Origin of the sequence: Nocardiopsis alkaliphila YIM 80379 (assembly GCF_000341005.1) — a bacterium.
Classification (GTDB): domain Bacteria; phylum Actinomycetota; class Actinomycetes; order Streptosporangiales; family Streptosporangiaceae; genus Nocardiopsis; species Nocardiopsis alkaliphila.
The window spans coordinates 1-40,724 of sequence record NZ_ANBD01000168.1; the positions used below are offsets into that span (position 1 = coordinate 1).

Below are 40,724 nucleotides of genomic sequence, written 5' to 3' on the forward strand. Positions count from 1 at the left end.
GCCGAGCGGGCGTTGGGCAATCATCCGCAGGCGTACTCGCACCTGGGATTGATCCGCTGCGCCCAACTCCTGGACCAGCACCCATAGTCCACGTCATCGATCGCACGCCGCCCCACGGGTAGCGTGCGATCCGGTCCTTCGGGGCGTCCCACGAATCGGGGCGCCCCGATTCCGTACTTCCTTCATCGCCCCGGAAACCTCGTTCGTCCGACCCGTGGGTCGCCATGCCCCCGACACGCGTTCAGCGGTGGCGCGGGCCCTCCTCCAGGCGTGCGCGCACGATCGGCCACTCGGAACGCAGTACCGAGTAGTACACCGCGTCCCGGCGCCTGCCACCCGGCATCACGTCGTAGCCGCGCAGCACACCCTCCTCCGTCGCCCCGATGGCGCGCAGACCCCGGCGAGCGCGCTCGTTCAGCACGTCGGTCTTGAACTCCACCCGCTCGGCGTCCATGCCCTCGAAGGCGTGCCGCATCAGCAGGTACTTCGCCCAGTGGTTGACGCCCCGGCCACGGAAGTCACGGCCCAGCCAGGAGCTTCCGATCTCCAGGCGCAGGTCCGGCTCCGAAAGGTTGCCGTAACTCATGCTGCCCGCGATCCGGCCACTGATCAGATCCGTGATGGTGAACGTGGTTCGTTTCCCCGCTTCGGTGGCGCCCAGGTAGGCGTCGAAGAAGTGCTCGAAACCCGCCTCGTCGTCCACTCTGGTGACGAAGTGCGTCCAGATCTCGGGGTCCAGCGCCTGCTCCCGCCAACCCTCCCGGTCCTGTTCCGTCATGGGGGTGAGCCGTACGTACTCGTTCTCCAACCGAACCCGCGCCCGTTCCGCCCACGTACCGGTCCTCGCCATGTCGTCCCCTTGGTCGCCGATCGTCGCTTTCGCGGCGAAGTCTAAGGGCGTGTTCCCCGACATCTTCTTCGAGCCCACCCGTCCTCTCCCGAACACCTCCCCTCCGGTTCGCCCTGGACCGATGGGCGCGGCACGGAAAGCGAGGAGAAGACGGTGGGCAGGACCCGATTCCTTGCTCTCCTCTTCCCAGGTCAGCTGGGAAGAGGAGCTCCGATCTCCACTCCCCTCGGGCTTTCGAGCGCCCGATTCATGCACATGCATCCGACTCATGATGAATCCGTGTAGGTATGACAGGATTCTGGGGTGACTGAAGAGTTCCGCGCCGCGTTCCAACGGGTGCTCGACACCGCCGCAGCCCAGGCCCACGACTTCCCCGAAGCCGTCCAGGAAGCCTTCCGGCTGTCCTCCAAGGTGCCTCAGGAGGAACTGGAGGCCGCCATGGAGGCCTTGGCCCCGGTGCTGAGTGACTGCGAACCCTACCCGGGCGTCGCGGCCGACCTCTCGGTGCTGGCCGGCGCCCTGGCCGAGTCGGGCGCGCCCGCCGGTCAAGCCGGTCTGGAAGTCCTACGGCAGGGCGGTGGCTACGGTCAGGCCGCGGCGGCGTTCATGCACGCCTGGGACAAGACCGGCGGCGGTCCCCTCCCGGAACCCGCCCACGTGGGCGAGGCCGAGGAGAAGCGCGTCGAAGAGGTCCTCGGTGACAACGCTCCGGCCGCCACCAACGGTTGGTGGACCGTCCAGCGCTATGGTCTGGCCGCCAAGGCCATGCTCAGCGACTCCGGGGTGCGTTCGGCCGTGCGCGCCGACAGCAGCGCCCTGGAAGGTCTCGGCCAGATCATTCAGGCCCTCTCCACCCGACTGAGCGAGTTCGGTGAGGTGTACGAACTGCTGCGGATGGCCGAGGTGAGCCGGGTCCTGGTACTCGACCGTGCCTCCTGGCGGGGTTTTCGAGTGCGCTTCGACGGGGTAGGTGACAACTTTCAGCTGCACACCCTGCTCGCCGACGCCCTGATCGGCAAGGAGGGGCTACGTCTGCCCGGTACCCGTCCCGACCCCCGGTGGGTGGCGGCCGCCCAGGACGCACCGGTGGACCCGCTGGCCGACGTGGTGCGCGGCGAGTGGGACCTGGTCGGTGGCGACGGTACCTGGGTGGGCAACGAGGTCTGCCCTGGAGACATCCCCGAGGTGGACGGCGAGCGGGTGTTGGTTCTGGAACCCCAGTCGCTGACGCACTCCTGGCGAGCCGGGCGGCGCCACCCGCACATCCCCGGCGTCCTGACCGTCCTGGCCGAACTACACCCCGACGAGGTGGCGTCGTGGTGGGCACGGCTCCACCCGGCGGGTACGGTCCGTCACCCGCAGGCGCCTGCGCTCGAACACGACGACACCGGCTCCTACCGTCGACCACCACGGCACTTCGGGGTGGCCGCGCATTTCGCCGAGGTGGACTCCGGTCCCCTGGCGGCACCCTTCTCCTCCTTGGACCCGAGGTCGGACACCCCGGACCCGGGTCCGCGCCCCGGCCCTGAGCCCTCAGCCGACTTGGGATCGACCGTCGACTTCTCGGCCGGCCCCGCACCCGGCACCGAGGGAACCGAAGAGGGACCCGACGACTTCGCGGTACCCGCCCCCTGGGCCGCGTGGTCTCCGCGGACCGACGAGGACGCCCACCCCATCGTGGACCCGGGTCCCTTCCGCGACCCCGATCCGTTCGGTGGACCGACGGCACTCGCCTCCGATTCGTACGGCCCTTCAGGGGCCGGGTTCTCCGATTCCTGCCATGGTCTCGACCCCCACGAGAGCTCTGGCTCCTACGACTCCTCCGACTTCTCCGAGCCCCTCGAACAGGCGGAGGAGGCAGAACGTCCGCCCGGCTCTCGGCTACTGCCTCCGATGCCGCCCGGGGTCTCGGACAGCACCACCTGGGCGCCGCACTGGAAGTGGCCCATGGGCCCACCTGAGCGCTGAGGCGGCCTCGCCTGAGTTCCTGGTGAGTGCCCCGACCCACGCTCGGGCACCAACCCCCATATGACATCTGTCATCCCGAACCACTGCACCCCTCCCACCGGTCCGGTGATTCCTGCGACTACTACGCGGACACGCCTTCGCGAGAACCTGGGGACATGATGACGCGACAGGACGTCGGATCGACCACCACACGGTCCACTCGCGAGCAGGCCGTCCAGCAGGCGCTCAAGAGGTTCGAAGAGCGGGAGAAGGAGCTCGCCCAGGAACAACTGCGCGGGATGCGGCTCTGGGAGGGCAAGGCCGAGCGTCAGGACAAGGTCCTACTCGCCCTGTTCATCGGGCTTCCCCTGATCATGATGTTGACGATTCCGCTGCGGCCCCTGTTCATCGCGGACCACCCGGTGGCCCTGGCGTTCGCCACCGGCAGCTACGCCGCCATCGGGGCGGGCGCGGCGTTCGCCGCCGTGGGGCAGGGCACCCTGTGGCTGGTGATCCTGGCGGGTGTCGTCGGCAAGATCAAGGTCAGCTGGTTGTTCTGGTGGCTCGGTCGTCGTTGGGGCGTGCGTTTCATCCGCTTCACCGTGCCGAACGAGCGGGCCCAGCGCTTCGCCGCTCGTCTCCAGTCGATGAATCCGTGGGTGCTCCGTGTCCTCATTCCCCTCGGTTACCTTCCGGGGGTCCCCACCATGATCGTCTGTGTCCTGGCGGGAACCAGCGGTATGAGGCTGCGCACCTACCTGTTCCTGGACGCTCTGGGCGCCCTCATGGTCACCTCGATCGTCGCCTTCATCGGTTTCACCTCCGGCCAGACCGGAGTGGACGTCGTCCTCCTGGTCGACAAGTACGCCCTGTGGATCATGCTCGCCCTCATCTTCGGAATGTCGACGTACCCCGTCTACACCTCCATACGTGATCAGAAGGCGCGTAAGGCCGAGACGATCCGTGCCGCCGAGGCCGAATACGACGCCCAGACCACCCGCCCGGCGGCCGAGGGCGCGACCGCCACCTCCACCGAGGCGAAGACCGACGATCCCACCACGCGCATCAACACCAGCGAAGACGGCGATAAGTGACCTCGATCGGACCTGTGTTCACACACAGGTGGGAGCAGCGCGACTAGGCTGGTATCCGGCAAACCGACACCCCGGGCAAGCCGGCTGCACTGGGTGCGTCACAAACACACTCAAGGAGATCCCGTCATGGGACAGCAACACTTCGATCTGGTGGTCCTCGGCGCCGGGCCGGGTGGTTACGTCGCGGCGATCCGCGCCGCCCAGCTCGGTCTCAAGGCCGCCGTCGTCGAGGAGAAGTACTGGGGTGGGGTCTGCCTCAACGTGGGCTGCATCCCCTCCAAGGCGCTCCTTCGCAACGCCGAACTCGCGCACCTGTTCCACAACGACGCCGACACCTTCGGTATCAAGGTGGACGGCAAGGTCGAGTTCGACTACGGCAAGGCGTTCAGCCGTAGTCGCGAGGTCGCCGACGGCCGTGTCAAGGGCGTCCACTTCCTGATGAAGAAGAACAAGATCACCGAGCTGAACGGGCGCGGCACCTTCGTCGACGACCACACCATCGAGGTGAAGGGGGCCGATGGGGAGACCACCACGGCCACCTTCGACAACGCCATCATCGCGGCCGGTTCCACCACCAAGCTCATCCCGGGCACCTCGCTCTCCGAGCGCGTCGTCACCTACGAAGAGCAGATCCTCACCGAGGAGCTGCCCGGGAGCATCGTCATCGCGGGCGCGGGCGCGGTCGGTGTCGAGTTCGCCTTCGTGATGGCCAACTACGGGGTCGACGTCACCATCGTGGAGTTCCTCGATCGCATGGTGCCCACCGAGGACGAGGAGGTCTCCAAGGAGATCGCCCGCGCCTACAAGAAGCTCGGTGTGAAGATCATGACCTCCACCAGGGTGGAGAGGGTCGAAGACACCGGTTCCGCGGTCAAGGTCACCGTCACCGATTCCGATGGCAAGGAACAGACCCTGGAGGCCGACAAGCTCCTCCAGGCGATCGGTTTCTCACCCAACGTCGAGGGCTACGGTCTGGAGAAGACCGGGGTGGAGTTGACCGACCGAGGTGCCATCGCCATCGACTCGCGGGGGCGCACCAACGTCCCGCACATCTACGCCATCGGCGACGTCACCGCCAAGCTCATGTTGGCGCACACCGCCGAGGCCATGGGCATCGTCGCGTCCGAGACCATCGCGGGCGCCGAGACCCAGGAGATCGACTACCGGTTCATCCCACGGGCGACCTACTGCCAGCCGCAGATCGCCAGCTTCGGCTACAGCGAGAGGGAGGCCAAGGAGGCGGGTTACGACGTCCAGGTCGCCAAGTTCCCGTTCATGGCCAACGGCAAGGCGCATGGGCTGGGAGACAGCCGCGGCTTCGTCAAGATCATCTCCGATGGCGCGTACGGCGAGTTCTTGGGCGCGCACATGGTGGGCCCGGACGTCACCGAGCTGCTGCCGGAGCTGACCCTGGCCCAGCAGTGGGACTTGACGGTGCACGAGGTGGCGCGCAACATCCACGCGCACCCCACGCTCAGTGAGGCGGTCAAGGAGGCCGTACACGGTCTTGCCGGGCACATGATCAACTTCTGATCCGCTCCAGGACTCCATGGGGCCGGTGGGCCGGGCGAGGGCTCGACCACCGGCCCCGTCGTTCGTCTACGGGCCCTCCTTGCGCGGCCGTCCCCCCACCGGCTCGGGACTTGCTAAGTTTCCCTGTGTCCCCCGCCGGCGTCCCTCCCACGAGGCCGGCACACCCCGACCCCGAAAGCCACCCATGCGCCTCATCCCGTCCTCTCCCCTGTCGTGCCTGGGCACGGCCGTCGCCGCCGTCGTCATCGGTGGTGTCGTCCTCGTCGGCTGCGATGTGGTCGACCTCGATCTGGACCTGAGCCTGTCCAGCGGTGACGGCGCGAACTCCCCCGAGGAGGAGGCGAGCGCGAGCCCCGAAGCCGAGGACGCCGAAGGGAGCGAGGAGGACCCGGCTCAGGCCTCGGAATACGGCCTGCCCGAATCCTGCGAGACCGCCGGTGCCGCCGAGCTCGTCGGAGACCTGGCCCCCGGTCCGATCCTCAGTGAGGAGCGGGGCGAGATCGACGGCATCGAGGACTCCGAGCAGCTCTCCTGCACCTTCAGCGAGGGAAGCACCGAACCGGGCACCCCCTCCTTCACCATCGTGTTCACCTCCGGCGCCGACCCGAGCGCCAACCCCGACGTCGTCCAGGTTCCGGGCGCGGAGGCCGAGATGAACTGGGAGGTGGACGTGGACGTGGACGTGGACACCTACCACACGAACGAGTCCGACGACCTCGGTGGCGACCTGGAATACGTGGGCACCGTGGACGGCTCCAGTCGCCATCTGTACCTGGAACTGCCCGGCGACTTCTACGTCACCGCCATCGCCTATCACGAGGACGTCGAGCGCGGCGAACTCGAGCGCGTGGTCCTGCAGGCCGCCGGTCGGATCCGTAACTAGCGCCGTGGTCGCGGAGGGGAGGGGTGAACCCACTCGGGGAGTCGGCGGGCTGAGCCGGGAGGAACTGGAGGCCGGCCGCGACCTCGTGCTGCCCGACGTGCTCGTCCCAGGGCTGTCCGTGGTGTTCTGCGGGCTCAATCCGGGCCTGACCAGCGCGGTACGCGGACACCACTTCGCCACGCCCGGCAACCGTTTCTGGCCCGCGCTGGGACGCTCCGGCTTCACCCCCGGCCGCTACACCCCCGACCGTGACCGTGAACTGCCACGGTTCGGCCTGGGATTCACCAATCTCGTCGCGCGCACCACACGGGGCTCGGACGAACTAGCGCCGGAGGAGTTCGTCCAGGGTGCGCGGGAACTGCGCCGCAAGGCCCTCGACCTGACTCCGGAATGGTTGGCGTTCCTGGGCCTGACCGGCTACCGGGCGGCCTTCGGGGACCGGCGTGCGAAGGTCGGTCCGCAAAAGGCGACCATCGGCCGCACCCGGCTGTGGCTGCTGCCCAACCCGAGTGGACGCAATGCCCATTACACGCCCTCGGATCTGGCCGAGGAGTTCACCCGGCTTCGGGTCGCTGCGGGGATGCCCGACCGTTCGTGGTGTGCCGAACCCGGGTGAGGCCGCGTCCCGAAAAAGGAGAAGGGAGGGAGCGCCGACGATGTGTCGGGCCCCCTCCCGGCCTGTCCTCGGCCTCTATGGACAGTGCGTCTAGTATTCGACGGGGATTTCCTCGAATTCACCGAACGGACCTGCCCGCAGGGTCAACTCCTCGACGTCCACGGGGGGCGCGGGGAAGACCGCCACCAACCTGTGGCTGTTGCCAGGCTGAATGGTGTGCACCTCCTCGGCGAAGCTGCTGTAGCGACTCTCACCGAAGTCCATCTGGGCCACGTAGCGGACCAGTCCGCTCTCCGGTTCGAACAACTGGAACCCGCCGAGGGTGCCCTTGTTGAACTGCTCGGGGCCACCGGCCACCGTCTCGCTACCACCCAACTCGGGGGCGAGAGGCTCGTCGGTGGTGTTGGTCATCGCGACGGTCCCGATGACGTAGGCGCCATCGCGGCGCAGCGGGTAGACCTCCAGTCGGATCCCGTCCTCTTCGCCCTCGGCGACCACGGAGCCCGGATCGTCGCTGTAGGGAGCGGGCCAGGTGACGTTGCGCTGGGCCACGCCCAGGCCGTCGTCGTCGTATTCCTCTTCCTCCGTGGCCTCGACCGTCGGATTGAAGACGTAGGAGAACTCGACGCGGCGGTTACGGGCGCGGGCCTCCTCGTCGTCGGGCCCGCCCTCACGGGCGATGGGCTCGCGCTTGCCACGGCCCTCGACCTCCAGCCGGTGATCGGTGCCGAGTTCCTCGGCGAGCAGGTCCCGTACGCTCTCGGCGCGTTCCACCGACAGGTTGTCGTTGTAGGCGTCGTCCCCGATACCGTCGGTGTGTCCGACGACGGTGATGGTGGGGTCGTCGGGGTCGACGTTGCGGGCCAGGGTGGTGGCGGCGCGACGAACCACGTCGGCGGCTTCTTCGGTCAGGTCCGAGCGATCGAACTCGAACATCACGTCCGAGTGGAGCGAGATGATCTCACGGTCACCGTCACGGGTGGTGGAGGCGATCTCGGAGTCGACGAAACTCTGCACCCAGCCTTCGTCGGCCAGGGCGTCCTCGTCGGGACGGCGGTTGGCGAAGGTGAGGTTCTCACCCCGGGCGGGCGGATCGTCCAGGCTGAGGTGGTCGGGCCCGGTGGGGTTCTCCGGGTCCTGTCGTTCGGTTTCCACGTCCTGAATGGGAATGCCGGTCATGGCGCCCAGGCCACTGCCGACGAAGGTCACCTGAAAGACCTCGTCGGGGATACGGGGAAAGTAGCGGGTGTACTCGTTGGTGACCCCGTCGTGTACGGGGTAGAGGCCGTCTTCGTTGGGGCTCTCCGAGCCGTACTTGAGGCCCTCCTCGTCGAGGAACTGCCGGTAGACGCGTCCGGTGAGGGGGTCGACGAGGGTGTGCGCCATGCTCAGGTTGCGGTTGGGGCCGGAGAAGTCGTCCAGGTAGGTGACCTCGTAGTGCATGACCGTGTAGTCGTCGGTCCGTTCCAGACCGGTGATGGCGAAACGCATCTGCGCGTCCTGGCCGGTGTCCTGGAAGATGCGTCCCTCGCGTACGTAGGGGAACTCCTCCCTGACCTCGGGCGGTCCGGACGCGTCACCGAAGGTTTCGGACCACCAGTCGGACACGGGGGCGCAGCCACTGAGGAGGAGGCTGCCCGAGACCATGAGCGCGACCACGGTAAGAGGCTTCTTCCGCGCCATGTGGGGGAACTCCGATCGTTGAGAGGACGTACCGGCAACATCCTCCAGCACTCACGGGGTCGAACCGACCACGGTGCCCCATCAAGAGCGCCGCTGACCGTCCTGGCCAGGGGTGATCCATATGGGGGATTCTTCACCGGTCGCACCCGGAACCGACGTCGGCGACCCGGTTCGATCTCCAAAAGGGGCGAGTCGGATGTCTCCACGCAAGCATTCCAAGCTTATCGTTACTACTTCGTAGCGCAGAGTCGTCTCGTGGAGGGCGCAGATGCTCCGGACCACCTTCGTGGCCTGCGGCACCCTACTCCTTCTCGCCCTCAATGGCGGCCGGATCAGCACGACCCCGAGCAGACGGGCCGATACGCGGTCGACGGTCACGCACCCGTGGTGCGCGCCGACGTCCGTGCCGCCAACGCCACCGTGCACGTCGTGGACATACTCCTCGTCCCCTCTCGACCCTCCTGAATCGCCGTGCGGAAGACGTTCTCACGAGCGCCTGAGGAACCATCCCCGAAAAGTACACACAGTGCCTGTAGGGACCCAAAGGAGAGAAAGAGATGGACACCATGCTCCGCAAGAACACGCTCACCGTGACCGTCTCCGCGGCGGCGTTGGCCTTCGGTCTCACCGCCTGCGGCGACATGAATGGTGGCGCCGAACAGACCCCGGAGATGGGTGAGGTCGAGGAGACCACCGAGAACACCGAGGGTATGGAGGAAGAGGGCACAGACGGGGGGAATGGTGACACTGGGGCCATGAACGAGTACTTCGGCCCCGAATGTGAGGTGCCCGAGGGCGAGGGCGGTTACGAGGACATGCCGGAGGATCCGGTCGCCACCGCCATCGCCGGCAACCCGGCCCTGGCCACCCTCTCCGATGCCATCGAACAGGCCGGCCTGGCGGAGACGCTCGATTCGGCCGAGGACATCACCGTCTTCGCGCCCAACGACGACGCCTTCGACGCACTTCCGCAGGAGGAGCTGGACGCTCTGTTGGCCGACCAGGAACAGCTCTCCGAAGTGCTGAACTACCACGTCGTCGAGGGACGGCCGACCCCTGAGGAGCTGGAGGACGGCACCTTCACCTCGTTGCAGGGCGGCGAGGTGACCACCAGCGGTTCTGGTGAAGAGTTCACCGTCGACGAGGAGGCCCAGATCGTCTGCGGCAACGTGCCGACCGCCAACGCCACCGTCTACGTCATCGACGGGGTGCTGACGCCCTCCTGATGTGGGGTCGTGCGGGGACGCTTCGGGCGGCCCGTGCCTTCCGGCCGGGCCGCCCCTCGTGTGCCGTCGTTCGATCGACGCCGTCTCAGGACGTGGCGACGCCCTCCGGACGCGGTAGGGCGCGCATGGTGGGCCCTAGGGTGACCAGCGCCGCCGCCGCGGATATCACGGCCATCGTCAAGAACACCGGGGTCGGCCCGAACAGGTCGAAGATCAATCCGACCCCGACGATGCCGATCGGTTGGGACAGCAACGCCATGAACGTCACCGCACCCAGGACCCGCCCCTGGTGGTGATCCGGAACCGAGGAAGCGACGTACCCGAAGAAGAGCGCGTTGACGCAGGGAACGGCGGTGAACACGATCGCCACCACCGACCCGAGCGTGAGCACCCCGGGTACCACGACCAACAGCAGCGCGCAGGCCGGCGCGGACCAGGCGGTGAAGAGGAAGATCCGGGAGGGGCTCACCCGGCGCACGACGGGGCCGGCCACCAGCGCCCCGATCAGTCCTCCGGCTCCGGCCAGGGAGACGGTCAGGCCGACCACCAGGTGGGAGGCTCCACGGTCGTCGGCGGTCGCGATGAGGGCGAGGAACACACCCGACTGGGTGAAGGCGATGTTGAAACCGAGGATCCACGAGATCATGGGCCGCAAAAGCGGGTGGTGGAGCAATACGACGAACCCGCTCGTCGTTTCTCGTGGGCTCCACGGTCGTCCTTTGGAGCGTCGCGGGTTCTGCATGGGCCGACGGATACGCAGGATCAACGCGGTGGAGACCAGGTAGCAGAGGGCTTCGGCCACGAACGGGAAGGCCCGACCAAGGCTGGTGAGCGAACCGGCCAAGGGGGCGCCGAGCACGGTGGTGCCGAAGAAACGGATCTGGTTCTGCGCTGAGGCCGAGGCCAACTGCGAGGGCGGCACGAGCTGTTTGAGCGCGGCCATGGACACCGGAGTGGAGATCCCCATCAGGGCGGAGGAGGCCACGGCCACGCCAACGGTGAGGAGCACGCCGACCTCGTCATTGATCAGGAGGACGGCGAAGGTGAACAGCAACAGGAGTCGGCCGGTGTCACAGACGAGCAGGAGGGCACGCCGATCGACCCGGTCGGCGAGGAATCCTCCGACCACGGCCGCGACCATGGTGGTGGCGACCTGGGCCGCGCCGATGATTCCCGCCTGGGACGCGGATCCGACCAAGAGGAGGATGAGGAGGGGGTAGGCGACCTCTCCGCTCTCCTTGCCCAGCCCCGCGAAGAACCGGCTGATCCACAGCAACTGGAAGTCCTGATTGCGTATGAGCGGAACGGGCTCTCGTCTCCCGCGTTCGGACATTTCCGGAGGTGGGTATGGCAGTGGCCGTTCCGTGGGCATGGCGCGCGGCTTCCCGTGGTGTCCCTCGATCAACGAAGCACCCTGCTCTCACGCTGATGGGGGTCTGGCCCCGAAGCACGGTCCGTTGATCGGACCCGGAGCCTTCAGGGATGGAACTCGTGCAACACGAAGGAAAGTCGTGCGGGGGGTGGGATGCTCATATCGCCATTATGCGCTCTTTGCATGCCACGACGGACGTTCTAGGACGTATGTGGCGCTTAATAAATAAAGTGGCCACAATCGGCCTTTGATGCACGTGCAGAGGTCCATGCGGCCCGGGAACTTCGGCGCCATCGTTCCCGAACGCGGTTCGGGTCCGGCGTAGGGTGGGCGATGTGACCGCAGCCTCATCAACGTCCAACGGTGACGAGGGCGCCGAAGTCCGCCGGATCTGGCGCGATCTCGACCTCCCCGGTCTCGTGGACGTGCACACCCATTTCATGCCCGAGAACGTCCTGCGCAAGGTCTGGGCCTACTTCGACGCCCTCGGCGAAGGGGTCTGGCCCATCACCTACCGGACCGATCAGGAGCGGCGCGTGGCCATCCTGCGCGACTTCGGGGTACGGCGCTTCGCCGCGCTCTCCTATCCTCATCGTCCGGACATGGCCCGCTGGCTCAACACCTGGGCCGCAGACTTCGCCGACCACCATCCCGACTGCCTGCGCAGCGCCACCTTCTACCCCGAACCCGACGCCAAGGGCTACGTGACCGAGGCGATCGACTCCGGTGCCGGCGTCTTCAAGGCGCACTTGCAGGTGGGAGCCTACGATCCACGCGATCCACTGCTCACCGACGTGTGGGGCGCCCTCGCCGACTCCGGGACCCCGGTGGTCGTCCATTGCGGCTCTGGACCCGCACCCGGTGAGTTCACCGGTCCCGGCCCCATCTCCGAAGTGTTGCGTGACCACCCCCGCCTCACCGCGGTGATCGCCCACGCAGGCGCTCCCGAATATTCGTCCTTCCTGGACCTGCTCGAACGGTACGAGCGGGTGCACCTGGACACCACCATGACGTTCACCCCCTACCTCGAACGCATGGCGCCCTTCCCACCGACCGAACTTCCGCGTCTGCGGGAGCTGGGCCACCGTGTCCTTCTGGGTACGGACTTCCCGAACATTCCATACGCCTACCACGAGCAGATCCAGGCTCTGGTCGACCTCGACCTGGGTACCGATTGGCTACGCGGTGTCCTGCACGACAACGCCGCCGACCTGTTCGGGGTCTGAACCCGGCGCACCATGCCGGCCGGTCCCGTCCACGACACGAAGGCAGCACCACAAGTCACATAAGCACCACGAGCGCCACGACGTCGCCGAAGGAGAGGTCACCATGGAACTCGCCCTGACCCCCCTGGAATTCGCCCGCCGCTCCCGCAGGCTGTACCCACAACGTGAGGCGGTGGTCGATCGAGACCTCCGCCTGACCTACGAACAGTTCTTCGACCGCTGTGACCGCTGGTCGTCCGCCCTTCGACACATGGGGGTGGCCAAGGGCGACCGGGTCGCCTACATCGCGCCCAACACCCACGCCCAACTCGAGTCGTTCTACGCGGTCCCCCAACTGGGCGCGGTGCTCGTTCCGATCAACTACCGGCTGACCGCCGAGGACTTCGTCTACATCGTCGACCATTCCGGAGCCAAGGTGCTGTGCGTCCACTCCGACCAACTCGACGTGGTGGACACGGTGCGCGACCGAATGCCCGGGGTGGAGAGGTTCGTGGCGTTGGAGGGCGCCCGCCAAGGATGGGAGGACTACGAGACGCTGGTCGCCTCCGCCTCGCCGGAGTTCACGTACCCGGACATCTCCGAAACCGACCTGCTCACCATCAACTACACATCGGGGACCACGGCCGACCCCAAGGGTGTGATGATCACCCACCGCAACGCCTACATGAACTCGGTGGGCACCCTGCTGCACCTGCGCATCGAACTCGGGCAGAGGTATCTGTGGACGTTGCCGATGTTCCACGCCAACGGTTGGACCTATACCTGGACGGTGACCGCCGCTGGAGGCACCCACGTGTGCCTGCCCGCCATGGACCCGAAGCGTGTGTTCGAACTGATCCGTGCGGAGCGGGTGAGCTGGCTGTGTGCGGCCCCCACCGTGCTGATCATGCTCTCCAACGCCCCGGAGGAGGTCCGAGGCGAGGTCCCGCCCGGGGTGCACGTGGTCACGGCGGGGGCCTCACCCGCGGCGGAGACCATCGAACGGTTGGAGGACGACTTCGGCTGGACCGTCACCCACGTGTACGGGTTGACCGAGACGGCGCCTTTCATCACGGTGTGCGAACCGCGCCCCGAGCACCGAGGGCTGTCCGTGCGTGAGCGTGGCGTGCTCAAGGCCCGCCAAGGGGTGGAGCTCATCACCTCGGGCGAACTGCGCGTGGTCGACGAGAAGGGTCACGAGGTGCCCTGGGACGGCACGACCGTGGGCCAGATCGCCGTACGCGGCAACGTCGTGATGAAGGGCTACTACAACGATCCCGAGGCCACCGAGAACGCCATGGGTGACGGCTGGTTCCGTACCGGCGACGCCGCCGTCACCCACCCGGACGGCTACGTGGAGATCCAGGACCGGATCAAGGACGTGATCATTTCGGGAGGAGAGAACATCTCCTCCGTGGAAGTGGAGGGTGTGCTGCTGCGGCATCCGGCGGTTCTGGAGGCGGCGATCGTGGGGGTGCCACACGAACGCTGGGGTGAGACACCGCGCGCCTTCGTGGTCCTGCGCCAGGACACGTCGGTGACCGAGGCGCAGATCATCGCCTTCGCCCGAGAGCACCTCGCCCACTTCAAGGCACCCACCCAGGTGGAGTTCGTGGACCGACTGCCCAAGACCGCCACCGGCAAGATCCAGAAGTTCGTACTGCGCGGTGGCGCCTTGGCCGTCTCCCGTCAGTGACCAGCGCGGTGGGCCGGTGACGAACCGGCCCAGTCGGGCTCATTCGGGAGATGGGGTGAGCAGGATGAACCCGGCGGAGAACGGGTCGGCGCAGGCCGCCAGCCGCCCCACCCCGGGGGTGTCCTGAGGCCCCATGTACACCTGACCGCCGGCCGCACGGACCTCGGCGACCGCCGCGTCACAGTCGGCGACGTGGAACACCGGATGCCAGTCGGCGGCGCCGCCGCTCTGTTCCAGGTTCTCGGCGGGCACACCCATGACCCCACCGAAGTACCGATCCTCGCCCTGCTCGGCCGGGCGGATCGTCGAGTAGACCTGGTCGGCGCCGAGGGAGAGGTCGTTGAACTCCCAGCCGAACAGGGCGCCGTAGAAATCCTTGGCGCCCTCGGCCGAAGGCGTCCACAGCTCGACCCACATGAGCGAACCCGGCGCGTCGACCACCTCCGCCCCGGTGAAGCCTCGGGGCTGCCAGAGTGGCACCGTGCCACCCTGCGGGTCCGATAGGTAGGCCATGCGCCCCAGATCCATCACCTCCATCGGGTCGACGTGGACGGTGGCGCCCAGGTCCAGGGCCGCGCCCACGGTCGCGTCCACGTCGGGCGTCGTGAAGTAGAGGGACCAGGCGATCGGCTGTCCCTGGGCCATCATCGGGCTGAGCGCGCCCACCAGCGCGCCGTCCAACCGGAAGTTCCGATACCCGCCGGCCTCCGGAGAGGGAGTTTCGACCTCCCAACCGAACAATCGGGCGTAGAACTCGGCCGATGCGTCGACATCGGGACTGGGCACCTCCGCCCAACAGGGTGATCCGGGAACGTAGTCGGTGGTGATCATGTCGCCTCCTAATCCTGGCTCCACACGAGTGTGCTTCGGGCCAACGACGCTTCGTGGGTCGGCCGGTGTGGGATCCGGTCGTCCGGTCCGGATCAGGCTCGCCCCTTCGGTAGTTCCAGGACCACGAAACCGGCCGTGGACTGGTCCGAGCAGACCGCCAACCGACCCACCCCCGGGGCGTCCTCCGGGCCCATGTACACCCGCCCCCCGGCATCTCGGACCGCCGCCGCGGTGGCGTCGCAATCCGCCACCTGGAAGACCGGGCGCCACTGGGCCGTGCCCTCGGTCTGCGGTAGCCACTGCGGCGTCATCTCCATGAGGCCACCGAAGTACCGGTCCTCGCCCATGCCCGCCGGACGCAGGGTCGTGTAGGTCCCTTCTCCACCAGGGAGGGCGATGTCGTCACACTGCCAACCGAACAACCCCCGGTAGAAGTCTTTGGCCCCCGACGCCGAAGACGTCCAGAGCTCCGCCCCGCAGAGTGTGTCGGGTCGGTCGGTCGCCTCCATGCTCCCGTAGGTCCCGGGTTGCCAGAGCCCGAACCAGCCGCCCTGCGGATCGGTCGCGTGGGCCAGTGTTCCCAGCTCGAAGAGTTCCGTGGGCTCCACCTGCAACGTTCCGCCCAGTCCCTGAACGCGCCGGGAGGACTCCTCGATGTCCTCGACGTGGAAGTACATGGTCCAAGAGGGCGGTTCGTCATCGACGATACGGGGGCCGATACCACCCACGTCCGCCCCTTCCGAGCGGATGAGCAGGTAGTCGCCGAGTCTGGAACCGGCGTAGTCGGTCTCCCACCTGAACACCCGTTTGTAGAAGTCGGCCGAGGACCCGGGCGTGTCGGAACCCAGTTCGATCCATCGAGGCGAACCCTCGACGTAGTCGGTGGTCATCATGGTTCTTCCTCCCAGCACACCTCCTTTCGAGTCTGGGTCAGGCCACCGCCCGAAGAGGTGACCGCCCCGGCAAAAAATCGACAACCGCATACGAGAGGATCAAGGCGCGAACCGACGAAGGGAAGCCTGGTGCCCGTACGCCTCCTCCACGTGGGGCCGGTGATCATCGACCTCGTGATGGAGGTCGACGGTGTGCCGGCGCCCGGCGGTGGTTCCTTCGCGAGTTCCGCGCGGTCCCTGCCCGGAGGCGGGTTCAACGTGATCGTCGCCGCCGCGCGCGCCGGGTTGGCCGTGGAGTACGCGGGTGCGCACGGGACGGGGCCCCACGGTGATCTGGTGCGTTCGGCCCTACGCGAGGAGGGTGTGAAGGTGGTGCACCCGCCTCGCCCGGACGACACCGGCTTCTGTGTGGCCATGGTGGACCCGAGCGCCGAACGTACCTTCGTCACCCACCTGGGCGCCGAAATGGACCTGCCCCTGTCCGACCTGAAGGACCTACGCCCGGGGGCGGGTGACTTCGTCTACACGGTGGGCTATTCACTGTTGCCGGGTGAGCGCGCCAACGACCTGGTGACCTGGATCGGTGGGCTCACCCCCGACGTCCGCCTGGTCCTGGACCCCGCGCCGGTGGTGGGGAGGATCCCTCAGGTGACCCTGGAGCGGGTCCTGCCCCGGGTGGACGTGCTCAGCCTCAGCGCCGTCGAGGCGACCACGCTCACGGGCGTCTCGGATCGCACGGAGGCGGCCACGGCTCTGTCCGAACGCGTCGACGGCGTGGTGGTGCTACGCATCGGAGCCGAGGGGTGCCTGGTCACGGAACCCGGTAGCGCCCCCGTGCACGTGCCGGGGTTCGAGGTCGACGCCGTGGACACCAACGGCGCGGGCGACGCACACGTGGGGGTGTTCACCGCCGCCCTGGCCTCGGGGTCGTCTCCGGTGTCGGCGGCCCGACGCGCCAACGCGGCCGCCGCCATCGCCGTCACCCGCCCGGGCCCGGCCACCGCCCCCACCTCCCAGGAGCTGGCGGAGTTCCTCGCACATCGGTGACGGCGTCCGCCCCATCCGTGCTTCCACCGGTCCCGTGCCGCGCAGGCGGTGTGGGCGCCAGGACCCCTTGTCGCACCGTGCGCCCCGGCCTAGCATGCCCGTGACCTAGAGCCACCCAGAGGTGACCATGCGCATGCCCTGTCCGTCCCCCGGCCGTACGGCCTTGGTCCCGGTGATCCTCCTTCTCGGGCTGGTCGGCACCCCGCCGGCACAGGCCGAGGAGGTGAGCGGCCCCACCGCCACCGTGTCCGGGCCGATCCCCGTCACCGCCGACTCCTATCCCTTCATGTCCGCTGACGGACCAGAGGTCTCACCCATCGAGGAGGGGGACCCCATCGAGGTCGACTTGGCCGCGCACGGTTACGTCGAGCAGGAGTACCTCTTGGAGGGCACCGCCGCGCTCCACTCCCCCGAGGGCGGCGAGGTGGTCGGCGAAGCGCCCTACGTCACTCGCATGGTGGTCCGGCGCCCCGTCTCACCTCGTGACTTCAGCGGAACCACGTTCCTGGAATGGAACAACGTGAGCTTCGGCCAGGACATCGAGATCGACTGGTTCCTGTCCAACGACTACTTCATGGACGAAGGACACGTATGGGTGGGATTGTCCGCTCAACGGGTCGGGGTCGACGCACTACGCCCATGGGACACGGAACGGTACGCGGACCTGCACGTGGGCGGGCCCGAGCTCGCCGACGCGCCCGCGTTCGACATCTACTCCCAGACCGCGCGCACCTTGCGCTCACCCGTGGGCGTCGACCCGCTGCCCGGGTTCGACGTGTCGACGATCATCGCCACCGGACACTCCCAGTCGGCCAGGTACCTGTCCGACTACCACAACAGGATCCACCCGCACCACGAGATCATCGACGCCTTCATGATCCACGGAGCCCCCACCGCTCTGGTCGAGGGCCGCACACCGGTCATGCGCCTCATGGCCGAGACCGACGTCCGCTCGAGGGCCGAGAGCGAGGAAACGGACACGGCGTACTTCCGTCGCTGGGAGGTGGCCGGGACCGCGCACGTCGGCCGTACCGAGTACCTCACCTTCGCCCCGCTCATCGCCCGGGAGAACCCGGGGACCACACCGCAGACCTGTGACCGCCCACCACTCACCCGGGTCCCGTTCCATCACGTCCTGAACGCGGCCTACGACCACCTCATCACCTGGGTCGAGGAAGACGTCGCACCGCCCGTGGCGCCACGCCTGGAGTGGGAGGACGCCACGACCGCGAGCCGCGACGAGCACGGCAACCGACTCGGTGGCATCCGGCTGGTCGAGCACGAGGTCGCCACAGCGCTCAACCACGGGAACAACACCGGGGACCCGTTCTGCTTCCTCATGGGCACCTACGTTCCCTTCGAGGAGGAGACACTCCAGGACCTGTACCCGCGCCGAAGCGGCTACGTGGCTCAGGTGTTGCGGACCGTGAATCAGGCTCAAAGAGATGGCCACATCCGACCCGAGGACGCCTCCGAGTCCCGTAGGGCCGCGTTGGAGGCCGACTACCCCTGGTGGTGACCCTCTCCGCCACCGCGTCCACGTTCGGGCAGGGCGACGGGGGACTCATACCGTGACCAGATGGACGTCATCGGCACCGATCGCGTCCACGTACGCGGCGATGTCAGCAGGGTCACTGGTGAACACCACGGCGCTTCGGTGCTTCACGTCCGTCCAGGCGACAAGGGCCTCCACCGCGTCCGGACGCTTCTTCGCGGGAAGGGCCCGCCACTCCCAGGACCGCACCGATACGCCACCAATCGGTGATGTCCGGAGCGACCGCACATGCGATACGACCCGGTTGTCCCGCGCTCGTGAACCGCAAGGCGCCTGGAGACGACCGGGCCCGGAGGACCGTGCACTCCTTCAAAACCGCGCTCATGGCGTGCACGGTCGCAGGGTCCGGACGCCATGCCTGAGCCAGGACGGGGCCGGGATCACGGGACGGTGCGGGGACCGTGCGAGCCCACGGCGCACCTGTACCGCTTTGGACTTGCGAGCCACCAAAGCGATGAGCATCCCTGAGTCGTAAACGGGTACGCGAGCGTTCACGCCACCTCGCCCCGGCCTCGGGGCCGGGTTTCCCCGGCACCGTAGACCAGGTTCATCGCCTCATCGACCTCACGGCGCTCATCCGCGCTCAAAGGGTCATCACCAGCCTCGTCGACAGGCCCGTGGTGCTCGGCTCGCCCTTCGGCCTCGGCGATCAGCGCGTCGATACCCGCGAACTCCGCCTCGGCCGACCCAGCGTCGCCCATCTGGCGGATCGCGGCGTTGACGAAATAGGACGACACGTCCCTCCCCGCACGGTCCGCGTGTGACCTGACACGCTCGGCTTCGTCCGGCTCAAGGCTGATACTGATTCTCACCTTCGCCATGCCACGATCGCGATACGAGTACTACGCCATGTCCCCCGAGTGTCGAGCGCCAGGATTCTCCTCCCTCTCCGCATCAGTGACGAAAATGAACCCATAGCCTCCCAAGGCACTTGGGTCGATGCACTTGCCTGGCCGGCGGCCTCAACGCTCCAAGCGCAAACGTACAATTTCTTGTACAATGAATCCAAGTTCGGTTGCCATGAAGGGTTGAGGCATGAAGACCATTACCTACTCAGAGTCCCGCGCCAACTACGCCGCTACCCTCGCCTCCGTGGTCGAGGACCGCGAAGAGGTCGTCATCACCAGATCAGGAAGAGAGTCGGTGGTCATGGTCGCACTGTCCGAGTACGAGACCCTCCGAGAGACCGCTTACCTGTTGCGCAGCCCAGAGAACGCGCGACGCCTGGTGACCGCGATCGAAGAATTGGAGTCCGGCCACGGAATCGAGCGGGAGCCGAACGAGTGAAGCTGGTGTGGGCGGAGAGCGCCTGGGAGGACTATGTCTGGTGGCAGAACCAGGACCGGAAGATCCTCAAGCGCATCAACGCTCTGATCAAGGACATAGCCCGCAACGGCAACGAGGGCATGGGGAAGCCGGAACCATTGCGGTACGGCTTCCAAGGCTACTGGTCCCGCCGCATCACCGATGAACACCGACTCGTGTACAAGCCGGCAGAGGACGAGATCCGCATAGCCGCCTGCAGGTACCACTACGGAAAGTGACATAAGGTCACTGGTTAGTGACGAAAATGAACCCATAGCCTCCCGAAGTTCTTCGAATCCTTCTCCACCCGGTGGTACCGGGCCTTGACGTCCTTGCGGTCCAAGAAGCGCAGCACACGCTTCTTCAACTGCCCCGAACCCTTACCGGGAATGATCTCCACGGTCTTGGCCTTCTTGCTCTCGGCCTCGTCCATGATGTCGTTCAGGGCCTGATCGATGCTGCGCCCCTTGTTGAAGATGTCGTGGAGATCGAGCTTGAGCCGCACGCTTGTTCCTCCCGGTCGGTTGGCACGGATGATACGCGCACGGCCCACACCGCCCCTAGCACGGCGAGGACCACGAGCCCACCGGCGGCGGCGAGCGTGAGCGCGTCCGGAGCGACCACGGGTTGGCCGCGCAGGGCCTGCCAGACGGTCAGTCCTGTCAGACCCAGGTAGAGCGCCCCGGCCACGGCCACCAGACGACATCGAACATCGTCATCCGCGAACCTCGGAGAGCGGCTGGAGAGCGCGACCAGCAACAAGGCGAGCAGCACCATCACCTGAAGACCGTGCATCCCCACGAAGTGACCCACGCGTAGGTCACCGGCGACGGTGCTCCAACCGACAACGGGCAGACCCGGACCACCGTCGGGGAGTCCGACCGTGTGGGCACCGATGACGTCGGATCCTCCCCCGGCCAACGCGTTCGCCTGTTCCGGGGTGGGCTGAGTCATCAATGGTCCGACGCCCATCCCCAAAAGGGCGATCCCCACACCGATCCGAATCGCCCAGGTGGTGGAGCGCTCCCGAACACGCTGGCGCATCAGGAGGACCGCGATGCCCAAGGTCGCCACCCACAGCGTGGTGATCATGACCCCCATGACTCCGTACAACATGGAGTCCAACGGGGTCGCCGCGTTGAAGTGGCTCATCCGACCGCGCGCCGCCTGGATGATGATCGCCCCCATCTCGGCCACTCCGACCACGGCGATAAGGGTCCCCAGCCACCAAGCGGTGCGTCGCCAACGATGGGTCAGGTGCAATAACCAGGCCAAGCTCGTGTTGTAGACGGCGATGGAGAGCGCGAACTTGGCGGGCTTGAGCCAAATGGACTCCCCGTTGATCGTTCTCCCGTCGAGGAGGAGGCCGACCCCACTGACCAACAGGAGGGCCATGCATACGAAGGCCATCGCCATGAGGGGGCGATGCCAGGCATAGGTGACTCGAAGAGATACCATGAGAACCCTTCATTCGGATAGTTACTCTATCCACTATGGAAACCAACACTATCCATAAAAAGAGGTGTCGCCGCAAGGGGCGACCGCCTCCGAAGGGAGAACATGCGCATCTCGGAACTGAGCGAGCGCTCAGGGGTCTCCGTGGCGAGCATCAAGTACTACCTGCGTGAAGGACTCCTTCATCGAGGCGAACGCACCAGCCCCAACCAGGCTCGCTACGACGAGAGCCATCTGCACCGGCTCCGCCTGATCGGCGCGCTCACCGATGTCGGAGGCATGTCCGTGGCCGCCACCCGTGAACTACTCGCGATGATCGACGGTGAGCGCCGCCCCGAACTCCAAGACCTGATGGGCTCGACGTTGAAGCGCATCGACGCGCAGGGCGGTCATCGGCCGGACGTGGAAGAGGCCGATCTCGCCGAAGCCGACGCCCTGACCCGGCGACACGGCTGGTACGTTCACGCGGGCTCACCCCTGAGAGAGGAGCTGGCAAGGGTCATCACCGCGTTCCACCGCTCGGGCTTCGAACTGGACCGGGACTGGCTCGACGGTTACGCCGAGGCCGCCGAGCAGGCCGCCCGCAGGGACCACGACCTCGTTTCGGACACCGACGACCTGGACGAGATCCTCAAAATCGTCGTGGTGGGCACCGTCCTGGGCGAGCGCCTCCTGGCCACCCTGCGCCGCCTCGCCCAGGCCAGCGAGGCGCAACGCCGTCACGGGGATCGGCGGATCGAACCACGCTCTTAGCTCGCGCCCTCCCGGTGGCTCGGCATGGGGATACGCACGCGTCCTCCGCCCGCCCCAGGGCGGGCATCGAGAACCCCGCGCCCCGGCGGTCGAGGGTGCGGGATGAACGGTGAGACTAGGGACTGTTTTGGATGCTTTCGGTCGGCTCGGCGCTTGCGCCGACCGATGCGAGCGGCCGTCTACGCGATCTCTGGCCAGACGATGAGCGAAGGTCGGCCCGGGTTCGGCCGTTTGAGCGACATCGGCGCCGCCAGAGGCGGCGTGGTGGCCGCGAGCCCGGAATGATCCAAACAACACTAGGTGCGCCGCCACGGTTCCGGCAGCCGGCAGCACGGATCCGTTGCGAAGCAGACCTTCCAGCGTCCTCCAATGACGGCGGGCCTCACGGAGCGCGATGAACACCGGACGGGTCTCCCCGGTCTCACGAAGTGCTTCGGAGAGGGCGTCGTACACCCACGTGATCTCCTCCGTGTCGCCATCGTGGTCGCTCAGGACCCACCGGGACGGCAGCGGAGCACCTGCTCGCCACAGGGAGTCCAGCGTCGTGAAGACGTTGTCGGCACCGCCGAGGGCGCATGCCGCGTCAAAGACGAGACCCGAAGTGGTCAGCAGTCGGTGGAGCCGTGCGGCACAGGCGTTCACCACGAACGGTTTCGTGGGCTCGGTGTGCGCACCCTCATCCCCCCGGCTCCAGGACGCAGTGCGGTGATCCGCAGCCCATGGGTTCGATGTTGGTCATGCCGCCACCCCCGCGGCGACCGCCCGCACTCGCGTGTAGTGGGCGTAGTACCCACGAACCAGCCGCACCGGCGGAAGGGGGTGACGCGGGTCCGGCAGCGGGGGCGTGCCCGATGACACGGCGCGAGGAAGCACGTCGGCGGGCCGGCGCGGGGCTGGGATCACCGGCTCGGAGAACGCGGACGGGGGCGAGGCCGCGTATCTGCGGACTCGGCGAGCACGGTTGCGACGCAGCTCCGCGAGAACTCCCGCCAAGCGCCCATGGGGGTCGGCGTGGACGGCCCGTGAGGGCCCGATCAGCCTCATAAGGCAGGCGAACAGAGCGACAAGGTAAGACATGTTGCCGCTCCCATTAGCGGCGGCCATGGCCCTGGGACGTGTTCCAGCACGTCGCCGGGGTTCCTCTGTGTGAGGACCCCTTCAGCGTAGACGAACTTGGCCCACCTATCACGTGCCGGCACGTACCTGGCCGTTATGGCCCACATAAACACCAGCCGGGTGGGTTCGACACGTGGTGGATCTAGAGGGACCCGAACCGATGTACCGACAGATCGCGCGAGCGTTGAGCGACCGGGTGCAGGACGGTACGTACGCGGCCAACCGCGTGATGCCTTCCGAGTCCGACGTGTGCGAGGAATTCAACGTGTCGCGTCGCACAGCGCGCTCCGCGTACGCCCTGTTGGCCGAGCAAGGGATCGTCACCCGTGTTCCCGGCAAGGGAACCTACGCAGCGGACCTGAAACAGTCCTGAACGAGGCCGCCCTCCACGTACCTTCACCAACGTTCCGGGGACCGTTGCCGATTCACAACCGCAACTCGAAGCACATCCGAGCCGTTCCGGGACTGTCATAGTCCTCGTGTGGCCCGGTCACGGTGAATCCCATGGAACGGTGGAAGGCGATCGAACCTTCGTTGGCCGGTGAGGTGATCGCTCGCACCACTGTGCGTCCGTCGGCACGGGCCACGTCGATGAATAGACGGTACAGCTCGCGTGCCAACCCCGAGCGGCGATGCGCCGGAGACACTCCGGCGAAATGTACGTAGGCCTCATCGGACAGGGAGAGCGAGGGGAAGCCCACCAGGAAACCGGACAGTCCCCCGCCACTCTCCGCGATCAGGCTGCTGGTGTGGAAGTGATCCAGGAACAGCCGGGGCAGAATGTGCGTGACCGGTTTGCCCCACCAGTCATCACAGACCTCGACGATCCGCGAGTGGTCCCCGGGAACCGCGTTCCGAATCCGCGTGCCACCCGGCCCCTCCCAGGCCCCACTCCGAACATCCACCCGACGAATACCTCCTCCGAGCAGCAACGTCTCGTGATCGAATGCCCCGAACAGGGCCTTGCGAGGTTCCCCTTCCGGAGCCCTCTACGGTTTGACCGTGCTGAAGATGGCGGTCCCCGGAATGACGCGACCGCGAACCGGCCCCCATCCGCCCCACACCTGATCGTTGTCCTCGGGCCATTCGGGTTCGATCATGTCCTGGACCGCCAGGCCCGCCGCGACGAGTCCCCGCAACCAGTCACCCACCGTGTGATGGTGCTCGGCGTAGATCGCGCGACCCTGCCCGTCCTCCTCCACGTAGGCGCGGCGGTCGAAGTAGGACTGGCGCACGGTGAGCCCATGTTCGGTGGGGTCATCGGGGAAGCACCACCGGATCGGATGCGTCACCGAGAACACGAACCTCCCGCCAGGGCGCAGCACCCGAGCGGACTCGGCGAGTGCCATCTGAGCGGCGGGCACGAACGGGAACGCCCCGAAGGCGGAGAAGACCACGTCGAAGACACCGGTGGCGAACGGCAGACGCTGGGCGTCGGCCTGGACGGTGGGCACCCGCAGGTCGTTCTGCTCATCGATCCGCCGTGAGTGTTGCAGCTGACGCCACGACAGGTCGAAGGCGACCACCTCTTCCACCCCTTGGGAGCGCAGCCAACGAGAACACTGTCCCGCCCCACAGCCGACCTCTAGGACCCGGGCTCCGGTGAGGTCGCCGAGCAACCGCGCCTGCGCCTCGTCGATCCCCTCCGGCGACCAGATGAATCCGACGTCGCGCAGGAAGTCACCATGCTCGGCCTGGTAGGCGTCGGCGGCCCCATCCCACCAGTACCGTCCGGCCCTGGCACTCTCATCCGCCGACACGGCGCGCCGTTCCACCCCACCGGGCGCCGGGTAGTCCGGCCCTTCGTTCACACCGTCGTACACACCGCTCCTAGTCTTGAGGCCGCAGAACCTTCTCTCGGGGTTCGGTCGAACCCCGATCCGGCTCCTCCCCAGTCTCGCCGCTCCAGGCACCGGGACCGGCCTCGCCCTCCTCCTGATGGCTCTCCCGCAGTTCACGGCGGATGAGAACGATCCATCCGACCACCACCACGACGGTGAACACCCACCACTGCACCGCGTAGGAGGCGCTCATACCGCTGTCCTCCTCACGCAACGAGACACGCTCGGGCGCGACGTCGGGCACCGGGTCCTGGGAGATCAGTTCCACGTAACCGCCGTAGATCGGGTAGGGCAGTTCCCCGGCGATCCTGTCGACGTCGACGAACATGATCTGCCCTTCGGGCATGCCATCCCGTTCACGCAGGCCGGTGTTCTCCTCGGTCTCACCGAAGTGCAAACGTCCGGCCACCTCGATCTCCCCCGCCGGCACCGGTGGGATCTCGGGAGTGTCCAGGGCGGTTTCCCCTCGATCGATCCAGCCTCGGTTGACCAACAGGCCGGTACCGTCCTCGGTGATCAACGGGGTGAGGACGTGGAAGCCGACCCCTTGGGAGCCGTCGCGGTTGCGCAGTAGTACCTGGTTCTCGCTGTCCCAGGTTCCGGTGGCCTCGACGGTGCGCCAACGATCCTCCGGAGAGACCTCACCACCCACGGAGGTGAGCTCCTCCACCGGCACCGGCTCGGCGGCGACGTTGTCCCGCTGGAGGTTGACCGCCACGGCCCGTTGCTCGGCCCGGTCGAGCTGCCAAAAGCCCAACCAGATGAAGGCGGGCACGAGCAGCACGACCAGCGTGTGGAAGGCCAGCATGCGTCTGGAGAACAGGACTTTGAGCACGTCTTCGAGGTTATGAGACGCCTACGGCCGCAGCGCACCGCCCCCGTCTCGGGAGTGGTGCGCGTGCGGCCGGAACGCGGTCGTATCCGCGAGATCATGCCGAAGGTGTGGCCTACTCCTCGCCGATGGCGGCGGCCTTGCGCTTACGGGCGAAGTACAGGCCCGCGCCACCGGCTCCGACGGCGGCCAGCGCGGCGGCGACGAGACCGCTCAGGGCGCCACCGGTGACGGCGAGTTCGGAGCCACCGGCCTGCTCCACGGGAGCGGGCTTGTCATCGGAGGTACCGGAGGAGTCGTCCTCCTTCTCCTTACCGTCCTCGTGCTCGTCCTTGCCCTTGTCGCCGTCGTCCTTGTCCTCGTCCTTGTCTTCGTCCTTGTCCTTGCCCTTGTCGCCGTCGTCCTTGTCTTCGTCCTTGTCCTTGTCCTCTTCCTTGTCGTCGCCCTTGTCATCGGAGATCTTCTCGACGCAGGAAGACTCGGCGAGGCCGAGGACCGAGACGGCGTTGCCGCAGATCTCGACCGCGGCGTCCACGGGAACGACGACCTGGTTGCCGCTGGCCACACCACCCGAACCATCGGTGGTGGGAGAGGCCTCATTGGCGTCGGAGGCGTGGATGATGTTGATGATGGTGGTGCACTTGGCGCTGGCACCGCCGAGGATGGCGACGGAGTTGCCGCAGATGTCGATGGCGGCGTCGACCGGCAGGACGATCTGGTTGCCGCTGGCCACACCACCCGAACCATCGGTGGTGGTAGTGGTCTGCGGGGTGCCCTCCTCCTCGAGGACCTCGACGACGGAGGTGCACTCGGCCTCGGAGATTCCCGCGACGGCCACGGAGTCGCCGCACACGTCCAGGGCCGCGTCGACGGGAACGATGATCTGGTTGCCGCTGGCCACACCACCCGAACCATCGGTGGTGGCGCTCTGACCGCTGCTCTCGTAGAGAACCTCGGACACCTTGGTGCACTCGGCCTTGGAGATACCGAGGATGGCGAGCGAGTTACCGCACAGGTCGGCCTCGACATCGACGGGAACGACGACCTGATTGCCGCTGCCCACGCCGCCGGAACCGTCGGTGGTGGCGTCGGCGAAGGCCGCGCTGAACGGCGCCATCACCAGGCCCGCGGTGAGGACGGTGGCGAAGGAATAACGGGACGTGTTGCGCATGGTGCGGCTGAACCTTTCACAAGACTGTCAGGGGACGCGCCGAACAGGGCGCGGGTTCCGTGTGCCCTGGATCCGGCGCCGTTTACGAGGCCACCCGGAATGGACACACGGCGGTGGGCCCGTCCATCACGGATTCGACGGGACGGCGGGGCGGCCCACCAGTGGGTACAGGGATGCCGATCGCCCTCTTTCGGATTCCTCCCCGAGGACGATCACCACCGGACCGAAACGTTAGAGCAGACCCAGGGATCGCGCAGGAGATTTCCGAAACCACTCGCAGCCATGTCCATTACTCAGACCACACAGACGATAACTCACTGCAATTAAGGCTGATCAAAAGCTTAAGCCTAACTACTTTGAGTTATCATTTAACTACCCAAGGCGCTGGAGTGGGGAAGAAAAATCTTCGACCGCCCCCCAGAAGAAACAACTAAGCAACTTCGTAGATTAGTTTTTTCTGCCTCACCGAGCGCCTCATAACCTGCGCCCCTATTGCCAGGAAAGTGACTTAAGGACGAAAGAGGAGGATTGCCCGAACATGACGTTATCATCACGAAATTCCGTTCCTCGACATCGCGAGTCATCGCCCTCACGGAACATGAACGCGTAATCCGTCCCACGAAGATCACTCCTGGCCTTCGACCCGACACCCCTAAAAGAAAGCCGGACATTTTGCGCATCTCAGGCTTTGGCCATGAAAACTGGTTCGCCGGCACCCCGCAAAGGAGCCCATCCGACCCCGGCGGTCAACCGGGGCCGGCGGATACGCGTCCTACCCAGCGGACATGCCCCCTTGAACCTCCGTCCACTGGAGCACGCATGAACCCCGAGCCTTCGCGCCCGTACGGCCGTCAAGTCATCACGACCGGCGCCGTGGCCCTGGCGTTGACCCTCACGGCCGCCTGTTCCTCGGCCGAAGAACCGCCACACCTCGATGAAGGGGCCGTGTCCCTCGGGGAAGAAGAGGGGACCGTCCAAGCCCAGTCCTCCTCCGAAGCAGCCTCCGACCCCTTCACCATCGCCTTCGGCGGCGACGTGATGTTCGAGGGGATGCTCCGCCCCCGTCTCGCAGACCCGGCCACCGCCCTCGACCCGATCTCCGAACGGCTCTCCGCGGCCGACCTGGCCATGGTCAACCTGGAGACCGCCGTCACCGAGGGCGGAACTCCCGTGCCCGGGAAGGACTACGTCTTCCGTGCGCCGCCGAGCGCGCTGGAGGCCTTGGACGCCGCCGGGGTGGACGTGGCCACCGTCGCCAACAACCACGGCATGGACTTCGGTGAGGACGGGCTCCTCGACACCCTGGACAACGGAGACGCCTCGCCCGTGACCCTCGTGGGCGCCGGCCGCGACATCGACGAGGCCTACGCCCCACACGTGGCCGAGGTCAATGGTCAGACCGTCGCCCTGTTCGGCGCCACCGACGTCATGGACGACCACCTGATCCCCGCGTGGACCGCCGGCGAGGGAAAGCCCGGCCTGGCCTCCACCAAGTTCGAGATGAAGGATCGGATGCTGGCCGCGGTCACCGACGCCGCGGCCGAGCACGACAACGTCGTCGTCTTCCTGCACTGGGGACTGGAAGGCGCACACTGTCCGCTCCCCCACGCGCCCGCGTTGGCCGACGAACTCATCGCCGCCGGCGCCACCACCGTGGTGGGTGGGCACGCGCACGTACTCTCCCCCGGCGGTTTCCAGGGCGAGGCCTACGTCCACTACGGTCTGAGCAACTTCGTGTTCTACAACTTCGATGGCCCGACCGCGGAGACCGGGGTGCTCACCCTCACCTTCGACCAGGGCAGCGTGCTGGAGGCCGACTGGGCACCCGCACGGATCCAGGACGGGGTCCCGGTGCCCTACGAGGGCCTGGAAGCCGAACGGGCCCACCAGACCTGGGTGGACATGCGCACCGAGTGCGGCCTACCGCTCACCGACTCCCCCGCGTAGAACACGGGTCGGGTCCGGCCACCGAACGCCCGGACCCGACCACCGGCCCAGCGCCCGAGTGCCCGGTTCAGGGCACCGGGAGCCCATAGCGTTCGGCCACCGCGTCGATCTCCGCCGCCAGGGCCCGCCGGCGGGCCGCGCCGAGGTAGGAGGCCTCCACCCCGTTACGGGCCAACCGCACCAGTCCTCGGGCCCCGAGCAGGGCATGGGCGATTTCGTATTCGCCGCTCAGATCACTGCCGAACATCGTGGGATCGTCACTGTTGAGCGTGACCAGCAAGCCCGCGTCGAGCATGGCGGGGAGCGGATGGTCCTCGATCCTGGCCACCGCACGGGTACGCAGGTTGGAGGTGGGGCTGACGTCCACGGGCACCTGTTCGTCGACGAGGCGGGCCACCAAGGCGGGATCCTCCATGACGTCGATACCGTGCCCGATCCGTTCGGCTCCCAGCGCGTCCAGTGCCTCACGGACCCGCTCGGGGCCACCATGCTCACCGGCGTGCGGCAGAGCCGCCAGACCGGCGGCGCGAGCCCGACCGAACACTTCCGTATACGGTTCCAGGGGCGATTCCACACCGCCCACCCCGAAACCGACCACACTCGGCGGTCCGTACCTCAGTACCGCGTTCACGGTCTCTTCGGCGGCCTCCACACCGAAGTCGGCGGGAAAGTCGGGGATCCACCTTAGTTGGACGCCGTGCTCGCGTTCGGCCTCGATCCTGGCTCTGTCGATCCCGTCGAAGACCACCTTCGCCGGGACCCCACGCATCAGATGGGTGTACAGGCTCACGTGGACCTCCGCGTAGCGCACGTTCTGCGCGGCCAGTCGACTCGCGACGACCGAGGTCAACAGGGCGAAGTCGGCTTCCTCGCGCAGGGTTCGCACCGAAGCGAGATAGACCTCGACGAAGTGTGGGAAGTCGGTGAACGCGTACCACTTCCGGAGCCCTTCCAGGGTGTCCGGCAGCCCGGTGACCCGATGCCGTTTCGCCAGTTCGAAGAGGGTCTCCGCGGGCATCGAACCTTCGAGGTGGACGTGCAGTTCCACCTTCGGCAGGTCCGCGACGAGCGACCTGACGAAAGCGGGAGGATCCTGAGTCATGGCGACAACCTGAGAGCGTGGTGGATGAGGGACCTGCCCCGTAACCTACGGGACATGGACTCTCAGGCCGTGAGCACGCGGTCCACCGTCACCGTCCAGAGGATCCGACCGGGCGATCTTCGGAGCACCACTGCCCGAATCCAGGCGCGGAACCACCCGTTCGGTCCCGCCGCTTCCGTCTCCTTCCACGATGAGTACGGCGCCGCCCGAACCGGTGACCCGGGAAACGACCCGGGCCACCCTGGGGTCGACCGGGTCAGATCACCGGCGATCCGCCATCGACCCTTCGAGGTACACCGAGCGGGTTGCCCTCGCGTAGTTCGGCGGGCAGCAGGACGTCCGGCACCGACTGGTAGGTGACCGGACGCAGGAAGCGGCGGATCGCGGTGGTGCCCACCGAGGTGTGCAGCGGCGCGGTCGTGGCCGGGTAAGGGCCACCGTGGGTCATGGCGTGGGTGACCGCCACACCGGTCGGCCAACCGTTCCAGACCACCCGTCCGGCCACCGAGGCGCCCAAGGCCAACAGGGCCGGAGCGATCGGGTCCTCGTCCTCACCGTGAACGGTCACGGTCAACTGTCCGTGCAGGACGCCCCCCACCTCCAGGAGGCGGCGTTCGTCCGGGTAGGTGACCACGAGGGTGGCGGGACCGAAGCATTCGGTCAGCAGCGCCTCGGAGCCCTCCAACAACGAGTCCAGGTCCGTGCGCAACAAGGTCGGTGACCATCCCTCATCGGTCCGGCGGCCCCGCACCAGTACCTCCGTGGCGAGATGACCGGACAGGTCGTCCAGACCTTGGGAGAAACCCTCGGCCACCCGGTCGTTGAGCAGGGGCGTGGCGGCCCGTTCCTCGAAGTCGGTGACCAGGGCGTCCAACTCGGCACCCTCGGGGACGAACACCACCCCGGGCTTGGTGCAGAACTGACCCGAACCCATCGTGGCCGAATCGGCGTAGCCCTCCAGGATCTCGGCGCCACGGGCGGTCATGGCCGCGCGGGTCACGAAGACCGGGTTGACACTGCCCAGTTCCCCGTAGAACGGGATGGGGTCCGGGCGGGAGACCGCCAGGTCGTACAGGGCCCGACCACCGGGGATGGACCCGGTGAAGCCGACCGCCCGCGTGTGTGGATGGGTCACCGCCCTCTTCCCGGATTCGAACCCGTGGACCAGCGCGAACACCCCTTCGGGGGCTCCGGCTTCGGCCAGGGCGCCGGCGACCACGTCGGCGGTGCGTCGGGCCAGTTCCGGGTGGCCCGGGTGGGCCTTGACCACGACGGGGCACCCCGCCGCGAGAGCGGAGGCACTATCGCCGCCCGCGGTGGAGAAGGCGAAGGGGAAGTTGCTCGCCCCGAACACCACCACGGGGCCCAAGGGAACGAGCAGTCGCCGAACGTCGGGGCGGGGGGTGCCCCATCCCGGGTCGACCGGGTCGATCATGGCTTCCAGGTACTCGCCGTCCTCCAACACCTGAGCGAACAAGCGCAACTGGAAGGTGGTTCGGCCCAGTTCTCCTCGGCAGCGCACCTCGGGGTAGTGTGCCTCGGCCATCGCGATGGGAACCAACTCTTCAGCGGCCCCGTCCAGAGCATCGGCGACCACTCGCAACATGCGGGCGCGCTCGGCGGCGGTGAGGGCGGCGAAGAGCGGCGCAGCGGCGGCCGCGCGTTCCATGACGGTGTCGAGCTCCTCCGCCGTCGTCTCGGGGATGTCGGTGGTCATACCAGAACCTCCTGAGGGGTGGATGCGCCGTGGAGGGCACGTCCCCACGATGCCATGGACGTACTGCAAACGGTTGCAGTGAGCACCCGCGAGTATGCCACCACCCAGGAGAAACCGACACCCCCACCCACAATGCAACAATTCAAACACGGAGAGCAACGACAAGGCCGTCTCAGACAAATCGTCGGTTTCTTCCCCCGCCGAATCCCATACCACCTGGCCGGACAGGGAGTGCGGCGGAATCGGACGGGTGAGCGCTCCCCGAACTGAATGAAAGTGGAATTTCCCCGGAACCAGGTGATTCCGAAAAGGCATCATAGGGAACGTGATGACGAATTCACCAAGCCCGACACCCCCCTACGCGCGGCGTCCCACCGATCCGACCGACAGAACCGTCACCCTGCGTGAGAGCAGCGGGCCCAGCAGGGTCGCCTACGATGAACTCGCGTTCGCTCAGGCTCCCCTGCGCAGGCTTCCGGCCCAGCAACGCAGCATGGCCCGAGTTCAACGTATGCTCGACTGCTGTGCCGAACTCCTCGACGAGGTCGGCTACGACAACCTGTCCACCACCCGGATCGCCGAACGGGCCGGCGTCGCCATCGGCTCCATCTACCAGTTCTTCCCGGACAAGAAGGCGATCACCCAGGCCCTGGGACTACGGTTCCTGGATCAGTTCAGCGCCCGGGTCACCGAGCGACTGGCCGATGCGTCCTTCACCCACTGGACCATCGCCGTCGACACCATCATCGACGAATACATCGACATGCACCGCAACGTGCCGGGCTTTCGCAGTCTCCACTTCGGCGACATCGTCGACACCCGCCTCCTCAGCGGTGGCAGCGACAACAACCGGGTCCTCTCGGTCCGTCTACGCAAGATCCTCGTGTCCGTCACCGGAATTCCCGACGAGGACGAACTCGACCGTGCCATCCACGTGTCCGTGGAGGCCGCGGACGCCGTCCTCAAGCTCGCCTTCCGCGACGATCCCGACGGCGATCCGGCCCTGGTGTACGAGGCCAAACGCCTCGTCAGCAGCTACCTGTCCCATTTCTCCGAACGCGACAGAGGTGAACATCCGTGGTAGTCGACACTCAGACCATCACCACGCCTCACACCGGAACCGCAGCGGGGGTGCCCTTCCTCGCCCTACCTCCGGCCGCGGAGCCCCGGGAACCGGCCCCGCTCATCCTCGGTCTGCACGCCTTCGAACCACCCCGAAGTGAGGCCGCGCTGGCCGGAGCGATCCCCATGGTGGCGCTCCCCGCCTGGCGGGTCTACCTGGGACTGCCCTTGTTCGGCTCCCGGCTGCCCAGCGGAGGCGTCGCGGAGGTCAACCGGCGCGGCGAACGCGACTACCTCGTCGAACTCTTCGGCCCCGTGGTCGAGGAGGCCGCCGCGGAACTACGCAAGGTCGACACCGCACTGCGCTCCCTACTGCCCATCTCCGACACTCCGACCGGGTTGGTGGGCGTGGGTGCCGGAGGCACCGCCGTACTCCTCGCCCTGGCCGAGAAACGCCTTTCGGTCGGAGCCGCCGCGGCGATCAACCCCATCATCGACCCCACACCGCTGATGGCCGCCCGTGAACGTCGCACCGGCACCCCCTACCGGTGGGACACCCAGGCCCAAGGCACCCGCGAATGGCTGGACCTGACCGCGCGGACCACGGAGCTCCGCGACGCCGCCACCCCACTGCTCATCATCAACGGCGGGCAGGACGAGGTGTCCCCACCCGAGCACGGGCGCGCCTTCCACGACGACCTCCTGGCACGGTTCGACGAGCGCGATGGGGAGCACGGCGGTGAGAGCCCCGTCCACGGGGCCGGCCAGAGCCACGAACATGCGCTCCGTCACATCGTGGTGCCGGACCTGGCACACTCGATCGGTCCGGAGCCCGGCCTCGAACCGGGTCCGCTCACCCCGGCGGGTGTGCTCACCGACCGCGCCCTGACCGAGTGGTTCCACCAAAGACTCCCCGCCTTCCCACAGGTCGGAGCGGATTCGACCGGTTGACCCCGAGCTCCCACACCCGGCCCTACACCGGCCGAGCACGATCCCCGACGTTCACCCGCGACACTTCGGTTCCTCTCTCCTGAGCCGCTTCACCGTCGCCGACGCGACAGGGGGCGCGCGTTCCATGGGATCATCCAGTGGCGACCGCCCAGCGGTCCCATCTGACTTCCGTTCATCCTTCAGGAGGGCGAACCACGTGACGGAACCGGCACCGGTCTTTGCCAGCGGGGTCGACAACGAACGGCTGAACGCGCAGTTGCGCTTCATCCTGGAAGTGGACAAGCTCAAGCGTGTCCTACGGAAGAACCTGCTGGTGGACGGCTCTCGTCGGGAGAACTCCGCCGAACACTCCTGGCACCTGGCCCTGTCCGCCCGTACCTTCGCCGAATACGCGCCCGAAGGCACCGACATCGACCGCGTCGTCGAGATGCTCGTCGTCCACGACATCGTCGAGATCGACGCCGGTGACACCTTCGCCTTCGACCCGAGCAGCTCCCAGGCCCAGGCCGAGCGGGAACGCGCCGCCGCCGACCGGATCTTCCCCCTGCTACCCGAGGACCAGGCCGAGCGCGCCCGTGGGCTGTGGGAGGAGTTCGAGTCCGGACGAAGCTCGGAGGCACGCTTCGCACGTGCCGTCGACCGCCTCTCCCCCATGCTCGCCAACTGGCACAACGAAGGCGGCGACTGGGTACGTTTCGGTGTGTCCAGGACCGAGGTGATGGCGAACGTGAAGCTGATCGCGGAGGGCTCCGAGGCACTCGGGGCGTACGCCACCGCGCTCATCGACGACGCCGACCGGCGTGGCTACTTCCGTTTTTGACCCCGACCGGGGTTCGTCTCCGACCGGCTTCCGTCGAGCTGGACCGCTCGTGTCCTCAGACGCGCCCCATGAGGAGCTGGACGGCGGCGCTGAGCCCGACGATCACCAGGACCACACGCAGCGCCGTGGGGCTGAGCCTGCGCCCGAAGCCGGCCCCGAGGTAGCCCCCGATGATCGTCCCCACCGCGATGAGCCCGACCGCCGCCCAGGCCGGGGAGGCCAGCACGATGTAGAACACGGCCGCCGTGCTGTTGGCGATGGTGGCGAGGGCGTTCTTGAGGGCGTTGAGCCGCTGGAGGTCATCGTCCAGGGTCGCGCCCAGCAGACTGATGAGAAGGATGCCCTGCGCGGCGGCGAAGTAACCGCCGTAAGTACCCGTCACGTAGGCGCCGGCGGGCATCCAGACGCCACCGTTCCGACCGGCCGGCCTCCGTGACCTGGCCCACTTGGTGATGCGCGGCTGTAGGAGGATCAACACACAGGCGCCCCCGATCATGAACGGCACCACGGACTCGAAGACCCCGGCGGGCAGGTAGACCAGCAACGTCGCACCGGTCAGCGCACCGAGGAAGGACAGGGTCCCGAACCGCAGGAGCCGCGTCCTTTGTCCGGCCAGTTCACGACGGTAGGCGATGGTTCCGCTGAGTGTGCCGGGCGCCAGGCCGATGCTGTTGGAAACGGTCGCGGTGATCGGTGGGTAACCCAAGGCCAATAGCACGGGAAACGTGAACAGGGTGCCCGACCCCGCGATCGCGTTGATGCCACCGGCCGCCACACCCGCGAGGAGAATGGCCACGGCTTCCCAGATTTCCATCGCGCCGCTTTCCGCTCCGCAGCTCCCCGACCGTCGAGGGCCCGAACAGACTACGAGATCCGGTCATCCGATGATCAGGCCGGGGCGGTAACGGGTAGGGCCCACCGCATCCGCGGTGGGCCCTACCCGAGAACCTTCGAAGATCAGGTCGGAAGCTTGACGACCTCACTCTGGATGCGCTCGAACGCGCTACTCACGCCCTGCAAGGCCTGCCCCATCTCCGCGGGGACGATCCACACCTTGTTGGCGTCGCCCTTGGCGATCTCAGGAAGCTTCTGCAGGTACTGGTAGGCCAGGACGTCCGGATCGACCCGACTGGTGTGCAGGGCCTTGAAGACCATGTGGATGGCGTCGGCCTCGCCCCGGGCCCGCAGGGTCTGGGCGTCGGCGTCGGCCTTGGCGGTGAGCATCTGCGCCTCGGCACTACCCTTGGCTCGGAGCACGGACGAGGAACGTTCACCCTCGGCACGCAGCACCGCGGCCTGCTTTTCCCCCTCGGCGCTGAGCAGTTGGGCGCGTTTCTCACGATCCGCGCGCATCTGCATCTCCATCGCCTCCTGCACGGAGGACGGTGGCTCGATGCCCTTGAGCTCGATGCGGCTGATCTCGATGCCCCAGTCACGGGTGGCCTCGTCCAGGACGGTCTTGAGTTCGCGGTTGATCTCGTCCCGCGAGGTGAGCGTGCCCTCCAGGTTCATGCCACCGATGACGTTGCGCAGGGTGGCCAGGGTGAGCTGCTCGACCGCCTGAATGAAGTTGGCGACCTCGTAGGTGGCCCGGTACGCGTCGACCACTCGTATGTAGACCGCCGAATCCACCTCGACCGCGAGGTTGTCCTCGGTGATGGCCGACTGCGGTGGGAAGCTGACCACCTGAACACGACGATCGATGCGTTCACGCACCTGGTCCACGCCAGGAATGACGATGTTGAAACCGGAGCTCAGCGTTCGGTGGAACTTACCGAAACGCTCGACCACGTCCTCCATCGAGTGCGGAACGATGCGCACACTGCGCCAGAAAATGATCACGAGGACGGCGACGAAGAGTGCGACGATGATGATCGGGGCCATGGTTACCGACCCCCCCGAGCGATGGATCGGGTGACGGTGTTCAGTGGCGGCATCTGCGGCGGCTCCGGATCTCCTGACGGGGGTGACAGGCAGCGTGGGAGTGAACCACTTCCTGGCTGCCCGTCATTAAGCGCGCCGAAATAGAGCGATCCACTCACTGAGAGTTGACGCTACCCCATACCCATCCGGCTCGGCCACATCCGGACGGAAATAGGAATTATGGACAATGGATTCTCGCCATAAAAGCACCCCCTATCACTCGCGTCACAGAACCGCCCCGGCGGCGAAGACGACCGGGGCGGAGAACACGTGTGAAGAACTCGAGGATTCGATACCCCGGAGGGTGGGAGCTCGGAAAGAAGACGTGCTCGTCAGAGGGCCCGAGCCGTCCAACGTCCCCCATCACGTTCCACCTTCAACGGAAGAGCGAAGGTCTCACTCAAGTGCTCGGCGGTCATCACCTCGTCCAACGGACCCGCCCGCACCACCCGGCCCTCACGGATCAACAGACCATGCGTGAAGCCCAGCGGGATCTCCTCCACATGGTGAGAGACCACCACCAACGTCGGAGCCTCCTCGTTGGCCGCGAGTTTGCCCAAACGACGCAGCAGATCCTCACGCCCGCCCAGATCCAATCCCGCGGCGGGCTCGTCCAACAGCAGCAGCTCCGGATTCGACATCAACGCGCGAGCGATCAGAACCCGCTTACGCTCTCCCTCGGAGAGGGTGTGATAGGTACGGTCGGCGAGATCGCCCACCCCCCAGTGACCCAGCAGGGCACGCGCACGTCCGTAGTCGGGAACCCCGTACTCCTCCCGGAAACGGCCCAGGTAGCCATAGGCGGCGCTGAGGACCAGGTCCAACACCGGGGTATCCTCCTCGATCCGGCCGGAGACCGAGGCGCCCGCGTAACCGATCAACGGCCTCAACTCGAACACGTCGACGCCGCCGAGGTGCTCCCCCAGGATCTCCACCTTGCCCGCGGTGGGATACAGCTGACTGGAGGCCACGTTGAGCAAGGTGGTCTTGCCCGCCCCGTTGGGTCCGAGGATGACCCAACGTTCACCCTCCAGAACCGACCAGTCCACGTTCTCCAGCAGGTCGGCCCCACCACGTCGTACCGTGACCCCGTTCAGGCCCAGAACACGCCCGTCCATCATCCTCCTTACGCTCACGTCCCACGCCGGTGCACGGGCCGCCCTACCCTGAAGCAATGCATCTGACGTCCGCACCGCTCGTCGCCTGGGGCAACGCCTGGCTGGCGGGACACGTCGGGTTGGACGACGCCGTCGACGCCGTAGAACGCCGGGGCGGCCCCAACCTGATCGGGACAGTACCCCCAGGAGACCTGCCGTTCGAAAGCGGCGTACCGCTCCGCACCGCACTGGTACGCCTTCGTGGCCTGGGCTTGTCCGTCTTCCGGCTGGCGCTTCCCACCTGGGGCGACCCCATCGGTCTGGTCGGACCGGCCGAACTCAACCAAGCCGCGATCGAGGCGGAAGAGGGAGTACTGGCCCAGCTCACCGACCGACAGGTAGGACTCGTACCCTCCGCCGACCGACGAGGTTCATCCTACGTCGGTGTCTCGTGGTCCCCCTACCCGGCGAACGACGCCTTTCCCCGGGTGCCGGACCTGGCCGAGGCGGAGCGAGGGCTCAAACTCACCTTGATGACGGTGGCCGAACGACTTCAGGGAGTGGATGACGTGGCCTCCTTCTCTCCCACCGTCCACCGTGCCCTGGGAGACCTGGGCGACGCGGGGTGCCCGGCACTCGCCCATGGTTATCCGCCACGAGCGCACCGGCTGGCGGCTCAGGCCGAAAGACTGGCCAAGGTGGTGCGGCTCGCCGAACCCGGCACGGGCCGCGGCATGAACGCGCACCAGATCGAACTGAGGGCCCAGGCCCTGCGCGAACTGGACTCGGCGGTGCGTCGCGCCTTGATCGCCGCGCACGCGGCGATAGAGCTGCGCTGAGGCGGTGCCAACCGGCGGTTCACGGTCTCGACTCAGGGGATGGCCTCACGAAACATCGGGTGGGACCCTGGTGTCAGAGACCGGAGGACTCGGGGACGAACCAGGGACGACACCTGATCCCTGAGATCACCGATACGTCGATACTTGGATGGGAGGCCACGGAAGGCCGCACCATCGAGGAGGAGAGCCGTCATCATGCAGCCCGAGCACATCCGAGCTTCCGACGCGGACCGGGACCAGGTTGCCGAACGGCTTCGTGAGGCACTGGCCGAAGGCCGCCTCAGTCCGGTCGAACACGAGGAACGGCTGGACACCCTCTACAAGGCCAAGACCATCGGCCAACTCGCCCCGATCGTGGCGGACCTGCCCGGACCCGGCGGACCCGGGGCCATGGGCTTGGGGTCTTTCGAACGTCTCAACGACCCCAGCGGTATGGAGGTGATGGGGAGCGATGCCCGTGACCTCGCCGGGCAGAGCAAGGGGTCGGAGAACCTGGTCGCGGTTTTCGGTGCCGCCGAACGGCGCGGCCGGTGGCTGGTCGAACCGCGCACCAACGTTTCGGTGCTCTTCGGCGGAGTGGAACTGGACCTGCGCGAGGCGGTACTGAGTCAGCACGAGGTGACCATTCAGCTCGCCGTGATCCTGGGCGGAGTCGACATCACGGTGCCGCACGGCGTCCGAGTGATCAACAACACGTCGTCCTTCCTAGGTGGCACCGACCTCCACGGGACGGATCAGGTCACGGATCCCAACGCCCCCGTCGTACACCTGACCGGAACCTGCATGCTGGGCGGGGTCGACGTCAAGGCGAAGAAGACCAAGAAGAAGCGGAAGGGCCGCGGCAAGAGGTGACCTCCCCCGCCCCGGTGACCATCCGGGAGTGGTCCCCGTCGCACGGTTTTTGTCCACATGCTGGACTAGCTGGGGAAACCCCGTCCCCTCCTCATCACCCACGTCCCACGGCCGAGTACCGTGGAGACCGCCATGAGTGATGAATCCACGTTGTTGGTAACGATGACCGGACATGATCGTCCGGGTATCAGTGCGCGTCTGTTGAGCACCCTTTCCGTCTTTCCGGTGACCATCGTCGACCTGGAGCAGGTCGTCCTCGGAGGCCGTCTGGTCCTGGGGACCGTGCTCGAGGTGGACGATCGGGTCGCCCCCGGGGTGAGCCACCAACGGGTCTACGAAGAGGTTCGATCCGCCCTCGACAAGACCGCCATCGACCTCGACATGGATGTCGAGTACGCGAACGGCAACGGCAGGGTCAACGCCTTCGGCGAGGCCCGATTGCACGTCACCGTGCTCGCCTCCCCCCTACGCCCGGGTGCACTGGGCGCCCTCACCTCGTGTGTGGCCAGGTCCGGAGCCAACATCGACCGGATCGAGCGGTTGTCGGCCTATCCGGTGACCTCCGTGGAGATGGAGATCTCCGGCGGTAACGCCGACCAACTACGGGCCGAACTGGCCATGGAGGCCTCCACCCAGGGGGTGGACGTCGCGGTACAGGCCGGTGGGCTGCACCGACGCAGCAAGCACCTGGTGATCATGGACGTGGACTCCACGCTCATCCAGGGCGAGGTCATCGAACTCTTGGCGGCCCACGCCGGCTGTGAGGACGAGGTCGCCAAGGTCACCGAGGAGGCCATGCGCGGTGAGTTGGACTTCGAGGAGTCGCTGCGCCGCCGGGTGTCCCTGCTGAAGGGCCTGGACGCCTCCGCCATCGAGAAGGTTCGTGAAGAGATCCAGCTGACCCCGGGCGCCCGGACCCTGGTGCGCACACTCAAGCGCCTGGGCTACGAGTGCGGGATCGTCAGCGGTGGATTCACCCAGATCACCGATGTCCTGGTGGAGCGGCTGGGGTTGGACTACTCCGCCGCCAACACCCTGGAGATCATCGATGGCAAGATCACCGGTGAGCTGCTCGGTCCGATCATCGACCGCAAGGGCAAGGCCACCACCCTCCAGAGGTTCGCCGAGGAGGCCGGGGTGCCGCTGAACCAGACCGTGGCCATCGGTGACGGGGCCAACGATCTCGACATGCTTCAGACCGCCGGTCTGGGAGTCGCCTTCAACGCCAAACCGGTGGTACGTCAACAGGCGGACACTTCAGTGAACGTGCCCTACCTGGACACCATCGCGTTCATGCTGGGCATCACCCGCGAGGAGATCGAGGCCGCCGACCTCCACGACTGAGCCCGAACGGAACATCCTCACCAGGACACGAGAACCCTCCCCGTGGCATTCACGGGGAGGGTTCTTCCCTACCCCGACCGGTGTGAACGCCCCGCCCCGCACACCCCCACCCCACAAAAACAAAAAAAGGGGGGTCCGTAATACGGACCCCCCTCACAAAAAACCG

The 40,724-nt window shown here is 66.9% G+C and carries 40 protein-coding genes and 1 pseudogene; 22 read left to right on the forward strand and 19 right to left on the reverse strand.

Annotation, left to right across the window (positions count from 1 at the left end; all coding sequences use genetic code 11):
* Positions 1-241: 241 nt before the first annotated feature.
* Positions 242-850: a GNAT family N-acetyltransferase gene (locus D472_RS0122605; RefSeq protein ID WP_017606720.1), complete on the reverse strand. Its 609-nt coding sequence runs from the start codon at positions 848-850 to the stop codon at positions 242-244.
* A 303-nt stretch (positions 851-1,153) separates the two neighbouring features.
* Between D472_RS0122605 and D472_RS0122610 the strand changes: the two genes are divergently transcribed.
* From D472_RS0122610 to D472_RS0122630, 5 genes are all read left to right on the forward strand, one after another.
* Entirely contained in the window at positions 1,154-2,818 is a 1,665-nt protein-coding gene (locus D472_RS0122610) for a hypothetical protein (protein ID WP_017606721.1), read from the forward strand.
* 155 nt (positions 2,819-2,973) lie between these two features.
* Complete coding sequence (locus D472_RS26245) at positions 2,974-3,891, forward strand: VTT domain-containing protein (protein WP_017606722.1); 918 nt, start codon at positions 2,974-2,976, stop codon at positions 3,889-3,891.
* A 126-nt stretch (positions 3,892-4,017) separates the two neighbouring features.
* Positions 4,018-5,424, forward strand: a complete 1,407-nt coding sequence (gene lpdA / locus D472_RS0122620; RefSeq protein ID WP_017606723.1) for a dihydrolipoyl dehydrogenase — start codon at positions 4,018-4,020, stop codon at positions 5,422-5,424.
* A gap of 184 nt (positions 5,425-5,608) precedes the next feature.
* Entirely contained in the window at positions 5,609-6,307 is a 699-nt protein-coding gene (locus D472_RS0122625; protein WP_017606724.1) for a hypothetical protein, read from the forward strand.
* Between the two features lie 4 nt (positions 6,308-6,311).
* Positions 6,312-6,923, forward strand: a complete 612-nt coding sequence (locus D472_RS0122630) for a mismatch-specific DNA-glycosylase (RefSeq protein WP_017606725.1) — start codon at positions 6,312-6,314, stop codon at positions 6,921-6,923.
* A 90-nt stretch (positions 6,924-7,013) separates the two neighbouring features.
* Here D472_RS0122630 and D472_RS0122635 read toward each other — a convergent pair whose 3' ends face one another.
* Positions 7,014-8,606, reverse strand: coding sequence for an OmpA family protein (locus D472_RS0122635; protein WP_026117980.1), 1,593 nt, complete (start codon positions 8,604-8,606; stop codon positions 7,014-7,016).
* A gap of 255 nt (positions 8,607-8,861) precedes the next feature.
* Here D472_RS0122635 and D472_RS28325 point away from each other — a divergent pair, with 255 nt between their 5' ends.
* A complete protein-coding gene (locus D472_RS28325) occupies positions 8,862-9,071 on the forward strand; it encodes a fasciclin domain-containing protein (RefSeq protein WP_152448042.1) in 210 nt (69 codons plus the stop codon).
* A gap of 101 nt (positions 9,072-9,172) precedes the next feature.
* Positions 9,173-9,832, forward strand: coding sequence for a fasciclin domain-containing protein (locus D472_RS0122640; protein ID WP_026117981.1), 660 nt, complete (start codon positions 9,173-9,175; stop codon positions 9,830-9,832).
* A gap of 85 nt (positions 9,833-9,917) precedes the next feature.
* Here D472_RS0122640 and D472_RS0122645 read toward each other — a convergent pair whose 3' ends face one another.
* Positions 9,918-11,165 (reverse strand): MFS transporter, encoded by a 1,248-nt coding sequence (locus D472_RS0122645; protein ID WP_017606728.1) that lies wholly within the window; start codon positions 11,163-11,165, stop codon positions 9,918-9,920.
* A 374-nt stretch (positions 11,166-11,539) separates the two neighbouring features.
* Here D472_RS0122645 and D472_RS0122650 point away from each other — a divergent pair, with 374 nt between their 5' ends.
* Both D472_RS0122650 and D472_RS0122655 read left to right on the forward strand, forming a co-directional pair.
* On the forward strand, positions 11,540-12,430 hold the full coding sequence (locus tag D472_RS0122650; RefSeq protein ID WP_017606729.1) for an amidohydrolase family protein: 891 nt from the start codon (positions 11,540-11,542) through the stop codon (positions 12,428-12,430).
* Positions 12,431-12,533: 103 nt separating this feature from the next.
* A complete protein-coding gene (locus D472_RS0122655; protein ID WP_017606730.1) occupies positions 12,534-14,105 on the forward strand; it encodes a long-chain-fatty-acid--CoA ligase in 1,572 nt (523 codons plus the stop codon).
* A 39-nt stretch (positions 14,106-14,144) separates the two neighbouring features.
* On the opposite strand, the gene D472_RS0122660 is transcribed toward D472_RS0122655, so the two are convergent.
* Positions 14,145-14,936, reverse strand: coding sequence for a VOC family protein (locus D472_RS0122660; RefSeq protein ID WP_017606731.1), 792 nt, complete (start codon positions 14,934-14,936; stop codon positions 14,145-14,147).
* Between the two features lie 92 nt (positions 14,937-15,028).
* Positions 15,029-15,829 carry a VOC family protein gene (locus D472_RS0122665; protein ID WP_017606732.1) on the reverse strand — a complete coding sequence of 267 codons (801 nt, stop codon included), beginning with the start codon at positions 15,827-15,829 and terminating at the stop codon, positions 15,029-15,031.
* Between the two features lie 129 nt (positions 15,830-15,958).
* Between D472_RS0122665 and D472_RS0122670 the strand changes: the two genes are divergently transcribed.
* Together D472_RS0122670 and D472_RS0122675 are read left to right on the forward strand one after the other, a co-directional pair.
* Positions 15,959-16,876, forward strand: coding sequence for a PfkB family carbohydrate kinase (locus tag D472_RS0122670; protein WP_017606733.1), 918 nt, complete (start codon positions 15,959-15,961; stop codon positions 16,874-16,876).
* Positions 16,877-17,009: 133 nt separating this feature from the next.
* Positions 17,010-18,395, forward strand: coding sequence for an alpha/beta hydrolase domain-containing protein (locus D472_RS0122675; RefSeq protein ID WP_017606734.1), 1,386 nt, complete (start codon positions 17,010-17,012; stop codon positions 18,393-18,395).
* Positions 18,396-18,440: 45 nt separating this feature from the next.
* Here the strand turns inward: D472_RS0122675 and D472_RS26960 are convergent.
* Positions 18,441-18,926: pseudogene (locus tag D472_RS26960) on the reverse strand (hypothetical protein).
* Positions 18,923-19,168 carry a hypothetical protein gene (locus D472_RS0122685; RefSeq protein WP_239643029.1) on the reverse strand — a complete coding sequence of 82 codons (246 nt, stop codon included), beginning with the start codon at positions 19,166-19,168 and terminating at the stop codon, positions 18,923-18,925. Before D472_RS0122685 ends, D472_RS26960 begins: the two are co-directional and overlap by 4 nt.
* 298 nt (positions 19,169-19,466) lie before the next feature.
* On the opposite strand from D472_RS0122685, the gene D472_RS0122690 reads away from it, so the two are divergent.
* Together D472_RS0122690 and D472_RS0122695 are read left to right on the forward strand one after the other, a co-directional pair.
* The gene (locus tag D472_RS0122690; protein ID WP_017606737.1) at positions 19,467-19,718 is read left to right on the forward strand and encodes a type II toxin-antitoxin system prevent-host-death family antitoxin; all 252 of its coding nucleotides are present in this window, start codon (positions 19,467-19,469) and stop codon (positions 19,716-19,718) included.
* Positions 19,715-19,975: a Txe/YoeB family addiction module toxin gene (locus D472_RS0122695; RefSeq protein WP_017606738.1), complete on the forward strand. Its 261-nt coding sequence runs from the start codon at positions 19,715-19,717 to the stop codon at positions 19,973-19,975. Before D472_RS0122690 ends, D472_RS0122695 begins: the two co-directional genes overlap by 4 nt.
* Positions 19,976-19,989: 14 nt before the next feature.
* On the opposite strand, the gene D472_RS0122700 is transcribed toward D472_RS0122695, so the two are convergent.
* Together D472_RS0122700 and D472_RS0122705 are read right to left on the reverse strand one after the other, a co-directional pair.
* Positions 19,990-20,241 carry a Smr/MutS family protein gene (locus D472_RS0122700; protein WP_017606739.1) on the reverse strand — a complete coding sequence of 84 codons (252 nt, stop codon included), beginning with the start codon at positions 20,239-20,241 and terminating at the stop codon, positions 19,990-19,992.
* On the reverse strand, positions 20,178-21,194 hold the full coding sequence (locus tag D472_RS0122705) for a hypothetical protein (protein ID WP_017606740.1): 1,017 nt from the start codon (positions 21,192-21,194) through the stop codon (positions 20,178-20,180). Before D472_RS0122705 ends, D472_RS0122700 begins: the two co-directional genes overlap by 64 nt.
* 102 nt (positions 21,195-21,296) lie before the next feature.
* Between D472_RS0122705 and D472_RS0122710 the strand changes: the two genes are divergently transcribed.
* Positions 21,297-21,944: a MerR family transcriptional regulator gene (locus tag D472_RS0122710; protein WP_017606741.1), complete on the forward strand. Its 648-nt coding sequence runs from the start codon at positions 21,297-21,299 to the stop codon at positions 21,942-21,944.
* Between the two features lie 735 nt (positions 21,945-22,679).
* On the opposite strand, the gene D472_RS28775 is transcribed toward D472_RS0122710, so the two are convergent.
* Positions 22,680-23,021, reverse strand: coding sequence for a hypothetical protein (locus D472_RS28775; protein WP_152448044.1), 342 nt, complete (start codon positions 23,019-23,021; stop codon positions 22,680-22,682).
* Positions 23,022-23,220: 199 nt separating this feature from the next.
* Here D472_RS28775 and D472_RS0122715 point away from each other — a divergent pair, with 199 nt between their 5' ends.
* On the forward strand, positions 23,221-23,433 hold the full coding sequence (locus D472_RS0122715) for a winged helix-turn-helix domain-containing protein (protein ID WP_051046052.1): 213 nt from the start codon (positions 23,221-23,223) through the stop codon (positions 23,431-23,433).
* A gap of 52 nt (positions 23,434-23,485) precedes the next feature.
* On the opposite strand, the gene D472_RS0122720 is transcribed toward D472_RS0122715, so the two are convergent.
* From D472_RS0122720 to D472_RS0122735, 4 genes are all read right to left on the reverse strand, one after another.
* A complete protein-coding gene (locus tag D472_RS0122720) occupies positions 23,486-23,965 on the reverse strand; it encodes a GNAT family N-acetyltransferase (RefSeq protein WP_017606743.1) in 480 nt (159 codons plus the stop codon).
* An 84-nt stretch (positions 23,966-24,049) separates the two neighbouring features.
* Positions 24,050-24,883 (reverse strand): class I SAM-dependent methyltransferase, encoded by an 834-nt coding sequence (locus tag D472_RS0122725; protein WP_017606744.1) that lies wholly within the window; start codon positions 24,881-24,883, stop codon positions 24,050-24,052.
* A 7-nt stretch (positions 24,884-24,890) separates the two neighbouring features.
* Positions 24,891-25,736, reverse strand: coding sequence for an SURF1 family cytochrome oxidase biogenesis protein (locus D472_RS0122730; RefSeq protein ID WP_051046053.1), 846 nt, complete (start codon positions 25,734-25,736; stop codon positions 24,891-24,893).
* Between the two features lie 112 nt (positions 25,737-25,848).
* Positions 25,849-26,904: a chaplin gene (locus D472_RS0122735; protein WP_020380405.1), complete on the reverse strand. Its 1,056-nt coding sequence runs from the start codon at positions 26,902-26,904 to the stop codon at positions 25,849-25,851.
* Positions 26,905-27,723: 819 nt separating this feature from the next.
* Between D472_RS0122735 and D472_RS0122740 the strand changes: the two genes are divergently transcribed.
* Positions 27,724-28,851, forward strand: coding sequence for a CapA family protein (locus D472_RS0122740; protein WP_017606746.1), 1,128 nt, complete (start codon positions 27,724-27,726; stop codon positions 28,849-28,851).
* Positions 28,852-28,918: 67 nt separating this feature from the next.
* Here D472_RS0122740 and add read toward each other — a convergent pair whose 3' ends face one another.
* Both add and D472_RS0122755 read right to left on the reverse strand, forming a co-directional pair.
* Positions 28,919-29,953 (reverse strand): adenosine deaminase, encoded by a 1,035-nt coding sequence (add, locus tag D472_RS0122745; protein WP_017606747.1) that lies wholly within the window; start codon positions 29,951-29,953, stop codon positions 28,919-28,921.
* A 256-nt stretch (positions 29,954-30,209) separates the two neighbouring features.
* A complete protein-coding gene (locus tag D472_RS0122755) occupies positions 30,210-31,670 on the reverse strand; it encodes an aldehyde dehydrogenase family protein (protein ID WP_017606749.1) in 1,461 nt (486 codons plus the stop codon).
* A 493-nt stretch (positions 31,671-32,163) separates the two neighbouring features.
* Here D472_RS0122755 and D472_RS0122760 point away from each other — a divergent pair, with 493 nt between their 5' ends.
* The 3 genes from D472_RS0122760 (at position 32,164) to D472_RS0122770 (ending at position 34,503) form a co-directional block, all read left to right on the forward strand.
* Entirely contained in the window at positions 32,164-32,754 is a 591-nt protein-coding gene (locus D472_RS0122760) for a TetR/AcrR family transcriptional regulator (protein WP_026117984.1), read from the forward strand.
* The gene (locus D472_RS0122765; protein WP_017606751.1) at positions 32,748-33,683 is read left to right on the forward strand and encodes an alpha/beta hydrolase family protein; all 936 of its coding nucleotides are present in this window, start codon (positions 32,748-32,750) and stop codon (positions 33,681-33,683) included. The genes D472_RS0122760 and D472_RS0122765 overlap by 7 nt, the downstream gene beginning before the upstream one ends.
* A gap of 196 nt (positions 33,684-33,879) precedes the next feature.
* Positions 33,880-34,503: an HD domain-containing protein gene (locus tag D472_RS0122770; protein ID WP_017606752.1), complete on the forward strand. Its 624-nt coding sequence runs from the start codon at positions 33,880-33,882 to the stop codon at positions 34,501-34,503.
* 55 nt (positions 34,504-34,558) lie between these two features.
* Here D472_RS0122770 and D472_RS0122775 read toward each other — a convergent pair whose 3' ends face one another.
* The 3 genes from D472_RS0122775 to D472_RS0122785 form a co-directional block, all read right to left on the reverse strand.
* Entirely contained in the window at positions 34,559-35,317 is a 759-nt protein-coding gene (locus D472_RS0122775) for a sulfite exporter TauE/SafE family protein (RefSeq protein ID WP_017606753.1), read from the reverse strand.
* A gap of 143 nt (positions 35,318-35,460) precedes the next feature.
* Positions 35,461-36,387 (reverse strand): SPFH domain-containing protein, encoded by a 927-nt coding sequence (locus D472_RS0122780; RefSeq protein ID WP_017606754.1) that lies wholly within the window; start codon positions 36,385-36,387, stop codon positions 35,461-35,463.
* 371 nt (positions 36,388-36,758) lie between these two features.
* Positions 36,759-37,544 carry an ABC transporter ATP-binding protein gene (locus D472_RS0122785; protein ID WP_017606755.1) on the reverse strand — a complete coding sequence of 262 codons (786 nt, stop codon included), beginning with the start codon at positions 37,542-37,544 and terminating at the stop codon, positions 36,759-36,761.
* Between the two features lie 56 nt (positions 37,545-37,600).
* Here D472_RS0122785 and D472_RS0122790 point away from each other — a divergent pair, with 56 nt between their 5' ends.
* From D472_RS0122790 to serB, 3 genes are all read left to right on the forward strand, one after another.
* Entirely contained in the window at positions 37,601-38,362 is a 762-nt protein-coding gene (locus D472_RS0122790) for a hypothetical protein (RefSeq protein ID WP_017606756.1), read from the forward strand.
* 195 nt (positions 38,363-38,557) lie between these two features.
* Entirely contained in the window at positions 38,558-39,214 is a 657-nt protein-coding gene (locus tag D472_RS0122795) for a DUF1707 SHOCT-like domain-containing protein (protein ID WP_017606757.1), read from the forward strand.
* 132 nt (positions 39,215-39,346) lie between these two features.
* Complete coding sequence (gene serB / locus D472_RS0122800) at positions 39,347-40,558, forward strand: phosphoserine phosphatase SerB (RefSeq protein ID WP_026117985.1); 1,212 nt, start codon at positions 39,347-39,349, stop codon at positions 40,556-40,558.
* The last annotated feature ends 166 nt before the right edge of the window (positions 40,559-40,724 follow it).

Coding starts and splice junctions, on each gene's coding strand:
- D472_RS0122760 (WP_026117984.1), top strand. CDS start 32,164: ATGGCCCGAGTTCAACGTATGCTCGACTGCTGTGCCGAACTCCTCGAC.
- D472_RS0122655 (WP_017606730.1), top strand. CDS start 12,534: ATGGAACTCGCCCTGACCCCCCTGGAATTCGCCCGCCGCTCCCGCAGG.
- D472_RS0122640 (WP_026117981.1), top strand. CDS start 9,173: ATGCTCCGCAAGAACACGCTCACCGTGACCGTCTCCGCGGCGGCGTTG.
- D472_RS0122625 (WP_017606724.1), top strand. CDS start 5,609: ATGCGCCTCATCCCGTCCTCTCCCCTGTCGTGCCTGGGCACGGCCGTC.
- D472_RS0122740 (WP_017606746.1), top strand. CDS start 27,724: ATGAACCCCGAGCCTTCGCGCCCGTACGGCCGTCAAGTCATCACGACC.
- D472_RS0122710 (WP_017606741.1), top strand. CDS start 21,297: ATGCGCATCTCGGAACTGAGCGAGCGCTCAGGGGTCTCCGTGGCGAGC.
- D472_RS0122675 (WP_017606734.1), top strand. CDS start 17,010: ATGCCCTGTCCGTCCCCCGGCCGTACGGCCTTGGTCCCGGTGATCCTC.
- add (WP_017606747.1), bottom strand. CDS start 29,953: ATGACTCAGGATCCTCCCGCTTTCGTCAGGTCGCTCGTCGCGGACCTG.
- lpdA (WP_017606723.1), top strand. CDS start 4,018: ATGGGACAGCAACACTTCGATCTGGTGGTCCTCGGCGCCGGGCCGGGT.
- D472_RS0122755 (WP_017606749.1), bottom strand. CDS start 31,670: ATGACCACCGACATCCCCGAGACGACGGCGGAGGAGCTCGACACCGTC.
- D472_RS0122735 (WP_020380405.1), bottom strand. CDS start 26,904: ATGCGCAACACGTCCCGTTATTCCTTCGCCACCGTCCTCACCGCGGGC.
- serB (WP_026117985.1), top strand. CDS start 39,347: ATGAGTGATGAATCCACGTTGTTGGTAACGATGACCGGACATGATCGT.
- D472_RS0122715 (WP_051046052.1), top strand. CDS start 23,221: ATGTACCGACAGATCGCGCGAGCGTTGAGCGACCGGGTGCAGGACGGT.
- D472_RS0122660 (WP_017606731.1), bottom strand. CDS start 14,936: ATGATCACCACCGACTACGTTCCCGGATCACCCTGTTGGGCGGAGGTG.
- D472_RS0122705 (WP_017606740.1), bottom strand. CDS start 21,194: ATGGTATCTCTTCGAGTCACCTATGCCTGGCATCGCCCCCTCATGGCG.
- D472_RS0122635 (WP_026117980.1), bottom strand. CDS start 8,606: ATGGCGCGGAAGAAGCCTCTTACCGTGGTCGCGCTCATGGTCTCGGGC.
- D472_RS0122790 (WP_017606756.1), top strand. CDS start 37,601: ATGCATCTGACGTCCGCACCGCTCGTCGCCTGGGGCAACGCCTGGCTG.
- D472_RS0122645 (WP_017606728.1), bottom strand. CDS start 11,165: ATGTCCGAACGCGGGAGACGAGAGCCCGTTCCGCTCATACGCAATCAG.
- D472_RS26245 (WP_017606722.1), top strand. CDS start 2,974: ATGATGACGCGACAGGACGTCGGATCGACCACCACACGGTCCACTCGC.
- D472_RS0122795 (WP_017606757.1), top strand. CDS start 38,558: ATGCAGCCCGAGCACATCCGAGCTTCCGACGCGGACCGGGACCAGGTT.
- D472_RS0122605 (WP_017606720.1), bottom strand. CDS start 850: ATGGCGAGGACCGGTACGTGGGCGGAACGGGCGCGGGTTCGGTTGGAG.
- D472_RS28775 (WP_152448044.1), bottom strand. CDS start 23,021: ATGTCTTACCTTGTCGCTCTGTTCGCCTGCCTTATGAGGCTGATCGGG.
- D472_RS0122665 (WP_017606732.1), bottom strand. CDS start 15,829: ATGATGACCACCGACTACGTCGAGGGTTCGCCTCGATGGATCGAACTG.
- D472_RS0122775 (WP_017606753.1), bottom strand. CDS start 35,317: ATGGAAATCTGGGAAGCCGTGGCCATTCTCCTCGCGGGTGTGGCGGCC.
- D472_RS0122785 (WP_017606755.1), bottom strand. CDS start 37,544: ATGGACGGGCGTGTTCTGGGCCTGAACGGGGTCACGGTACGACGTGGT.
- D472_RS0122780 (WP_017606754.1), bottom strand. CDS start 36,387: ATGGCCCCGATCATCATCGTCGCACTCTTCGTCGCCGTCCTCGTGATC.
- D472_RS0122690 (WP_017606737.1), top strand. CDS start 19,467: ATGAAGACCATTACCTACTCAGAGTCCCGCGCCAACTACGCCGCTACC.